This window comes from Alkalihalobacillus bogoriensis ATCC BAA-922 (assembly GCF_000621445.1).
Classification (GTDB): Bacteria; Bacillota; Bacilli; order Bacillales; family Bacillaceae_F; genus Bacillus_AO; species Bacillus_AO bogoriense.
Map to the genome: position 1 here is coordinate 119587 of NZ_KK211279.1, position 57671 is coordinate 177257.

Annotated in this window: 40 protein-coding genes (1 of these 40 running past the window's edge); 4 read left to right on the forward strand and 36 right to left on the reverse strand. The window is 37.3% G+C overall.

From position 1 onward, the window contains the following. The 10 genes from T323_RS27380 to T323_RS28175 all read right to left on the reverse strand — a co-directional run. The coding region (locus tag T323_RS27380) for a S8 family serine peptidase (protein ID WP_035179602.1) at window positions 1-3557 on the reverse strand (3557 nt) is incomplete at its 3' end. Window positions 3558-4157: 600 nt separating this feature from the next. Beyond that, a complete protein-coding gene (locus T323_RS0121590; RefSeq protein WP_026675139.1) occupies window positions 4158-4670 on the reverse strand; it encodes a hypothetical protein in 513 nt (170 codons plus the stop codon). 233 nt (window positions 4671-4903) lie between these two features. Beyond that, on the reverse strand, window positions 4904-5818 hold the full coding sequence (locus T323_RS0121595) for a proline dehydrogenase family protein (protein WP_026675140.1): 915 nt from the start codon (window positions 5816-5818) through the stop codon (window positions 4904-4906). Window positions 5819-5861: 43 nt separating this feature from the next. Beyond that, window positions 5862-7409 carry an L-glutamate gamma-semialdehyde dehydrogenase gene (gene pruA, locus T323_RS0121600; protein ID WP_026675141.1) on the reverse strand — a complete coding sequence of 516 codons (1548 nt, stop codon included), beginning with the start codon at window positions 7407-7409 and terminating at the stop codon, window positions 5862-5864. 431 nt (window positions 7410-7840) lie between these two features. Further along, on the reverse strand, window positions 7841-9364 hold the full coding sequence (locus T323_RS0121605; RefSeq protein ID WP_026675142.1) for a sodium/proline symporter: 1524 nt from the start codon (window positions 9362-9364) through the stop codon (window positions 7841-7843). Beyond that, window positions 9361-9534, reverse strand: coding sequence for a hypothetical protein (locus T323_RS29020; RefSeq protein WP_156942509.1), 174 nt, complete (start codon window positions 9532-9534; stop codon window positions 9361-9363). The genes T323_RS0121605 and T323_RS29020 overlap by 4 nt, the downstream gene beginning before the upstream one ends. Window positions 9535-9692: 158 nt before the next feature. Continuing rightward, window positions 9693-10970: a PucR family transcriptional regulator gene (locus T323_RS0121615; protein ID WP_026675143.1), complete on the reverse strand. Its 1278-nt coding sequence runs from the start codon at window positions 10968-10970 to the stop codon at window positions 9693-9695. Window positions 10971-11100: 130 nt separating this feature from the next. Further along, on the reverse strand, window positions 11101-12447 hold the full coding sequence (locus T323_RS0121620) for a cytochrome P450 (RefSeq protein WP_026675144.1): 1347 nt from the start codon (window positions 12445-12447) through the stop codon (window positions 11101-11103). A 21-nt stretch (window positions 12448-12468) separates the two neighbouring features. Continuing rightward, window positions 12469-13476: an alpha/beta fold hydrolase gene (locus T323_RS0121625; RefSeq protein WP_051556662.1), complete on the reverse strand. Its 1008-nt coding sequence runs from the start codon at window positions 13474-13476 to the stop codon at window positions 12469-12471. After that, window positions 13469-13957 carry a hypothetical protein gene (locus tag T323_RS28175; RefSeq protein ID WP_026675146.1) on the reverse strand — a complete coding sequence of 163 codons (489 nt, stop codon included), beginning with the start codon at window positions 13955-13957 and terminating at the stop codon, window positions 13469-13471. The genes T323_RS0121625 and T323_RS28175 overlap by 8 nt, the downstream gene beginning before the upstream one ends. 196 nt (window positions 13958-14153) lie before the next feature. Here T323_RS28175 and T323_RS0121635 point away from each other — a divergent pair, with 196 nt between their 5' ends. Both T323_RS0121635 and T323_RS27390 read left to right on the forward strand, forming a co-directional pair. Beyond that, on the forward strand, window positions 14154-14801 hold the full coding sequence (locus T323_RS0121635) for a GntR family transcriptional regulator (RefSeq protein WP_169737919.1): 648 nt from the start codon (window positions 14154-14156) through the stop codon (window positions 14799-14801). Window positions 14802-14808: 7 nt separating this feature from the next. Next, complete coding sequence (locus tag T323_RS27390; RefSeq protein ID WP_373279354.1) at window positions 14809-15765, forward strand: DMT family transporter; 957 nt, start codon at window positions 14809-14811, stop codon at window positions 15763-15765. Window positions 15766-15825: 60 nt separating this feature from the next. On the opposite strand, the gene T323_RS0121645 is transcribed toward T323_RS27390, so the two are convergent. The 14 genes from T323_RS0121645 to T323_RS0121710 form a co-directional block, all read right to left on the reverse strand. After that, on the reverse strand, window positions 15826-16458 hold the full coding sequence (locus tag T323_RS0121645) for a YesL family protein (RefSeq protein ID WP_026675148.1): 633 nt from the start codon (window positions 16456-16458) through the stop codon (window positions 15826-15828). A gap of 17 nt (window positions 16459-16475) precedes the next feature. Then, window positions 16476-19274, reverse strand: a complete 2799-nt coding sequence (locus tag T323_RS0121650; RefSeq protein ID WP_026675149.1) for a glycoside hydrolase family 3 protein — start codon at window positions 19272-19274, stop codon at window positions 16476-16478. 24 nt (window positions 19275-19298) lie between these two features. After that, a complete protein-coding gene (locus T323_RS0121655) occupies window positions 19299-20651 on the reverse strand; it encodes a GH1 family beta-glucosidase (protein ID WP_026675150.1) in 1353 nt (450 codons plus the stop codon). Between the two features lie 21 nt (window positions 20652-20672). Continuing rightward, window positions 20673-22994 carry an alpha-xylosidase gene (gene yicI / locus T323_RS27395; RefSeq protein ID WP_051556664.1) on the reverse strand — a complete coding sequence of 774 codons (2322 nt, stop codon included), beginning with the start codon at window positions 22992-22994 and terminating at the stop codon, window positions 20673-20675. 193 nt (window positions 22995-23187) lie between these two features. Further along, window positions 23188-24894: an ABC transporter substrate-binding protein gene (locus tag T323_RS0121665; protein WP_026675151.1), complete on the reverse strand. Its 1707-nt coding sequence runs from the start codon at window positions 24892-24894 to the stop codon at window positions 23188-23190. Window positions 24895-24928: 34 nt separating this feature from the next. Beyond that, window positions 24929-25810, reverse strand: a complete 882-nt coding sequence (locus T323_RS0121670) for a carbohydrate ABC transporter permease (protein ID WP_026675152.1) — start codon at window positions 25808-25810, stop codon at window positions 24929-24931. Between the two features lie 39 nt (window positions 25811-25849). After that, on the reverse strand, window positions 25850-26812 hold the full coding sequence (locus T323_RS0121675; protein ID WP_026675153.1) for an ABC transporter permease: 963 nt from the start codon (window positions 26810-26812) through the stop codon (window positions 25850-25852). Window positions 26813-26959: 147 nt separating this feature from the next. After that, window positions 26960-28489, reverse strand: coding sequence for a response regulator (locus T323_RS0121680; protein WP_026675154.1), 1530 nt, complete (start codon window positions 28487-28489; stop codon window positions 26960-26962). 49 nt (window positions 28490-28538) lie between these two features. Further along, window positions 28539-30314, reverse strand: a complete 1776-nt coding sequence (locus T323_RS0121685) for a sensor histidine kinase (RefSeq protein ID WP_026675155.1) — start codon at window positions 30312-30314, stop codon at window positions 28539-28541. 777 nt (window positions 30315-31091) lie between these two features. After that, window positions 31092-33452 carry a glycosyl hydrolase family 95 catalytic domain-containing protein gene (locus T323_RS27400; RefSeq protein WP_051556665.1) on the reverse strand — a complete coding sequence of 787 codons (2361 nt, stop codon included), beginning with the start codon at window positions 33450-33452 and terminating at the stop codon, window positions 31092-31094. A gap of 14 nt (window positions 33453-33466) precedes the next feature. Then, window positions 33467-35494 carry a beta-galactosidase gene (locus T323_RS0121695; protein WP_026675156.1) on the reverse strand — a complete coding sequence of 676 codons (2028 nt, stop codon included), beginning with the start codon at window positions 35492-35494 and terminating at the stop codon, window positions 33467-33469. A gap of 252 nt (window positions 35495-35746) precedes the next feature. Further along, window positions 35747-37750, reverse strand: coding sequence for a cellulase family glycosylhydrolase (locus tag T323_RS0121700; RefSeq protein ID WP_026675157.1), 2004 nt, complete (start codon window positions 37748-37750; stop codon window positions 35747-35749). Window positions 37751-37964: 214 nt separating this feature from the next. Continuing rightward, window positions 37965-40952 (reverse strand): YhgE/Pip domain-containing protein, encoded by a 2988-nt coding sequence (locus tag T323_RS0121705; protein WP_026675158.1) that lies wholly within the window; start codon window positions 40950-40952, stop codon window positions 37965-37967. A 574-nt stretch (window positions 40953-41526) separates the two neighbouring features. After that, entirely contained in the window at window positions 41527-43074 is a 1548-nt protein-coding gene (locus T323_RS0121710) for a response regulator transcription factor (RefSeq protein ID WP_026675159.1), read from the reverse strand. A gap of 577 nt (window positions 43075-43651) precedes the next feature. On the opposite strand from T323_RS0121710, the gene T323_RS0121715 reads away from it, so the two are divergent. Beyond that, window positions 43652-43870, forward strand: coding sequence for a FeoA family protein (locus T323_RS0121715; RefSeq protein ID WP_026675160.1), 219 nt, complete (start codon window positions 43652-43654; stop codon window positions 43868-43870). 14 nt (window positions 43871-43884) lie between these two features. Beyond that, on the forward strand, window positions 43885-45876 hold the full coding sequence (gene feoB / locus T323_RS0121720; RefSeq protein ID WP_026675161.1) for a ferrous iron transport protein B: 1992 nt from the start codon (window positions 43885-43887) through the stop codon (window positions 45874-45876). A gap of 181 nt (window positions 45877-46057) precedes the next feature. Here feoB and deoC read toward each other — a convergent pair whose 3' ends face one another. The 12 genes from deoC to ytvI form a co-directional block, all read right to left on the reverse strand. Then, entirely contained in the window at window positions 46058-46729 is a 672-nt protein-coding gene (deoC, locus tag T323_RS0121730) for a deoxyribose-phosphate aldolase (protein WP_026675162.1), read from the reverse strand. A gap of 2 nt (window positions 46730-46731) precedes the next feature. Then, window positions 46732-47139: a cytidine deaminase gene (gene cdd / locus T323_RS0121735; protein WP_026675163.1), complete on the reverse strand. Its 408-nt coding sequence runs from the start codon at window positions 47137-47139 to the stop codon at window positions 46732-46734. Between the two features lie 14 nt (window positions 47140-47153). After that, window positions 47154-47987, reverse strand: a complete 834-nt coding sequence (locus tag T323_RS0121740; RefSeq protein WP_026675164.1) for a purine-nucleoside phosphorylase — start codon at window positions 47985-47987, stop codon at window positions 47154-47156. Beyond that, window positions 47980-49173: a phosphopentomutase gene (deoB, locus tag T323_RS0121745; RefSeq protein WP_026675165.1), complete on the reverse strand. Its 1194-nt coding sequence runs from the start codon at window positions 49171-49173 to the stop codon at window positions 47980-47982. Before deoB ends, T323_RS0121740 begins: the two co-directional genes overlap by 8 nt. Window positions 49174-49191: 18 nt before the next feature. Then, window positions 49192-49359: a XapX domain-containing protein gene (locus T323_RS27405; RefSeq protein ID WP_035179607.1), complete on the reverse strand. Its 168-nt coding sequence runs from the start codon at window positions 49357-49359 to the stop codon at window positions 49192-49194. A gap of 104 nt (window positions 49360-49463) precedes the next feature. Continuing rightward, window positions 49464-50765: a pyrimidine-nucleoside phosphorylase gene (locus T323_RS0121755; protein WP_026675166.1), complete on the reverse strand. Its 1302-nt coding sequence runs from the start codon at window positions 50763-50765 to the stop codon at window positions 49464-49466. Between the two features lie 83 nt (window positions 50766-50848). Next, complete coding sequence (locus tag T323_RS0121760) at window positions 50849-52063, reverse strand: NupC/NupG family nucleoside CNT transporter (RefSeq protein ID WP_026675167.1); 1215 nt, start codon at window positions 52061-52063, stop codon at window positions 50849-50851. Between the two features lie 667 nt (window positions 52064-52730). Beyond that, complete coding sequence (locus T323_RS0121765; protein ID WP_026675168.1) at window positions 52731-53456, reverse strand: GntR family transcriptional regulator; 726 nt, start codon at window positions 53454-53456, stop codon at window positions 52731-52733. A 190-nt stretch (window positions 53457-53646) separates the two neighbouring features. Continuing rightward, entirely contained in the window at window positions 53647-54705 is a 1059-nt protein-coding gene (locus T323_RS0121770) for a DUF5050 domain-containing protein (RefSeq protein WP_026675169.1), read from the reverse strand. 515 nt (window positions 54706-55220) lie between these two features. After that, window positions 55221-55877 (reverse strand): SOS response-associated peptidase, encoded by a 657-nt coding sequence (locus T323_RS0121780; protein WP_026675170.1) that lies wholly within the window; start codon window positions 55875-55877, stop codon window positions 55221-55223. 30 nt (window positions 55878-55907) lie between these two features. Further along, window positions 55908-57359: a cardiolipin synthase gene (cls, locus tag T323_RS0121785; RefSeq protein ID WP_026675171.1), complete on the reverse strand. Its 1452-nt coding sequence runs from the start codon at window positions 57357-57359 to the stop codon at window positions 55908-55910. Window positions 57360-57393: 34 nt separating this feature from the next. Beyond that, a protein-coding gene (ytvI, locus tag T323_RS0121790) for a sporulation integral membrane protein YtvI (protein ID WP_026675172.1) crosses the window boundary here: on the reverse strand, window positions 57394-57671 show its end. 847 nt of this gene lie beyond the right edge of the window; 278 of the gene's 1125 nt are visible here — the last part of the coding sequence; its start codon lies beyond the right edge, outside the window; the stop codon is at window positions 57394-57396.

A 57671-nucleotide genomic window follows, 5' to 3' on the forward strand; every position in this document is an offset into this window, starting at 1 on the left:
GGTTGCTCACCGTCTCCTGGTGGTTGCTCACCGTCTCCTGGCGGTTGCTCACCATCTCCTGGGTCTGGTTCAACTGCACCAATATTAGTAATTGAAATCTGTTGAACGACTTCGTTTTCTTCACTATCTTTTGCATATACAGTATAAATACCGTTTTCGCTAACTTCAAAAGATAGAGCTTCAGCTTCTAGGTCAATTACTTCCCCAGCTTCTGCAAAGTCAGTAACTGCTTTTTCACCAGCTAACCACTTTAATTCTGCAATTTCTTCTCGGTTGTCTAATTCAACTGTAATCGTTACAGGTCCTTCTGTTGGTTCAGTTGTAGAAGGCTTTAACGAAATTATAAATGGAGCTTCTTCATCAACAATGTTGACTACTGCAATTGTTGCTACCACTTCTAGTCCAGCACTGTTTTTCGCATAAACAGTATACGTACCATTTTCATTCACTTCAAATTTCTTTGAATCTAAATCAATTGAAGTTCCTGCATCTGCAAAATCAGATACTGCCTTGTCACCTTTTAACCATTTTAGCGCTTCAATTTCATCGCTAGTTGTAACATCAGCAGTAATTGTCACAGGACCTGTTGTTGGTTCTGTTGTTGAAGGTGTAAGTTCAAGTGTTAGTACAGGTTGTGGTATTACAATATTTTGAATTGTAATAGATTTAACTGCCTCCACACCATCTACATTTTTTGCATAAACTGTATATGTTCCATTTTCTTCTACATCGAATGCTTTAGAAGAAAGGTCAATGTTATTACCAGCATTTACAAAGTCTTCAACTGATTTTTCTCCTTCTAACCATTTAAGAGCTTCAAGGTCAGCATCGCTATCTGTTGACACAGAAATTGTTACTGGTCCTTCTGTTTCTTCAGTTGTTGAAGGAGATAATGTAACGTTAATTTCAGTTTGAGGTGGCTCTTCTTCCTCAACATTGACAGTTAATTCAACTTTCTCTGATGCTGTATTTCCAGCAATGTCATCAACCGTCAATGTTACTGTATTTTTACCGTTTGCTAAGTTAGATAAAGCAAGAGTAAATGAACCATCTTGTTTTAATGTAACTTTGTTATTATCAACGACGTTACCGGATTCATCTTCGACTGAATACTTCACTGATAGATACTCGTTAACATCGTAACTTTGGGAAAATGCTTCTTGAACCAAAGTTTTAAAATCAACAAACTTGTCGTTCACTTTACCAGTTAGACTATATTCTTTTTCTACAATTTCATCACTTACTGGATTTAGTACTACTTCAGATGGTGTTGTTTTGATAAAGAAAGGTGCTACATACGCACTTGATTGCTTACCATTATGGCTACCATTAAATGTGATTGCATAAACTCCCTCAGGAGCTTTTTCCACTTCACCGGTTCCCCATTCTGTATAAGTGCCATCAAATGTGATATTATATTTACCTGCCGACATGAAAAAGTCATCTGTCAAAAATCCTAAATAGCCATCTTCATATTCACCAGCAGTCGGATTTGCAGGGTCCCATAGTTCAACATAAGTATTAATGTGATTGTTAAATAACCCTAGATTAACATTTGTTGAATCTTTCTTTCCATCTCCATTTGGAGAAATCGCAATGTCATCAGCATTAAAATAATTTAACCCTGATGGACCTTCACCTTTAGCAAATTCAGCTGCGAACGGTAAAGATAGATTAGTCGTTCCATTTGAAATCTTAATATATCCTTGAATTTCATTGCCTGGTGAATCTTCACCTTTTGGAACAGTTAGAGTCACATCTAACACTTCTTCACCATTTAATGTAAATGATGATTTATTTACATTTACAGTAGCTCCAGACAAACTTCCTGTTGCTTGTTTAGTAACATCAACACTAACAGTGAAATTCTTAGATTGACTTCCTAAGTCTTTTACTTTGATTTGTTTTGTTACTGTTGTTTCTCCATTAGGATTCGGAGATACATGACCAAATGTTACTGTCCCTTTTTCATATTGATGAACTTTTCCGTTAAACTCAGTAGTATCTAACGCATAAGCTAATGCTCCTGCTTTAACAGCTTCTACCGGTTGGATACGTCCAGAACCTTGGTCAAAAACATCAAACTGCTTCGTATCTAATACTTTAGCTGTATTTGATAACGCAACTTTCACATCATATGGCGACCAATTTGGATTAGCAGAAAGAAGTAATGCTGCTACACCCGCTACATGTGGTGTTGCCATACTTGTTCCAGTATATCTCGCATATGCATCTGTATAGTCTGCATCAGAACTATATTTAGCAATTGTTGAAAGGATCGCTGTTCCTGGTGCAACTACATCTGGTTTAATATCAAAAAATGGATTTGCTGGTCCACGAGAACTTGACTCGTTAATAGTATCTGCTAATGTTGAGTTTCCAACCGAGATTGCTAATGCAGAAGTTGCAGGACTACCGATTGATTCGCGATTTGGACCACTGTTTCCAGTTGCAACAACTGCAACGATTCCTGCTAATGTAGCATTATTAACAGCAATTGATTCTGGTGCATTTTGATTAGCGTCTCCCCCACCTAATGAAAGGTTAATAATGTCCATTTCTTCTTCGACGGCTTTATCAATTCCGGCAATAATACTAGAGATATATCCCGTGCCATATGCACCTAAAACTCGATATGCATATAAGTCAACCTTTGGGGCAATTCCTTTTACATTTTTGTTGTTATTACCGACAGCTGCAATTGTCCCAGCGACATGTGTTCCGTGGTCAGTTTCAAACGGTCGGAATGATTGACTAGGTGGTGCTCCATCAACACGTTCCTCTGGACTCGTTTCAAACGGATCATTAAAGTCCCTTGGCGTTTTGTATAATGTTGGATCATGAGGGACAAAGTTGTAACCACCTTTATAAATGCCATCAAAGTCTGGGTGGTAATAATCAATCCCTGAATCGATTACAGCTACTTTAATCCCTTTTCCTTCATATCCCATGTTCCATAACTCTGGAATCTTTAATAAGTCCACACTTTGATCCATAGTAGGCTGAATAGTATTTGACTTATTAGAAGTTTCAAGCGAATAAACTTTTTTATCCGCTGTAACACTCACAACTCCTGGAAGTTCAAGGATTTTTTCTAAATCAGATCCTTTAACATTAATCGTAACAGCATTAATCGCATAGTTGTATGTAAATCCTTTTGAGTAATTAACATTGTTCGTTTTTAACTGTTGCTCAAAAGATTTTTGTTGAGAACTTACTTTGTTCGCTACAGAACGTTCTTCTGCTACGCTTAATGAACTTCCTCTTACAGCTCTCTTTCCTTTTTCAAGAGCTACTGGCTCTTCAGAAAGTTGAACAATAACAGAAACACTTTCATTATCTCCAACTTTCTCTAATGTGGAATCCATGGAAGGTTCAGCACTTAATATGGACATTTGCTGTTCCAAAAGGTCTTCCAACACTTTTACATGCGCGTCATCTTTTAATTGTTTACTAGAATTTGTCTCTGCCGATGCAAAGATTGGTTGAAATAATGAAAATACAACCGTAATGATTAAAAAACTAGTAAAAATTCTACTAAATTTTCCTTTAATCAAAAATTCCTCTCTCCTTTTCTCGAATTTTTAGTCGGTAGATATTAACGATTTATTTAGTTAATCTAAATATTGTTCGTTACTCCGAACCGAAATAAGATTACCATAATTTTTCATTGTAAGAAACTAGTAAATTTAAAAATAGGATTTAGGATATACCGTCAAAAAATACGGGATATTTTAGATAGAACAGGAATTAAATCGAGTTTTGTCGAAAAAATAGACCATTGGTAATTACTTCTATATTGTTCTTTAAAAAGAATTATCTAACCAATACTTTTCTATTAAATTAGAAAGTTGAAAAATGGGTAATTTATACTAATATACCTGTATCTCTAGATGACATTTCATTTTTACTAGTAATATTCAATAAAATGGAATATTTACGTTCGTTTAGTTCTATTCTTATACAATGAATGACTTGATAGTTTGATAATATTTCCACCAATGACATCGACTAGAAAACAATATATGTATTTTTCCTTACTTTAAAATGACTATTTCGGTTCAATTTACAAATGTAGACACGTTGTCAAAATTATAATGACCAAACAAAAAGCTCAGATTTTCTCTGAGCTTTTTTCATTCTCCCTTTAAAGTTTGTCAAATTACATCACTTGTTACCTTTTGTTTTTTTTGTCTAAAGAATAGGGCTACTACTATGCAAAATATAATGAGAAAGAATACTTTATTACTATATTTGTAAATCACAACATTTTGTAATTCAATTTCTTCTTTGTCAGTTAGAAATTTTCCCGCTGTATCCGATCTCTTTGTTGTAGGAGAGCATAGGGGATGAACCCACTCCTGTCCTTTTTTGTTTAAGAAATATATATATTCTGAGTTAAGTTGACTAGTTCCCCAAATTAAATCTTCCTCTACAATGACTAAATCATGATCAACACCTTTATAACTTTTTTCAACCTCTAATGTTAAAGTTTTATTAGCGCTCTTTTCATCTATTCTTATGACTTTACCAATGATAACAGCGTCATATTCATCAAAGGCCCTATCTAGTGGAGAATGTTCTGGACATTCTAATGCATAGCTTTGTTTAGGTATTAACATTAGAGATAGAAAAATAAAAATTAATAGAAAAGCTATATTCTTTAGCATAAGCTCCTCCCCTAACGGACATCTGTTCCGTTACTTTACCAATTGACTAGCAAAAACACTTCGTTTTTCTAGTTTAACGGAAGTAGTGTCCGTAAGCATCGGCAAAACGTACTTTTTCTTTAAATTGCGAAACCTATGTCCGATAGAACTATCTAACTAAAGCTACCAACATTCATAAACAGAAAAAAGAGACTTCATCCCATGAAGTCTCTCTTCCATTAGTATACATACTCTTATTTTGAAACTAACCCTTTTAACGCAAATGATACATTTTGTGGTCGCTCTGCTAATCGTCTCATAAAATACCCATACCAGTCTTTGCCGTATGGTACATATACCCGCATCGTATAGCCTTCTTTTGCTAGTTCTTCTTGTAGGTTTGTGCGGAAACCATATAACATTTGAAACTCAAACTGTTCTTTGGAAATATTATTTTCTTCTGTAAACCGTTTGACCTTCTCAATGATATGATGGTCGTGTGAGGCAATTGCTGTATAGCTTCCACTTAACAAGTGCGTCTTAATAATTTCAAAATAGTTTTCATCTACTTTTTCTTTTTCCTGATACGCCACTTTTTCTGATTCTTTATATGCACCTTTGACAAGTCGTAAAGGAATTCCTTTTAGTGCTTTTACATCATCATTGGAACAGTATAAATAAGCCTGAATTACTGTTCCAACATTGTCGTAACTGTTACGCAACTCTTCTAAAATGTCTAAAGTCAGTTGCTTTCTCGCGTAATCTTCCATATCAATTCGTACAAATATCCCTAGTCGATTTGCGACACTCATGATTTTTTGCATATTGTCTAAACAAAATTGCTTATCAATATCTAATCCAAGCTGTGTAAGTTTGACGGAAAGATTACATTGAACTCCAGACTCTGCTATCGCCTCTAGTGTTTCAATACAAATAGCTGTTGATTGTTCCGCTTCTTCTTTTATTAACACAAATTCCCCTAAATGGTCGACAGTACAAACCAAGCCTTTGTCATTTAGTTGTCGTACAACGTCGATAACACTTTCGATCGTTACACCTGCTACAACTTGGGATGCGCCCAGACGCAAGCCCCATCTTTTTGCACCTGAATTCAAAAGTTTATTTTTGGATAATGACAAAAAGAAATTTTTTGAAATCTTTTCAAGCACCATCGCCGACTCTCCTCATCATCAGTTAATATCACCTAGAGTGTTAATACATTTCAGAAACAGTTTTTGCTTGCATATGAAGAGCTAAATAATCAGGGCCGCCAGCTTTTGAATCTGTACCCGACATTTTAAACCCACCAAATGGATGGTACCCTACGATAGCTCCTGTACAATTTCGGTTAAAGTATAAGTTACCGACATGAAAATCTTCTTTTGCTTTTTCAATATGACTACGATTATTCGTAATAACTGCTCCTGTTAAGCCATATTCTGTGTTGTTTGCGATTTCAATCGCATGGTTAAAGTCTTTCGCCTTACAAAAGGCAACAACAGGACCGAATATTTCTTCTTGCATAAGTCTAGCGTTAGGTTCGACATCTGCAAAAATCGTTGGTTGAATGAAATATCCTTTAGATTTATCTCCTTCTCCACCTGCAACAAGACGTCCTTCATTATGACCAATTGCAACATAATCCATAATTTTATTAAATGCTGCTTCATCAACAACGGGGCCCATGTACATATCTGCCGTTGTTGGTTCCCCTACTGTTAGTTCTTTTGTCAATACGACTGCTTTTTCAAGGACAATATCATACACATCTTCATGAATTACAGCTCTTGAACCAGCTGAGCATTTTTGACCAGAGAAACCAAAGGCAGACGTGACAATCGATTGTGCCGCTAAGTCTAAATCCGCTTCTTTATCAACAACAACGGTATCTTTTCCACCCATTTCTACGATGACACGTTTTAAATGGGTTTGACCTGGATGAACAACCGCGGCTCTTTCATATAGTCGTACCCCAACATCACGCGAACCTGTAAATGTAATCAAACTTGTTTTTGGATGGTCGACGAGATAATCTCCTACTTCAGCACCACTACCTGGAATAAAGTTTACAACACCCTTTGGTAAACCCGCTTCCTCTAACACTTCTACAAACTTAGCAGCAACTACTGGTGTTGTGCTTGCTGGCTTTAATAATACTGTATTCCCCGTAACGATAGGTGCTACTGTTGTTCCGGCCATAATGGCAAAGGCAAAATTCCACGGAGAAATCGTCACACAAACACCTGTTGCTGTATAATAATAACGATTATGTTCACCTTCACGGCTATTAATTGATTTGCCATCTTTTAATACAATCATTTGACGCGCATAATATTCTAAAAAATCAATCGCCTCTGCTGTATCGGCATCCGCTTCTTTCCAAGGCTTTCCAGCTTCTTTTACGAGCCAAGCGGAAAACTCATGTTTTCTGCGACGAATCATTGCAGCTGCTCGGACTAAGATATTCGCTCGTTCTTCTGGATTTACCTTTCTCCACGTTTGAAATGCGTCATCAGCTGCTTGAATCGCCTTTTCTGCAATTTCTTTATTCGCTTTTGATACAATTCCAATCACTTGCTCTTTATTTGATGGATTTGTTGAAATGATTTTTTTCTCTGTTGTTACACGCTCCCCGCCAACGATAAGCGGATATTCTTTTCCAAGTTCACTTTCTACTTTTTGTAATGCTTCTTCAAATTCTACTCGATTTTTTTCTACTGAAAAGTCTGTAAATGGTTCATGTTTATACGTTGTTAACATAAAAGGTCGCCTCCATTTTTCATAGTTTCTTATTATGATAGATGCTATTGTGTCTTTAACACTAAACCCTACCATTGCCTGTTGCTCAAAGTATATAATGCGCTTACTCGCTTTACAATGTAGCGATAATTCAATTTTTTATCCTTCTTATTGTGTGAAACACACAATGAGCTTTTCTAACGGACATCTATTCCGCTATTTCTTCAAAAACACCAGTTTGCCAGAAGCTATCTGACATATGTTCCGTTATATCTTTAATTTTGGACTCATTTTGTCGCTCGATTCATGGAATAACGGAACAGGTGTCCGAACGGATTGAAAAGAGGGTGTTTTACGTAAAATAGCGGAATAAATGTCCGTTACGGAAAGAAAAACCGTCTGAAGTCAAAATTATTACACTTGACTTCAGACGGCCTGTTTATTTAAAACCTTTATGCAGTTTCATTCAAACTATCAACGGTTTCCTTAGCATTTACAGGTTTTTTAGTTGCTAGACTAATTATTACCGTAACGACACTAGCAACGATAAATCCTGGTACTGCTTCATATGTGATTCCGAAAAAATACGTGTTTAATAGTTCTTTCACATCTGGGAGAAACACGTATGTCCATTGCGGTTGTTGTTTTACAAGAATAACCGTAATTAGACCCGTAATCATGCCCCAAAGAACCCCTTGTTTTGAAACACCTTTCCAATAAAACGAAAGTAAAAGAGCCGGACCAAAACATGCTCCTAATCCACCAAAAGCAAAGAGCACCATCCAAAACACAAATTCTTGTGCAGTAAAAGCTAATATTAACGCCAATCCCATAAAAACGACAGTTGTTATCCGACTCAAAAATACCAATTTTTTTTGCGGAATTTCCTTATCTTTTCCTAGTATCTTTTGATAAATATCACGAACAAACGCACTAGCCCCAACTAGTAATTGACTATCTGCACTCGACATAATCGCTGCAAGTACAGCTACTAGTAAGAAACCGAAAAACAATGGATGCAACAATTCAGAACCAAGAGTAAGAAAAATTTGTTCCCGATCTTCATTTGGCAACATCGAAATGTCTGGAAAATAAGCTCGACCCGCCAGCCCAATCATAACCGCACCCCAACCCATTAACACATTCCAAAACGAACTGATTAAAGCCGCTTGTCGCATTTCCTTAACATTCTTTAATGACATATACCGAACAAGGATATGAGGATTACCCGGACTACCAAAACCTATTCCTAATAACCCGATTACGGCACCAAAAGCAAAAGCAAACGGACTTACAAATCCACCACCTTCATTGTGCATTGCCTCTAAAATCGGCCCAAATCCGCCTAGACCAATGACAGCAATAGTAGGAAGAAGAACTAAAGAGACGAACATAAATCCCGCTTGAATCACATCAGTTTTACTAACAGCATGAAACCCTCCAAGCATTGTATACGCTAACAAGATAGCTGCTGTCAACCACATTCCAGTTGAAGTAGACACTCCCATACTCGATGCAAAAGCGCCACCTCCAGCAACAAGCTGGCTTCCGACATAAGCAATCATAAAGAAAATTATGATACAAGCAGACACCGACCGAAGCAAATGTTTTTTGTCATTAAATCTTGTCTCTAAAATGTCTGGGATTGTAATGCTTCCAGTTTTTTCACTATACGTTCTAAATCTTCTTGCCACATAGAAAAACATAAATACTTCTACCATAATATAACCAGCTACTGACCATACGGCGTTTAATCCAGTAGCATAAGCAGTTCCTGTTACACCGAGAACAAGCCATGCACTTCGACCAGAGCTTACTGCAGATAATGCTACTGTCCATTTGCTTAAATTTCGTCCTGCTAAAAAGAAATCTGTTACCCCTTCTGAGCTTTTTCTTGAGCTGATAAAACCAATAAGTAAAAGTCCAACTAAATATAAAACAAGGATAATGATGGCTATCGGTTCAACAGTATTCAAGACGATATCCCACCTTTCCTTTGTGTTTCATGCTGTTCTGTCTGATCTCTAATTTCCTTTTTTAATGTAGAAATCTCTTCTTTCACTCCTGTGTGAACATAACAAACTATAGCTGTAATGAGAATAAAACCCGGAATACCGATTAATGCAAAAAAGATTTCAAAATTCATCGAACTCCTCCTTTTTCAAAATTCAGAAAATTAAATAAAATAAAAAAACTCCTTCCATTATTAACATTTATAATATCTTTTTTCCAATTTTTCTACAATGTATGTACGACTCAAAAAAACAGACTTTATTTTGTGAACAAGTCACAATTAAAGTCTGTTTATTTAAAATAATACTGCAACGCTTCCCGATAGCGATAATAGTATTCAGGAACATTATAAAGAAGAAGCAATTCTGTATACAGGTGGCTATTCATATTAAAGTCTTCTAAATCAATATCCGTTGCTTCTAAAATTTGTTTAATGCGGTAATTTAATGTATTCGGATGAATATACAGCTCTTGTGCCGTGTTTTTAAGCTTTAAATGGTTCGTTAAGTACACTTTCAATGTTTCTAATAATTTCGTTTTGTTTTCATCGTCTTTTTTCATCAGTTTTAATAAATCTTGGTTAATGAATCCTTCAGAGCTATTTTTTTCATACAAGGTTAATAAATACCGGTACATGCCTAGCTTCCCATATTCAACAGGTAGAGTTGTCGTATCATTAATTGCACTTACTGTTTCAATCACTTCAAGTGCTTGAAGAAAGCTTTTTCTCATTTCTGCTAAATGCAAATACTCATGTCCGATTCCAAGTAAAAGTTGCTTTCTCTCTTCTTCTGTCATTTTGTCATCTAATAATTGAACGAGTTGTTTCGCCTGTGAAATGGCATCGTCTTTTATATGGCTTGCTCCACTTACGATAAAAATAACTTTCGAATCTTTTTCAAGATATGATGACGATGGAATTGCTTTAACATTATCAATCACTTTTTTGACTTTCTCCAACACTTCAACATGGGCTTGATTTGTAATGGAGACAACAAAAATAGTAAATCTTTCCGGCAGTCGAATCGACGCTAAATTAGCTTCTTGACGTATTTGTTTTTCATTTACATATTCATGGTTAATTAATTGCCAAAATAAACGGTGCTCTCTTGATTCTTTCCGTAAGTTTCTAGTGGTAAAGTCGTAAATCAATGTTCCGACATGTGAAGTAATGGAAGTGAGGAACTCTAGCTCTTCTTCTTTTAATAATATATTTGATTCAAGAACCCATATGTAACCTACTGTCCGTTCATTGTATTTAACACGGATGACAACACGCTGGTAAAACCCTACTTCTTCCATTGGCTGAACACGAATTGGATCATTTTTACTTTCTAATTGTTGCACAACCCCTTCTTTTTCTAATCTTTCAATGATAAAGCTTGGGCACTTTTTCGAGAGAATTGTTTTTTGCTGTGTTGTATCATATTCATAATCCCCCGACGAACTATAGGCAATTAATTCAAAGTTTTTATTTTCAATAATTACGGATTTATTTAGGACATTGCTAATATAATCTGCCATTTCATGGATATCGTAAATTTCAAAAACTCGACCTAATAAACTCATCTTTACCACTCCATTCATATCCTATAGAGATATTGTACCAAGAGATTAACCAAAATCAATATAATTACAACTATACTCGCAACTCTTTCTTTTATGTAAAAGAAGAAACCAAAAGGGAAATTCCTTTTGGTTATCTTCGTTTCACAATCATTCGTAATCCGCGTTTCGGTCTTAATGTAATTAACGGTTGTGGCTTTACTGGATGATGGTCTTTCGGTAAAACGAACTGAAATTGTCGTGCAATCGCGGTTAACACAAATACTGCTTCCATCATGGCAAAGTGATTACCTATACACACCCTTGGCCCACCACCAAATGGGAAAAACGCAAAAGGAGGAAGTTCTTTAATAAGATTGTTTTCAAATCGTTCTGGCATGAATTCATTTGGATTTTCAAAAAACTCAGGATTTCGATGGTTTACATATTGACTCATCAAAATCATATCACCTTTTTTAAATTCATACGGTCCGATTGACACATTCTCATCTACTTTTCTTCCAATCACATACGCAGGTGGATAAAGACGAAGCGATTCCCATATAACATTTTGCGTATAGGAGAGTTTGTTATAATGTTCTACTGAAATACTTTCTTTCCCAATATTATCGTCAATCTCCTGATGGACTTTCTGTTCGATTTCTGGATGCTGAGAAAGTAAATAAAACGTCCATGAAAGAGCATTAGCGGTCGTTTCATGCCCCGCTAAAAATATCGTCATAACCTCGTCACGAAGCTGTTGATCAGTCATGCCCATACCTTGTTCATCTTTAGCATCCATTAATACTCCAAGCAAATCGTGATGTGTTTCTTTAAATTCTCTTCTCTGCTCAATAAAAGAGTAGATGATTTCATCTAACTCCGCTATTGCTTTTGTATAGTGACGATTAGTTTTTGTTGGAATGAATAGAGGAACTGGTAAGATAGAACGCATTCTCTTTATACTTAATTTCATTACATCATCGATAGGTTCTCCAATCATGTTGGCCCCTTCTTCAAATGAAAGGCTAAACATCGTTTTGCAAATAATACCAAGTGTTATATTCATCATATCTTCAGTAATGTCACGTACATCCTCATCTAACCACGAATATATATAGTTATTTGTAGTCTCTATCATCTCTCTAGCATAATGAGCCAAATATGATTGTCGAAAAGACGGTTGAATGGCTCGGCGTTGCTGTAAATGCAACTCTTTTTCACTTGTTAGGAGGCCATCTCCTATTAAAGGTTTAAGCACCGTTAAATCTTGTGATTTTACAAACGACCGTTGTTTCGTTACAAGAACCTCTTTTATATACTCCGGCTTCGAAAGTAAATACACTTGTTGAAAAGGACCAAACCGAAACTTCGCAATATCTCCATACTGTTGTTGTAAGTTTACTAGAAAGGCTAAAGGGTCCGCTTGAAATTGAGATAAGTGGCCACTGAACCACTTTCCTTTTGGACCATCTGGAACATTTTTCTTTCTTTTTTTCAAGGTATCCCTCCTTGTAAAGCTCTATGTTGAGCGTTGTACTAACCATTCCTCTAGAAACAATGGTAGTTCTCCTTTTATCGCTAAACTTGCATGTCCGCCTTTTACTCGTTTATAGGTAATATCTTCACTTGAAACTTTATCTAATAAGGAAATAACATATTCCTCTTTCACAATTTGATCACCAGATGTTGAAACGACTAACAGGTTTGCTTTTATATTGCTTAAAAGAACTTGTTGTTCGTTAATTTTGAGTTGGTTTTGAATGAGTTTGTTTTCTAAGACTACATCGTATAAAAGCTCGTATAATGTTTTTCCTACAAATGGGATATGATCTTTTGCCCATCTATTAAATTTCTTCCATTTCTCCACGTAATTTTTATCGTGACCGCGTTCGATTAAACCAATATGTGGCGTAATCGAAATAGGTGAGGTTATTGTTCTCATACCGAGATTAACAATTGAAGGAGGAACAACCCCGTATAAAGATAACAGGTCGTCTATTTTCATTTCATTTTCCCTTAAAAATTCCCGCCACTTCTCTAAAAGCGGAATCTGACTAAAATCAACAGGCGGTGCAAATAAAATAAGGTTTTTTATCGGTTCTGTCGCAATCGCAGCATAGATGATGGATAATGTTCCACCAAGACAATATCCGACGATAGAAACATCACTAGACTGGGAATGATGTAAAGTACGCTTCACTGCTTTTTGGATATGGCCATAAATATAAGTGTCCAAACTGATATCATAATCTTCATATCCAGGAACACCAAAGTCTAATAAATACACATCAAATCCTTTTTGATGAAACGCTTCTATCATACTGCTACCAGGAGCTAAATCTAGTAAATATGGCTTACTTACTAACGAATAAATCAAAAAGAGTGGTGTTTTACATTTCTTTTTTGGCGTTGGGTAATACCATAACGTCGTTTTATTTTTTTTCCACACCGCTACTCTAGGTGTTTGTCCTACTATTGATGCATTTTTTTCTTCGGAGTACACCTTATCTTGCCAATAATCAGTCATGTTTTCTTTCACGTTCCATTCCGTTTGTTCTAATAGGAGAGGCTGGTACATTTGCCCATAAATCCATAATCGCTTTTAGCTTTGCGCGACGTTTTTGAGCTTTTACATCTAGTAGTTCACCAAGAATCGTTTGTGACTCTTTTTTGCCATGCTGATTCATTGTTTCTCCTTCATCTTCTTGAACAGTGAGTTCCATGACTTGCTCTTCTAAATCGTCTATTTTCTCTTCAATTTGCTGTGCAAGTTTTGCAAGTTGAGCAACATCTCGTTTTGTCGGGACATTTAATTGAACCGCAATTGTTTCTGTATATCGATGCAAATCCTTTATTGACGTAACATGTTTATTTAGTAATTGATTCATAAGTTTCATGAAATCTTCATCTGCAAGTATAGATTGAACATATTGTTGTAAATGTTTTTCCGATTTTAATCCTAGTTTTTTTAACAACTTGAATACTGTCAAACTTTCATCTTTTGTCATAGTCAATCCTTCCTTTCCTTGAATCGTTACCGTAGTACAATACAATATATTCCGCTCACCTTATTCAGTGATGAAAATGTATAAGTGTCCCGTATACAACCTGTTTTATTTCTACTGAAAAATATGGATAGAATTGACAATCAACTAATATGTGATATATTACATATTAGTTGATTGTCATATGGAGGGGATCAAGATGCTCATAAAACGTACCTTTTTAAGAGAAGAAGCTTATAATATTTTGTTGGAATGGATTATCGTTGGTAAGCTATCTGCCGGAGATAAAGTAAGAGATGTGGAATTATCTGAGGAATTAGGGATTAGTAGAACTCCAATTCGTGAAGCTTTATTACGCTTAGAAGAAGAAGGGTTTGTTGTGACGAAACCAAATCGTTCAACTACGATTGCCCCCATTGACTTAGAACAACTGACCTCTACTTATTCGATTGTTTGGACATTAGAAGCTCTTGCTTTAGAAGAAGCTTCTCCTCATTTCACATCGCAAACAATAGTTGAATTAACAAACATCAACGAAAAAATAGTAGTGGAAAGTCCAACCTTACAACAGTTAGACGTGGTGCAACTTGATAATGCGTTTCACGATGTCATTATAACTTTATCGAAAAACGATGAACTTCAAAAAATACTTCATCATTTAAAAGCGAAGATTCGAAGAGCAGAATTCTACTATTTTCAAAAGGAAGAGTCTGTTCAATCATCATATAAAGAACATCGTTTAGTCATTAAACATCTTGAACAAAAAGATTGGGAAAAAGCAAAAGAGGCGCTTATGAACAATTGGAAATATAGCTTAATGAAAATGAAACAACAAAATAAACGATAAGAGTGGGATGAATATGAATAAACAAAATCGATGGATTGGATTTGTTCTTGTTTTATTAGGGGCTTCATTTTGGGGTATTGGAGGAACTGTAGCTCAGCGCCTTTTCCAAGAAAGTCATGTTCCAGTGGAGTGGCTTGTCTCTGTACGATTATTATTAGCAGGAATCGTTATGATTATTCTGGCACTCCTTTTTAAAACCCGCGAAAAAGTATTTCAAATTTGGAAAGACAAACAAGCAGTTTTCCAACTTTTTATTTTTGGAATATTTGGTATGTTAGCTGTTCAATATACTTACATGGCTTCGATTAATTTAGGAAATGCTGCTGTTGCAACATTATTACAGTATCAAGCTCCTCTTTTTATTATATTCTATCTAGTTCTTACAAAAGTAAGTAAGTTGCGAGGAAAAGATATTGTTGCTGTTTGTTTAGCCTTAAGTGGGTCATTATTATTATTAACAAACGGGGTGTTCCATACATTGTCCGTCCCTTTGGCTTCTGTCATTTGGGGGATATTATCTGGTGTCGCCTTAGCCTTTTATACTCTTTATGCTGGAAATCTTTTATCAAAGTGGGGGTCTTTAAACATTATTGGCTGGGCCATGATAATTGGTGGAGCTAGTTTAGCCATTCTTCATCCCCCTTGGAAAATTGAAGCGACACATTGGGGGGGTGACACCATCATTTATTTAGGGTTTGTCATCGTTTTTGGAACAATGCTCGCGTTTTGGTTTTATCTCGAAAGTCTGAAATATCTTAAACCACAAGAAACGAGTTTACTAGGAAGTGTCGAACCACTTGCCGCTATCATCACTTCTGTATTGTGGCTTAACATTTCATTTGGCTTCTACCAAGTAATCGGAACTGTGTTTATTTTAGCGATGGTGTTATATTTATCATTGACTAAAGAAAAAGAAACAGTTTCCACACCACAAGTCATCATAAAGCATAAAAAGTTAAGTTAACAAAAAAGCTGGAACATAAAGAAGTGTTGAGTCACATTCTTTAGTCCAGCTTTTTCTCCTTTATACTGCTTCAACTTCTTGTTTTTTCCGCTCAATCCGTTGGCAAGCTAGCAATGTCGACCACATCATAAAAGTGCTTAAAACACTTCCAAAGAAAAATAACGTTAATCCCGGAATAAAGCTAAAGATGAAATAACCAGCTACAAGTCCAGTTGCGATAAAAATAATGATATGGGGATTAATAACAGCAAGGAACAACGCATACTTAAAATATTGAATGAACGGTAGATCGTAGTGCACGTAAATCGGTAAGATTACAAGAAACATTGCCACATATAGAATCGTGAGGAGAATTAGAAGCAGTGTAAATATGACGGCAATTCCTCCACTTGCATACCCTATTAACAAAAAATCTAAATAAAGAATATACCCAATACAAAACAACACGATTCCAATTCCATTTGTCTTTAACCATTCTCGTTTATAGGTTGTAATAAACTGTTTAAAAATCGGTTCTTCTTCTTTTACTATAAATGAACGAACAACCGTAAACATTGCAACCGTTGCTGGCCAAAATCCAAATATAATGAGCCCTAGAAAGGTAAACCCAATCCATAATAAGTTTACATAAGCTAGTTTCATAATCCACTCTGTTATTTGGTATAATCTTGTATCTGCGAGATTTCTTTGCATATTCTCCCCCTATCTGCCTAAGAAAAGCGAATGGAACGAAGCTTTAATGGTCCATCAATAAATAAATATACATCGCCAAAATGGTCGTTTACTTGAACAGGCATTGATATCTGTTTCCATCCCTTCGATTGATAAGCAGTACACGTACCAAGCCATTCACCGTCTCGACTACCAACTCGCAATTCAAGTGAAGCGTCATCCAACTCATTTTCAATAATTGCTTCAAATAAACCTGAAACATTACGAAAATCAATATTAAAAAAGGCAAGCCAGCCATTTCGTTCTGTTGGTTTGATACAATACGTTTTGTTTTTGACTTCAACAATCATTATATTGTCATAGTCATCGTAATTTATTGCTGAAATAGTTTCTAATCCGTCTCGTGGTGGGATCACTTCTCCGTTTATATCTGAAACTAATGAACACCTGATTTCGTTTGATGAAGGACCAACGATAAAGGTATACTCCCCTTTTTCTACACAATACCGCTCTCTCGTTACATCCCATATCGCTAATGACGAAACAGGAACAGCAAACACTACTTCTTTCTCCTCATGAAGATTGAGTGTCAAACGTTGAAAGCCACATAATGTTTTTAACGGTCGTTTCACCCTGGATTTGTTTGCTTTTACATAAAGCTGAACGACTTCATCACCTGAAAACGCACCTATATTTTTGATTGTCACACTGGCAAAAATATAGTCCTCATTCTCCACTTTCCCTTTCCGTATTTTCATATTTTTGTAGGCAAATGTCGTATAACTTAAACCATAACCAAATGGATATAATACATCTCCGTCAAAATATTGGTATGTTCGTTTTCCTTTTATAATATCGTAGTCCATGATAGATGGTAATTGCTCACTTGAACGGTACCATGTCAAACTTAAGCGGCCTGCTGGATTATAATCCCCAAAAAGTACATCTGCAATGGCATTTCCTAATTCTGGTCCAGCATGCGAAGTAGCTAGTATTGCTGGAATATACTGTTGCTCCCAATTTAAAGCATATGGATAACTACTTACCGTTACAACAACTGTCTTTTTATTGACCTTTTTTACAGCTTGAATGAGCTTCGTTTGCTCAGGTGCTAAACAAATATCTTTTCGGTCGATACATTCCTTCCCGTTAATAAACGGGTTGTTTCCTACAAAAACGATGGCGACATCGGCTTGTTTGGCTAATTCTGTTGCTGTTTCCAACCCATTTTCAACTACTTCGATTTCAAATAAACTCAGTTTTTCTTCCTTAGTTAGTTGAAACGTAGAGTTCGCTTCTACCGATACAAACTGTCCCTCCCAAGTTTGCCAAGTACAATGACCATCCTCGTTTTCTGTAAAACACATACATTCCTTCACAAACCAGCCTCTCGCTTCTTCCGCTGAAGCTTCAAGTTTGTTCTTTTCTGATACGGTGACAAATCTTCCATTTGTCATTGATCGTAACGTTTGATTCTCAAATCCCCAATCAACGAACTCAAACATTTCTGCTTCTTCTTTTTCCTTTGTCGCTACGAGTTGATTTGTCTCTCCGTCTAGTCCGACATAATAACCGGTAGCAGTAGAACGGATGTGAACCGTGTTATAACCGTTCGCAAACTGAACATCAGAGTCGGATAGCTTCTCCTTTATTCCAAGAAATGGTGTAACTTGATATGCTGGGGTTCCACTATACCAATCAACATGAACTTCATTAGCTAACGGTCCGATCACTGCAATTTTTTGTATTATTTCTTTTTGAAGTGGAAGTACATTATCATTTTTTAACAACACGATTTGTTCAAGTGCCGCTTGTTTTGATAATTCAGCGTGTTCTTTTGCAAGCAATTTCGATGGAGGAATATTCGCATACGGATCCAATTCCGGATCAAATTCTCCCAATCGAAACCGAATTTGAAATGTATGAAATAGAGCTTCATCGATATGTTTTTCATCCAATAATCCTTTTGCTAAAGCCTCGCGAATCGCACTTGTCGCGATGGCTTCATCATCTGTAATGCTGTCAATGCCACTTTTTATCGCATCAGCTAACGCTTCTGGATAATTGTCATAATAATGATGGTCATCGACAATCCCGACTACATCTCCAGCATCACTAACGATAAAACCATCCATTTGCCATTCTTCTTTCACGATTTGTTTTACAAAAGGATGTAGTGGGGCTGGCGTACCATTAATCGAATTATAGGCGGTCATGATTGATTTAGCTTTTCCTTCTACAATCGCTGGTTTAAACGCCTGTAAATAATATTCATACATATTTCTTGGGTCAATGCTTGCTGAGCAACTTGTTCTTTGTTCCTCATTATTATTTCCAATGAAATGTTTTAATGTCGCAACCGTTTTTAAATAACAGGGATCCTCTCCTTGCATTCCTTTAACAAGTTCTTTTGATAACTCCCCTGTTAAATAAGGGTCTTCCCCATAAGCTTCTTCTGTCCTTCCCCATCTTGGATCACGTTCCATATCAACAGTAGGAGCCCAAAGCGTTAATCCATGTGATGCTGGATTTTTTTGATGGTACACACGGGCTTCATCACTAATGACATTGCCAATCTTTTTCAGTAATTCTCGGTTCCATGTTTGTGACAAACCGATTGTTTGTGGGAACACGGTCGCTTCGCCTAACCAAGCAACACCGTGTGCAGCTTCTGTTCCTTGTTTATAAGCAGAAATTCCTAACCTCGTAATTTCTGGTTGATATTGCATCATTAACGAAATTTTTTCTTCGGTGGTAAACCTCGACACTAAATCTTTGACTCTTTCATCAAGAGGTAACATATGATTTTGAAATGGATAGACGAGCTGTTTTGTCAAAACCTTCTCTCCTTTATTACATAATTATTGAGTCGATTCAAACCAATTATGTTTTACAAGTTTTCCATACCAATAATAGCTTTCTTTTTTCACTCGCTCTAGCGTTCGGAAATTAACATAAACGATACCAAAACGCTTGCCATAGCCTTCTGCCCATTCAAAATTATCTAGCAACGACCAAGCCATATATCCTTTAACGTTTATTCCGTCCTCAATACTGCGATGAAGCTGAATAATATGCTGCTTTAAATAATTCACTCTTCGTTTGTCATCGACTTCCCCCTCAAGATTTGGTTCATCATTGATGCAAGCCCCATTTTCGGTAATATAAATCGATGGATTTCCATATTTATCAGCCACATAGTGAAGGGCCTCATAAAGTCCTCTCGCATCAATTGGCCAACCGATATCTGTACGTTCCAATCCCATATCCATCGCTTCACTTTGTAACATTCCGGCATTTTCATTAAACCGACTGACTCCAGCCGAATAATAATTGACACCAATAAAGTCAATCGGTTCGGCAATAATGTTCATATCACCGTCAATGATTGGAGGGCTAACCCCTTCTTTTTCAAACCATTCTAGCAACTCTTTCGGATATGTCTTAAAATAAATCGGATCTAAAAACCAATCGCCTGTCCACATAACTTCCCGTAAGCACGCGTCTTTATCTTCTTGTTTGTTTGTATATGGAACAGCCCATGTAAGGTTAGGGGCGATTCCGATCTGACCTTCCACTTGCAGTTCACGAAACATTTGAACTGTCTTTCCGTGTGCAACAAGCATATGGTGAGCAATTGTTGTCGCCAATTGTAAATCTTGATGTCCAGGTGCATGAATGCCAAGATAATTGGATAAATACGAAGCGCACCACGGTTCATTAAAGGTAATCCACTGTTTGATTTTTCCTGAGAATTCGCGAAACATAAGCTCCGCATACTTCTCATATGCATCTATCGTTTCGCGATTCCACCATCCTCCTTTATCTTCTAATGCCTGTGGTAAGTCCCAATGATAGAGGGTACACATCGGTTCAATTCCTGCATGAAGAAGTTCATCAACAACCTGATGATAATAATCTAATCCAAGTTGGTTCACTTCTTCTTGACCTAGTGGGAAAACTCGTGGCCAAGAAACAGAAAAGCGATACGTTGTTACCCCTAACTCTTTCATAAGCTGAATATCTTCTTTATAACGATGGTAGCTATCGCAAGCAACATCACCGGTATCTCCGCCGTATACTTTTCCCGGTGTTTTTGAAAATGTATCCCATATTGATGGTCCTCTACCGTCTATATTTGCCGCTCCTTCAACTTGATAAGCTGCCGTCGCCGTTCCCCATTTGAAATCAGTTGGAAATTGATAAATCGTCATCCTTTAACACCCTTTCATTTGTTACTGTTTTACTGTAAAGACAAAGCCTTTTGACACGTCATTAGGTGTAAATAACACTCCATTTCCAACAGGTGTTGCCGTTGCACCATCGACCGTGTCGATCTGTTCTCCCCCTCTCATCACTAAAGTCCAGCGTTTTTTTGGTGTGCCGATCAGTTTTACTTCTATTGTTGTCTCGTTTTTTTCAATAGACACGTCATATTGTTTCTCACCGTTTTCATTTCGAATCGTTGCCATTGCTTTTGTTGATAACCCAAACACATGAAATTCAACATGTTCGGCGTAATCATAGTCTGGTTTATCCTCAAACGCACCAAGTGAGAGAATCGAATTCGGTCGGACATAAAGTGGTAGACTCATATAATCATAGGAACGCTTTAGCCAAGTTCCTCCATTGATTTGCTCATTTGATAAAAAGTCTGTCCAAACTCCTTTTGGCAAATAAAATGTTGAGCTTCCTTCTTTATTAAAAATCGGGGCGACAAGCAATGAATCACCTAGCATGTATTGACGGTCCAAGAAGTCACAAGTTGGATCATCTTCAAATTCAAGTATCATCGCTCGCATAAGCGGTATTCCCTTCTCACTCGCTTCAAAAGCGGCATCATACAAATAAGGCATAAGACGGCATTTTAATTTTGTAAAAAATGTCACGACGTCCACAGATTCTTCATCATATAGCCATGGCACCCGGTATGAACTACTTCCATGCAGACGGCTATGACTAGATAATAATCCGAATGCTGCCCAGCGCTTATATAAATCAGCTGGTGCTGTACTTTCAAACCCACCAATATCATGACTCCAAAATCCAAAGCCTGATAATCCTAATGAAAGCCCTCCTCGCAAGCTTTCCGCCATCGATTCATATGTTGCATAGCAATCGCCTCCCCAATGGACTGGAAATTGTTGACCACCTGCTGTTGAAGAACGAGCAAATAAAGCTGCCTTGCCTTTTCCGAGTTTTTCTTCTAGTAAGTCAAATACGATTTTGTTGTAAAGATATGAATAATAATTGTGCATTTTTTCTGGGTTTGATTTGTCATAATACACAACATCAGTTGGAATTCTTTCCCCAAAGTCGGTTTTAAAGCTATCTACTCCCATATCAATTAATCGTTGTAAATGGCCCGTATACCAAGAGCATGCTTCTGGGTTCGTGAAATCGACAATGCCCATGCCTGGTTGCCATTTATCCCATTGCCATACATCACCATTTGGTTTTTGTAGTAAATAACCTTTTTCAACGGCTTCATCAAACAAATGAGATTGCTGGGCGATATAAGGATTGATCCACACACAAATCGAAAGTCCTTTTGCTTTTAACCTTTGAATCATCCCTTTAGGATCTGGAAACACTTGTTTATCCCATTCAAAATTGCACCATTTCATCGCTTCCATCCAAAAGCAATCAAAATGAAACACCCGTAACGGAATATCGCGTTCCAACATGCCATCAACAAACTCATTCACTGTTGCTTCATCATAATTTGTTGTAAAGGATGTCGTTAACCATAATCCAAACGACCAAGCTGGTGGCAACGCCGGTTTCCCTGTTAATGTAGTAAAGTTTTCCAGTACTTTTTTAACTGTTCCTCCGCCAATGATGAAGTACTCTAGCTTTTCTCCTTTTACACTAAATTGTACTTTTGAGACTTTTTCTGACGCGACTTCAAATGAAACATTTTCAGGATGATTAACAAACACTCCGTAGCCTTTGTTTGACACATAAAATGGCACATTTTTATACGATTGCTCTGAACTTGTTCCTCCGTCTTTATTCCATGTATTTACGACTTGCCCGTTTTTTACAAAAGGAGTGAATCTTTCACCTAACCCGTATATTTGTTCTCCTACACTTACATTCAATTCCTCACGCATATATGTTTGTTTATGTGCATCTGTAATATGAGCCATCCCTTTAAAACCACTTGATGTGATTTCGGTTGACTCATAACAATATGTTGTTCCCCACTCGCCTTTATTCACATTCACCGCTAATTTACCGGATGTAAATGAAAAGCTAGTTTCTGATTCTTCAATTTCAATAGCTGGTCGTTGAACCGCTTTAATATCAAACTCAGGTTGTTGTTTTTTCGTACCTTTATGTCGGTATATTTCTACACGAATTACATCTTTTAACGGTGATGAATAGCGAACAGTCAATAATGGTAAATCAAGCTGGGCCGTTCGATGTGTGACGTCTTTTGGAGCAACATACATCGTTAATGAATCAGTATCGGACGTAGCTTGAAATAATTGTACTGGTGTAATTAAGTCATACCCTTCTCTTATTAACCAATTTCCATCTGTAAACTTCATTTTTATCCTCCTTGGTAAATAGCATTTTTAAGAAAAACGCGGAGCGTCTTTTCTTTCAAGCGAAGTGCTGATCCTTCGCTCTTTCTTGAAATAACTTTCAAAACCCCACTGCTACACTAAAATTTTTACCTTTTCTTATCTTGTAAGAAAAGGTTAACTCAAAGGATTGATGAGTTAACCTTTTTCATAGAGCTTAGTTATTCCATAATTCGATTCGCTTTTGCAAAAGTTTTGTGAATTCTTGTTCCATTTCTTCTACTCCATGTCGCTCTAGCTCATCCATAAAGCTGTCGTAGATCGAATCAAAATCTTTTGGGTCGGCTAAAATCGCTTGTGGAATTCTCGAAAACATCGTATCTTGAGCACGCTGGAATGGTACTGCAATCGGTGAATCCGAGCTATAATTGATTTCCCATGCTGCCCCATAAGGCCTTACAGGAAATTCATCTTCTTGTGGGAATAACTCTTTCCACGTCTCAACTCCGTATGCTGCCAGTACTTCTTTTTCCACTTCGGTATAATCTGAAATTAATGTTTCTGGTGTATTAATCGTGAACGGTTGCCCTGTTGAATCTAGCACACCGTCCCCATAATGTGGTCCATATGCTCGGAAAACATTAATTCCTGTTCTTTCATCGAAAGCACTATCAGAATTACGTTGCTGTCGTTGTTCCTCTGTTAAATAACGATTTCCATTTTCATCTACTTGATAATGCTCGCCTTCAATACCCCAGTTATTTAAAATTTGAGCTTCCTCTGATGCCAACCAATCTAAAAACTGAATTGCTCGAACAGGGTCTGGATTATCAACTGAAATTCCTATTCCCCATGTTGATAAATATCCTGTAGGTTGAAAATTGGCATGCAAGTACGTTTCATCTAATGTAACTGGGTACACGCCATGCATTCTTTCATATTTCCCATCTTCTCTAAGTGCTGTTTGTGTATCACCTACTGACCATTCTGCATCAATCATTCCTAATACACGGCCAGAAGAAATTTTCGCTTTATATTGGTCTTCTTGTTGGACAAAGCTTTCTGGATCTAGAAGTCCTTCTGCATTCATATGGTTTAACCAACGGAAATACTCCCGTTCCTCTGGTCTACGGTAATGAAGAATTGCTTCATAAGTGTCTTGGTCAACATACCATTCGCCGTCATCAGGTGCTCCTGTTGCAAAGAACGCTGGGTTTGTAACAGAGATTAATAGTCTCCAGTCATCTGCAAGCAATGTTAACGGAATCGTAGGCTGTCCATCTATTTCTGGATATTTTTCATAATACGTACGAATCGCATTTTCAAAGTCTTCAACTGTGCGAATTTCAGGATATCCTAGCTCTTTGACAACGGCATGTTGTAGCCAAAAGCCATTACCAGGTGTGCGATATTCTTGGTCAACTGGATTCGTTCCAATAAAGTAAATCGAATCATCATCTTCACTCCACACCATTCGTTCTAAATAATCGCCATACACCTTTTTTATATTAGGACCATGCTCTTCGATTAAAGGACGTAAATCAATCATTGCTCCCGCATCTACAAGAAGGTTCGCATCTCCTTTTGGTAAAATGAAATCAGGATAGTTCCCACTTGCAGCAAATAACGAAATTCGTTCTGCTGGGTCACCAAGAGCAAAATCTGCTTCGAGTGTTACTCCTGTTGCTTCTAGAATCTTTTGTCCCACTGGACTGTCCATCCCATTCCAGCTCGGATTATTATCCGCAGCAAACAACGAGAATGTAATCGGTTCCAAATCACCGTTTTGTTCAACAACCGTTTCGGGGTCTTTATCCGTTTCTTCTTCCTTCGTTGTTTCCTCACTATTACTGCAAGCAGCAAACATCCATACAACACTACACATGAGTAAGAATAATACGAGCTTCTTTCCTTTTCCTTTCATTGTTAACCCTCCTTTAGTTTTCATCGTCTAGCACTTATTTCACTGCCCCTAATGTCATCCCTTTCACAAAATATTTTTGTAAGAAAGGATACACGAGCAAAATCGGAACAATCGTCACAATAGAAATGGCCATTTTTACAGATTCAGGTGAAACCCGGTTCACTAAATCTGCTCCTTGTCCTCCTCGTACAGAGTCAATACCTGCACTTGTTGCAGTGTTTTGCAGTATTTTCATTAATTCATATTGCAATGTCGTTAACGATGCGTTTGCACTATTGTAAATATACGTATCAAACCACATATTCCATTGCATAACCGCAATAAACAAAGCAATTGTAGCTAAGACTGGCTTACATATCGGCAGGATAATTTTCCAATAGATCGTGAAGTCATTTGCTCCATCCATTTTTGCTGATTCTTGCAAAGCAAATGGCAACCCATCCATAAATGAACGAATGATAATAATGTTCCAAGCACTTGCGAGAAGTGGAAGAATGTAAACCGCAAATGTGTTAATTAACCCTAAATCACGCATGAGCATATAGGTTGGAATTAATCCTCCACTGAAAAACATCGTTAAGACAATGACGGTCGAGACAAATTTTCTAGCTTGAAAATCACGACGACTTAACGTATAAGCGACCATCGAACAAACAAAAAGTCCTAATACTGTTCCTATGACCGTACGCAATACAGAATTGATAAACCCTGTTACTAAACTGTCATAGCGGAGAATAACGGCATAATTATCTAGCGTAAATGCTCGTGGCCAAATATGAATTCCTCCACGGACCGTGTCTGTCGATTCATTTAATGAAATCGCCAACACATTTAAAAATGGGTAAAGCATGACAATAATGACAAGGCACATGAACAAATAATTAAAGACGGTAAATATTTTTTCACCAGCTGTCATTCGTTCTAGTTTATATTTTTTTATCACGTTCCTCCCTCCCTACATCACACTTGTATTCGAATATCGTTTAAAGAAGCCATTTGCAATTAATAGTAACGTAATGCTTACTAATGAATTAAAAATACCTAAAGCTGTTCCGTAAGAATAACGCCCCATACCAATCCCATAATTTAGAGCATATAATTCCAATACTTCTGAATACTCCCGGACAAGTGAGTTCCCTAGCAGAAGTTGTCGTTCAAACCCTATCGCCATCATATTTCCTATCGATAAAATTAAAATAACGAAAATTGTTGGACGAATTCCTGGCAACGTAATATGCCATATTCTTCGCCACCGGCTTGCCCCGTCGACTCGCGCAGCCTCATATAGCTGTGGGTCGATTGCTGCCATCGCGGCTAAAAAAATTATCGAGTTCCAGCCCATCTCTTTCCATAAATCAGCGGCAGTTAATATAAACCAAAACAATTCTCCTTGCGCCATAAATTGTATCGGCGATTCTATCAGTCTTGCTTTTACTAAAATTTCATTCACAACTCCACCATCTGTTGACAGCATTTTCGTAACAATGCCTGCCACAACAACCCAAGATACAAAATGCGGTAAATAAGAAATCGTTTGGACAGACCGTTTAAATAAAGAATCTCGTAACTCGTTTAGTAAAACAGCAAATATAATCGGAATTGTAAAACCAACAATTAATAGCAACACACTCATGACGACGGTGTTTCTTAATACTAGATAAAAGTGATCATCTTGGAATAATTCAATAAAATGGGTCAACCCTACCCATTCTTGCTCAGAAAACGCTCTTCCAGGTCGATAATTTTGAAAGGCCATTGTCCAGCCCCACAACGGAAGATAATTAAAAATAAATACATAAATAACAACTGGAATCGACATTAGATACAAAATCTTTTGGTTTTTCATTGTCTTCCAAAAACTTCTTTTTTGTACAGTGACGGTTTCTTTTGAATGCGCTTTCTTTAGCTGTGTACTCAATACTTCCCCTCCTTTCATATATCTATCATATCGAATCTGGGAGAGGGGAAATACCTAAAGGATTATGCTTAAATTCATATAATAATTAGCGAGTAAAAAGAAAATGGCTACTGAGAACCACATCTCAATAAGCCCATGAAAATAAACCTATACTTTTTCTTTCCTGCGATAAGCTGAAGGAGAGATGCCGACATACTTTTTAAACTTACTATGAAAATAATCAACGTTGCTATACCCTACAATTTCAGCAACTTTATACACCTTATAATTTTGTAATAATAACTTTTTTGCATTTTCAATTCTTACTTTATCTAAATACGTATTAAAATACTCCCCAGTATAACTTTTAAATAGTTTTCCTAAGTATGCACTATTATAATTAAATACCTCCGCAAGTCTTTCTAACTTTAAGTTTTCATTGTATTTTGTATCAATTAATACGAGAAGCTTTTTTAATTGGTCTTTTGATTCGACTTCATATTTTAATTGTTCATGGATTTCAGTTAAGAATGCTTCAACGAAATACAAAAGATCAAAATATGTGTCCACTTCATAGATTTCTAATAGTCTCTCCGACATCTTCGTTAAATAGCTATGCTTTTCAGGTTTTGTCCGGATTAATTTGTGAAGCACAGCTAATAACACACAAACAATGTTCTTCTTTAATCGTTGTTCAGAAAAATGAAGAGAGGCAAGTTGTTGAATAATCGTTTTCACACAGTCAAACTGCCCAATTTCAAGCGCTAAATACACTGTTTCAATCGCTTCATCTATAGGAACCTCTAAGTTCCCACAACCTTGAATGACTTCCTTCCCTTCCATTAGTACTGTATTCTTCGGATAAAAAAATTGATGTTCAAGTAACGCTAAAGCTGTTTGATAAGATTGTGAAAGGTGTTGTAAGTTTTTCACACGTGTTCCGATGGCAAGGGTACACTGTAGGTTAAACTGCTCTCCTATCTTTTGAAGCTGTTTACCATAATTTGTTATCGCTCTTCTTGTAAATATTGCTCCGTCCCATAAAATCCCGACTTGATTTTCTCTCAAAAAGAGAAACCTGTTTTCACGATGAGGAAGCACAGACTCCACCTCTTGTTTTATCTCGAGTAAAGTCTCATGCTTTACACCTTTTATTTCCATAAGAAGCAACTCATATTTTTCCCAATCTAATTCATATTGTTTTGCTAACTCCGGTAACAACTTGCTTTGTTTCTCTTCAAACTTCTCTTCAATTAATGATAAGATAAGTTGTTCTATTTTTCTTTCAATCGCTCCCATTGTTCCTTCTGTTTCGGTTAATTGCATGTCTAGTTCTTTTTTGACATTTGTTACATGAAGAATCAGTTCATCTTCATCGATTGGTTTGAGTAAATACCCCGCTACGTTACACTTTATCGCTTGCTTTGCATACTCAAAATCAGCATAACCACTTAACACAATACATTGAACACGTGTATCAAATTCTCGTACTTTTTTTAAAAACTGTAAACCATCCATCCCAGCCATCCGTATATCTGAGATGATTAAATCAAAAGAAACTTCCTGACAAAGCTGTAGTGCAGATTGTCCATCTTTTGCCACACCCGCAATTTCAAAACCGTATGATGTCCAAGCAATAATTTTTCGTAACCCCTCTCTCACTGTTGGCTCATCATCAACGAGTAACACTTTATACATGATTATCCCCCTTAATCATTTTTGTCAGTATTTTCTCTCTTTCTTTATGTTACATAGGAACGTAAAAATAAATTCGGGTTCCCTTTTCATATTCGCTTTGAATCACAATCCCTTTGCTTGTTTTAAACGAAAGAATGATGCGCTCATGAACATTTTTTAAACCAATTCGACCATCTGTCTCTCCATCTTTTTCGGTTAACGTATGATGAATTTCTTCTTTTTTCTCATCTGCAATCCCAATCCCATTATCAATGACTTGCACTAAAACAGACCCATTTACAATAGACGCTTGAACGATGACCTTGCCCCCCTCCATTTTGTTTTCTAACCCATGAATGACGGCATTTTCAACTAATGGCTGTATAAGTAATGGCGGAATTTTAATGTGTTCTATTTCTGGATCGATTAATAACTCGTAATCGAGTCTATCTTCAAATCGGTAACTTTGAATTTCTAAATACGTTTTCACCATTTCGATTTCTTGTTTTAACGGTATGAGTGCTCCACCAACATCAAGACTACTGCGTAATAGTTTGCCAAGTCGCTTGACGATATGAGCAATTTCCCGTTCCTCTTTCATTAACGCTTTCATTCGAATCGTTTCTAACGTATTAAAAAGGAAATGCGGATTAATTTGGCTTGCTAACATTTTAAGTTTTATATCACTTTGTCGTCTTTGTAATGTTCGCTTTTCCTGGTTTTTTTGTTCGACTTCCTTTAATAATTGTTGAATACTATTTGTCATCTTATTAAACTGCTCTGCTAATTCACCGATTTCATCTTTCCCTTCCACATTTGCATACGTCGCTAAGTCACCTTTAGCGACTTTTCTCATTTCTTTGTTTAACATTAGAATTCGTTTGGAAATCAAGTGGGAGAAACTGTATATTAAAACAATCGCGATTATAAAGCTACATGAAATAATTAAAAGGCCAAGCCGACTAAGGCGTCTTGCATCCTTCGTAATTTCAGCATCTGATATAATCGAAACAATGCGAAGATCATTGTGAAAATTCTCAATTTCAATGCGATCAACAAAGATGTGAGAAGGTTCATCAAAAGCAACATCTTGGAAAATACCTGTATTTCCATTCATCAGTTTCGATGAAATCGTACTTTCCTGTAAGTTTCCACCAACAAGCTCTCTTTTGTTTGAAGCGACAATTTGATTTCGATCATCAACAAGCATTGTAGGAAACATTTCTTGCGAGAGAATCCAATTCATATAATTCGTATTTACATCAATGACTAATACACCAAACGTGCCATACTCAACAAAATGAATGACCCTTGTTATATTTAAACTTTTTTGTAATCCTCTCGTTTCATCCTCGATAAAATTCCACGTCATAAATCCTTTGTTTTGTAATGTTTCTTCATACCAATGGGATTGTCTAATCTCCTCTGTAACAGGAATAAAACGCCAGTTATTTAGCATCGTCTCATTATTTACGTAAAAACGCATATTGGAAATTTCATTATAATAACGGATATGATTTTCAAAGGATGGATAATTGCGGTAGGCTTCAACGACTTCATAAACAGACTCATACTCTTTATTCACAACTTCTTTTAACCTGGAATCGACTAGCGCTGAGTTCGAAACGTATACAGCAGGAATGACAGTTTCAGTTATTCTTGTCATAATCCGGTTCATATCGGCTGACGTTTGCTCAATCGCTTGCGTTACAGCAATTTTTCGTAACTCTTCTGTTAAGAATACACCGACAAATAAAACAGGGATGAAAACAACAACGGTAAATGAAAGGATCAGCTTATTTCTTAAACGCATGTTTTTGAGCTTACTCATTAAAACTGTCTTCATCGTTTTGCTCCTATATAAATAGTAGTTTTTAGAAAGCGCTTTCAATTTAATAAAGAAAAACGCGGAGCGTCTTTTCTTTCAAGCGAAGTGCGGAGCCCTGCCTGCTTTTAGAGTGAACCCAAAGTGCTCTTCTTGGGATGAAACGCGCAGGTGCGAAGCCTGCTCTCTTCTAAAATAAGCTTTCTAAGCTTCACTGCTTACCAAAATTTTTATGTTCACTCATTTTGCGGTCAGAGCAGCCCTTATTTGTGAACATGATACGGGTTTCCGTTTTTTAGCGGCCACAGGAGCGCTTATTCACGCAAAAACAACTCTATTCCTAGCGATCTATTATGATTAACTGCTCCTGTGTCCTCCAACGTTCCAAAACGCTAGCAATGTTCACAGATAACGGTTTTCATGGCCGCTTACTAACCATAAACTACAAAATCGATAACGGATAAACCCGACCCACGTGTTGAATGATTCACTTGGGTCTTTTCTTGCTGTCTCATAGTACTCCAAATCCCTATTTCATTCTAAGAATGTATTAGAGCAATGTTATACCCAAGTCGACTATTTTATAGTTTCCTTGAATAAGCTTTCAAAGCTACACTGCTACACCAAAATTTTCATGCTTTCTTATCTTTTAAAAAAAGATATACTTTTTTTCCATTTTATCTGAATGGAGATAAAAAAGTACATCTATTATTTAAAAGAAAATCATATACAAATTAGAGATTATGAGAATTTTGATGTCATTTCCCACAGCTTTGTCTAATTGAAGCTCCACCGATATCATTTTATTTTTATCTTTAAATTCACTACTTCATTTTCTAACAAACTAATAGAGAGTCTATCATTTTTAATCCTATCAAACGGTTGTTGCTGTTCAACTTTTACAGTTTCTATCCCTCTTCTCACCATAATGACAACGTCTTGTGTTTTTCTTGAGCGGAGCGACAAGTCGATTTCTTTTTTCTCTAAATCCCATTGTAAACAATCAATCATAATTTGGCCGCGGCCTAATATTCCTTTGATAGATCCTTTAGCTATCATTTCAGGTAAAGCCGGCAACAGCTCTATCCAGCCTGGTCTTGTATACAATAGCATTTCCATCACAAGGGTGGGGAGACTGCAATTTGCATCTACATTATAAATTTGCTTACCGGGATTATGCGAAGTCACTAAACTCGAATGAATATAATCTCCTTCTTGTAAAAGAAATTGTAAATTTTCATAAACGAGATTTGCATTTTTTTGTCTAGCTGCAACAATTCCACAATGCATCACGCCATGAGCAGAATAATTTCCTCGCTTTCGTTTTTGTAGCGCGATTTCTGCAGCATGAAATAAATTGGAATTCGTCTCCGGTGTAATTTCATGGCCCGGCCAGACAGGATAAAGGTGAGAAATATGGCGATGGTCATAGTTATCATGTAAATGTGGATGCGCCCATTCTTTTAATGCTCCCTCTTCATTGATAGCATAATCAGGCAACTGACTTCGCATCTCTTTCCATTTCTCAATATGTTCTTGTTCAATTTGTAATTGCTCACATGTTTCAATTAATATCGTAAACAATTCCTTTGCAACAGCGATATCCATTGTTGCATTTATCGAAGCTTGGCTTGCTTGCCAGCCTTCTGCTTTTTTGTCCTCGTGAAGCATCGGTGTATTTTCAGGAGAATACGACGGAACAAACATATATTTTCCATTTTCATCATATTCCGTTAAAAAATCTTCATAAAACAATGCGACCTCTTTTAACAACGGCAATGTGCGAGTAAGGAAAAATTGTTCATCGCCACTAATTTGATACCACTCAAAAAAAGGTAAAATAAGCCAGTGCGCTCCCGCGGTCCAAAATCCTAGAGGCCACTCTTCATTAAAATGAGTGTGAATATTATGATTGCCATCTGTTCGTGAGCCCGCCAAAAATCCTCGGCACCCATATAATGTTTTTGCATTTACTTTCCAGTCTGGTGCTATTTTTTCGATTAAATGAAAATATCCTTCTAATGCTTCAGGCATATGACCAATACCGCCAGCCGACACGGCGAGATTAATATTCGCATCTGTCGTAAAATCACCACTCCATGCGGGCCGCCATTCTCCTGTCCATATCCCAACTAAATTTGGAGGGAATTGTCCCGATGACGAAATAAAAAGATAACGCCCCATATCAAACATCAGTTGAAGTAACGGCAAAAAAGATTCCTGCCCCCCTGATAATAGCTGTTCAGTTGGAACATCAAGTTGCTTCGGGTCACATAATGACAATGACACACGCCGAAACCATTCCCCGTGGATCTTTTCATGGGCATGAAGCAATGTATCATACGGTTGGTCATAACAAACGATTTCCTTTTTCATTTTTTCAAGTGAGGTCAATGCTTCATTAGCCATCTGTTGAACAGGTATGATCCTCGTTACAATCATCACTTCTTTCGTATCAAGGAATAAGATTTGGTTGCCACCAGAAATAACTTTCCCACCATCCTTTACATCAACAACTGAAGAACCAACATAGCCTTTTTTTATTTTTTTATAGTTACAAATAAAAGACATTGTTTTTCCCTCAACGACAACCTCATATCCGTCCACACTTTCCTCACGCACTAGCGGATCGATAAACAACACTCCATCAAACGGCTGATCCGCTTTTATTTGGATGACAATGACATTGTCATCCCTTGAAACAAAGTGGTTTTTCTCAACCTTGCCTCTGTTATCCTCCCATTGAACCTTTACTTCTCCTGTTTCATAATGAACAGAGCGCTCATAGTTGTTGATAGGACCATCTTCTTCTATGTCCAGTTTCAGCGCATATGCAGGGTGATACGCATCCGTAAATAAAAGCGGATGGCCTGAGCGTTGTGAAAACAGCCTTGCCGCATCTTGAAACCTACCATTTTTCATTAGTGTCCGAACGTCTGGTAATGATTGTGCTAGGTTGTTATTTTGAACAATTTCATCCTGCAACGGTTCATATAATCGTTCATGATTAAAAATCACTGTTTCTTGTAATGGTTGCCCGAACACAAGCGCTCCCATCGTTCCATTCCCCGTAATAAGGGCTTCTTCCCAAGCAGTTGCGGGCATCATACTTTTCATCCCTCGAAATAGTCGCGTTTCTACTGTCTCATTGTTTGCCAACAAACTCCCTCCTATCAATTATGTTGCTCTATAATCATGACACCATAGGGCTCCATCGTAATCACTCCACTTTTTATTTCTTTTGTTAATAAGTCAGTGCCCGTATGACTCAGCTTAAACGCCACTTCAGTTTCATTATGATTTAACAAAAATAGAAACGTTTTGCCTTCTTTCACACGCGATGTTACTTCAACACCTTTTGGCGTCGTCATGACAGGTTGGATTTGTTGTTCCTCGCAAATCGTTTTTAGTAAGTCATATAAAAATGAAGATTCGGCACTCGAACCGATGTAAATCGCTTTTCCTCTCCCGTAATCATTAGAAGTGACAACCGGTGTTCCTTTATAAAACTCTGAACCATATTCAGCGAGTACCTTTGCACCTTCTACATGAACAATGTCAAATAACAAGCTACATGAATACTCTCCTGTTACATAACCCCAATCGGAATTCATAACCATTGCATTTGTTCTTGATGGTTCAAGTGCATCAATTTCTTCTACCCAAATTCCTAATACGTCCCGTAGCTCACCTGGATAACCGCCAACAGTAACAAGGTCATGTTCATTCACAATCCCACTAAAAAATGTCGTTATAAATGCCCCTCCTCCTTTTACAAACGTTTCCACTTTTTGTTTGAAACCTGATTTCACCATATAAAGGACTGGGGCAATGACAACATCATAGTTAGAGAGTGATTGTTCTACACTTATCATATCTAAAGGGATCCCTAACTCAAATAAAGCTTCATAATATCGATGAACTTCGTTAACATAATTTAAAGAAACGGAAGGGCCACTCGATAGGTCGATTGCCCAACGATTTTCCCAATCAAACACAATCGCCACTTTTGCATTTGTTCGTGCCCCGATTAATGCATCTTCAAGTAGGTTAAGTTCTTTTCCAAGGGCTGCCGTTTCGCGGAATACTCTCGTATGTTCATGACCGACATGCTCAATCACTGCTCCATGGAATTTTTCACAAGCCCCAATCGAACGCCGCAATTGAAAAAACATCACTGTATCCGCACCGTGAGCGACGGCTTGGTAACTCCATAACCGCATTACCCCTGGTCGTTTTAATGCGTTATAAGGTTGCCAGTTTTGTTGACTTGGCGTTTGCTCCATTAACATAAAGGGCTTTCCGCTTTTGAGTCCCCGCATTAAATCATGGGTCATCGCCGTTAAACTCACAGGGGTATCGATGCCAGGGTAGTTATCCCACGACACAATATCCATTGCTTTTCCCCATTTAAAATAATCAAGCTCGGGATACGTCCCCATTAAATTTGTCGTAACCGGAATATGAGGTGTATGTTTTTTTAACGCGTGATGCTCTAACTTATAGCACTCTAATAAACTATCAGATTGGAACCGACGATAATCGAGAGAGATCCCTTGAAAGGCACTAACATTGCCTTCCCCTTCTTCACTTAACCCATTTGGGACGACAATCTCTTCCCAATCATAAAATGTATGTCCCCAAAACCGTGTATTCCATACTTGATTTACTGTCTCTAAAGTCTCATATTTTTGTTTCAACCACGTTCGAAATTGCCTAGCACAATTTTCACAATAACAATAGCCCCCATATTCATTCGACACATGCCAGATGAGCACTGCCGGGTGGTTTTTATACCGTTCTCCTAATTTATCCGCCATTTTTTCTGCAAACTTCCGGTACGTCGGGCTATTTGGACACGAGTTATGTCTTCCACCGAAAATACGTTTTCTCCCGTAAAAATCAACACGAAGGACATCCGGATATTTTTTGGCCATCCAAGCCGGATGTGCAGCCGTACTTGTTGCTAAACAAGTGTAAATGCCGTGTTGATATAATCGGTCAATATGGTTATCAAGGTCAGAAAAATTATACGTTGTCTCATCTGGCTGACGTAGTGCCCATGAAAACACATTTAATGTAGCGATGTTTATTCCTGCTAGTGTAAACATGCGAATATCTTCTTTCCATGTTTCTTCATCCCATTGCTCAGGATTATAGTCGCCACCAAACCAAATTTTCGGTAATTTGTTTGAAATCATATGAACCTCCTAAAACGAATCTTCTTGAATAAGCCTTCAAAGCTTCACTGCTATACCAAAATTTTTTTACTTATATGTTAAAAAATGAGCTCCCTAAGCCTTTTGCTTCGGAAGCTTTATCTATTACTTACACTAGCTTTTTTCGTTTCAAGCGAAGTGCGTAGCCCTGCCCGCCTTTGACAGTGAGCCCCAAGTGCTCTTCTTGAAATAACTTTCATAGCTTCACTGCTTTATCAAAATTTTTATGCTTTCTTATCTTTTAAAAAGAAACGTCCCGCCTGCTAATAAAGTAAGTAGTCCAGCTACTAACAACTGATAATAAACCGTAGCTGTTTTCGGTAGTGCCTTTCCCCCTTGATTTGAACTTGTTGGAAGTTCCCCTTCTATTTTTGCACCTGAAGATAGCTGCTTTTCTTTTTTCGTTGTTTTCGGCTCTTTCTCGTTATTTTTTTCTTTTTTCGGTTTCTTTTCCTTCTGTTTCGGTGGTGGAGTAGTCTCATCCTGTTCTTTCTCATCGTCGGTTGGTTGTTCTTCTTCTTTATCATCATGTGGTGGAGTTTGGTCTAGAATGGCTTCCCCGACAACTTGATTTCCTGCTTTTGTTAGCTGATAAGATAGCTGTGTCCCACTCCAGAAATGAAACGTAAGGAACACTTCTCCATCCAAAACTTCATGGAAAAAACGTTGTGGGAGTTTAATTTCATTTGCTTCATAATCCGGTGAAAACGCTTGACCAAATTCTTTAAAAGCCGTCCAATTATGTGGACCAGCATAACTTCCATCCGCATAAACAGCTTCCATTGTCGCTAAGCTATCTCCATTGAACTGTGTTGGAATCGCAAAATGCTCAGTCGTCCCACTCGTGTTTTCAAGCAGTGGTGTATCAACTAAGATAACATCAATATACCAATTTGCTCCATGATTAAATTGAGCGGTTAATGTTGCCTGAACACCTAGCTCTCCTGAAGAGACGATGTCAGCTAATACTGCTTGTTTAATTGTCATTACATTTTCATGTAGGACATAATCTTGCCCTTCTATTAAAGTGTCGTTCCCAAGCTTTAAAGCAACACATTCATTTCCATTTAACTCAAATAGTAAGTCCGTATCAGCAATCGCTTCCCCTTGTGTTATATAAATAAAATTCGACTCAGCCGTTGCCGACCTTGTTTCCCAACTTGCTTTCATCATTTCATATAATTGTTGATCCGACCATGTATACGATGTTCGTCCAAAATGCTGACCATTATCCCATAACATATGAGTAAACTCTTTTTGCTGGGCATAGTGAATCATATATTCAAAAAATTTAAGCTTCTCTCCTTGTTGAATGACACCCGTATGTGTGTCAAAACCGAGTAACCCAAATTCTCCGATAACTACCGGTATGCCATTAGCCGTAAACCTAGCATGAACACGATCAAATGTTTCAATAATATCTTGTTTTGTTGCATCATCAAACCGTGTAAACCCAGCAACATTAACACTAAATGGCCAAAACCCATAAAAATGAATTGTTGAAATGATATACGGATCATCTAACTGTACGATCGTATCGTAAAGCTCATCTAATTTTCTTTGGTCAGAACCCGTATCCATCGTCGGTAGAACTAGGGGACGAATACCGTTATTTCCACCAGAGTTACGGACAATATCGTAAAACGATGTATTTAAATCATATAAAAACTGAAACTTCTCTTCCTCAGAACCCCAGAATCTTGGTTCATTAATACTTTCAAACATGACTTCAACCGGATAATCTTTAAACCGCTCTGCAAGCTGTTCCCAAATAGCATCAAACCTATCAAGGGAAGCATCATAATCGTTATACATTCCTTCCTCTAACCAAATCCAAGAATCATGATGAATGTTAATCATGACATATAAATCCTCATCTAATGACCATTGCACAGCTTGTTCCACTCTTTGAATAAAGGCCGGATCAATCGTATAATCTGGTGCACCTGACATTCTTTGGTCAAACGTGATTGGAATTCTGATGCTGTTAAATCCTTGAGCAGCGATTTGTTCGATTAGCTCCTTTGTCACTCTTGGGTTGCCCCACGCGGTTTCATCTGTACCAACCGCATCAAACGTATTTCCTAAATTCCAGCCCGGCTGCATTTGTTTTACATATTCATTAATTTCCAATGACGCTTGCCTTTCATTTGCCATGCTAGTTATTGAAAAAAATAAGGTAACAATGAGAATCATAATTAAGATCACACATATTTTTCGATAAAGTAACCTTGACATCCATTCCCCTCCTTGATCATAGTTTTCCGAAACTTAAGCGTTTACATATAAAATCTAACATAATAGGTAAAAGAGAAGTACACTAGGAATTAGAGAGAAAATACGGTAAAAACTAGAGGTTTATAAAACAAAAAAAAGCCTGTCGACTGTTTCGCTTTCACGAAATTTTTGTCAACAAGCAAAGCTACGCATTTGTATAGTTTTTTCTTATACGTTATCCTTCTAAAACTTCTCGATTCATTGCAGTATCGGTCATCCCTGTTCTTTTGTTCTTTATTACAATCGTAACAAAAGTGAGAGCGCTGAATAAAACGAAGAATCCAATTAACACCATTGCATTTTCAAATAAATAACCAAAATTATTAAGTGAAATCGCTGACTTTAAGCCTGCAATAGAGTATGTCAATGGTGCAATAACACTAATGTTTTGTAATCCATCAGGCAAGAGATAAATCGGTAATTGTCCGCCTGTTGTTCCAAGCTGTAAAGCGATAAAAGCAAAGACAATGATTCTACCAACATTGCCAGCTAATGTGACAAAGAAAAGCACAATAGCTGCAAAACTTAAACTTGCTATTATGGTGAACATGACAAATTGGAAGCCATTCGCAACATCTAACCCTAAAACAACTAATGTTACAAAAGAAACTAATAACGCTTGAACTATCGCTAAAATAGCTGTAAGCATGAATTTACTTGTAAACCATGAAAGTCCAGAGCTAGGTGTTCCTTCAGGTTTTGCTAGATTAACAAACAACGACATAATTAAAATGCCCATAAATAAAGCAAGAGACACATGATATGGTGCTGTTGAATTACGATACTGTGGAAATGGATTCACTTTCTCTTCTACAGTATTGACAGGGGCCGCAAACATTTCGTAATTTGAATCAGAAACTTGGATACCACCTGTTTGTGCCGCTCCATCCGCCAGTTTTGTATACAGTTCTTCACTACCATCTTTTAATCTGTCAGCTCCATCATGTAAAAGCTTAACTCCATCTGTTAATGTACCCCAGCCTGTTTCCACAGTTGCCGTACCATCTTTAATTTGACCTGTCCCATCATGTAATTGACTGACACCTGTCGTTAACGTGCCCCAGCCCGTTTTTACACTTGACGTTCCGCTCTCAATTTGTTGTGTACCTGCATGCAGATCAGTCACACCTCTAGTTAGTGTTCCCCAGCCATCTTTAACACTGGATGTTCCAACTTTTAACTGTGCTGTCCCCGCTTGAAGTTCACCAACCCCACTTGTTAAAGCACCCCAGCCTGTATGGACGCTTTGTGTTCCAGCCTTTAATTGCCATGTTCCCGCTTGGAGGTCACTAACACCATTCGTTAAACTACCCCAACCGTTATTTACACTTGAAGTCCCTACTTGAAGTTGGTTCGTTCCTGCTTGAAGGGTAGTGACTCCAGTAGTTAAATCCGTCCAACCGGTTTGAAGTGATGCCGTTCCTCCTTTTAACTGAGTTGTTCCGCCTTTTAGCTCGGTTACACCTACAATTAATTCACCCCAGCCTGTATTTACTGTAGCGGTTCCTCCTGCAACGAGCTGAGCACCACCCACCAATTGAGTTGTTCCTGTTTGGACTTGTGTTTGGCCAGCAACTAATTGCGTTAAACCATTCGTCAATTGAGCTGCTCCTGCATCAGCGGTTTGAAGTCCACTTGCTAATGAATCAACACCTGCTTTAATCGTTGTCGTTGATGAGGATAAATCATTTGTACCTGAGGCAACAGCCTGACTAATCCCTAAAAGCTGTTGGAATTCAGGATCATTTTGAAGATTATGATTGTTCATATATTGCTCAATGGCTGTAGCTAATTGACTTGCTCCACCGGCAACTTGGGCCGAAGCATTTTGCCAATCTTGAACACCTTGAGATAAATTTTGACTTCCTGTTACTAAGCTCGAAGTCCCTTGTTTCAGTTGGGTAGCTCCTGCTTTAGATTCTTCTAAACCAGCTAATACTTGAGTAACACCATCATGGACTCCTTGACTTCCAACTACTAAAGACTGAGCCCCCTGTGCTAACGTGGCTACATCATCTTCTTTAGCTTGTAACGTCGTTAACAATTGGGCTGTTCCCCCGTCTAGTTGTGAAGCACCGTTAGCTAGTGTGGAGATATTAGGTGCACCACTTTTTAACGATTGTAACACTTGATTTGCACCGCTATTCACTTGTGTGGCTCCATCGGCTAATAGCGAAATATTGGGCGCCCCAGCCTTTAATGACGACAACACTTGACTAGTTCCATTGTCGACAGCAGTAGCACCATCGGCTAACTTTGCGATATTTGGTGTACCATCCTTTAGTGAAGAAAGCACTTGGCTTGTTCCACTATCTACTGCTGATGCTCCATCTGCTAGCTTTGCGATATTTGGTGCACCATCTTGTAAGGAACTTAAAAGTTTACTAGTTCCTCCGTGCACAGCCGAAGCACCGTCAGCCAATCTTGAAATGTCTGGAGACTTTTCATTTAATGAAGATAACACTTGATTTGTCCCATCATTAAGAGTAACCGCTCCGTCTGCTAATTTAGAAATATCAGGTGCCTTTTCTTCTAATGAAGATAACATCTCTTCTGTCCCGTCATACACTTGAATCGTGCCATCATGAATTTGTTTTGAGCCATCAGAAGCAGCTTCAAATCCTTGTGCAACGTCGCCAAGTGTATTAAAGACATTAGTTGCATATTTTTGAGTAATGGAATTAGAAAGACCATCTTTTATTCTTTCTGTAGCTGACCTTGTTACTTGTGATGCAAAGAAACTAAGTCCTTCATTTTGTGTGTATTTTAACTCCATCTTTTTCGGTTCATCATCTAATAACGTCGATAAATTGGCTGAAAAATCTTCAGGGATTTCAATTACTAAAAAATAATCAAGATTTTTCAAGCCTTTTTCTGCTTCTTCTGAAGAAACAACGCTCCAATCTAGTGCCGGGTTTTCTTGCAAGTCTGCAATCAAATCAGCACCTACATTCAGTGGTTCATCATCAACCATTGTCCCTTTATCATTGTTCACAATAGCCACCGGTAAATTTGATATATTGTCATATGGGCTCCATGTTGCAGAAAGTTGCAAGATAGTATATATGACAGGAATGAATAGTACACCTAGTACCGAAAACAGTACCGCTTTTCGTTTCGTAATCGTAGCAAAATCAGCAACTAATAATGATAACGCTTTCATTTTCTTGCCCCCTTCTCTTTAAGGTTTTGAAAAAAGATTCATGTACAGACAAACTCAAATGGTTTACATACGGAATACGATGCGGTAAATTCCCCCCTTTCAATAACTATTCCTCCGTTTGAAAACAACTAATGTTTGCAGAATTTTGTTTCTAACCTTTTTCTAGGCAAGTACAAAACTATTTGAAAATTTTGAATTTATTCTCTCATAATATGTAAGTTCCACATAATGAACAATCCCACAAAATATCGTACAATTTTTCATAATTCTTAATACCCGACATTTGTAGGGATGTACAATAAGAAAAACGCGGGATCGTCTTTACGTTCCAAGCGAAGTGCGGAGCCCTGCCCGCTTTTGACAGTGAACCCCAAGTGCTCTTCTTGGGGTGAAACGCGCAGGTGCGTAGCCTTCGCTCTTCTTGAATAAGTATTCAAAGCTTCACTGCTACACCAAAATTTTTATGCTTACTTATCTTTTAAACAAAACTTTTCTGTCCAATTCAAAACTATCAATTTTTTATCAAAAAAAAATCTTGAAAGGAGTAGCTTCTCCTCTCAAGATAAAAAGACGTTTATGAAATAAGTCCTTGCTGAATTGCCATAGCTACAGCATGAATCCGGTTTTTGGCATTCATTCTTTTAATTGAACTTGAAATATAATCCCTCACTGTATATTTACTAAGGTTTAAATATTCTGCTATTTCTTCTATCGAATCACCATTTTTAATCATTTGCAATACCTCTATTTCTCGTCGAGATAATCTAGAGGAAAGAGCGTGTTGTAAATACAATTCTTTATAATCTTGGTACTTCATTAACACTTCACCAACGAGATGACCTACCTTTTGTAAAGCGATCATTGTTTCATTGCTCACTTCAAAATGCTGATGTTCCCCTTGGTCTAAAATAACAGATCCTAGCAATTTATTTTCTGTTAAGGTATAAATCGGTGCTATGACAATCGACTTTAATTTAAACTGCTTTATATAATGTTCGGGTAAACAGGTTATAGCAGAAGCATAATAAAGCGGCCGGTAAAAACTTAAATCTTTTACATTTTTATTTATTAGTTGGACTGTTGTTATATTTTCTTTAATCGTTTTAATAACATCTGTATTAAGTTGATAACCAGTTAAACCTATGCTCATTTTTTCTGTATCCTTATAAGAAAAAAAAGCGCATCGTTCAAATGGAAAATAGCGAACATATCCAGATGCAATTCGTTCAATTAACTCATGCACCCCTTTTGATTGAATCATCCATTGCTGAAAAAAAAGCAAACTATCTTTCCATTGGTTTTGCTTCGTTAATCGTGTATATGATTCAAAATTTCTTTCATACATTTTAATTGATAACTGAAGCGTGTCCTTTACAGGTTGCCACTCATGTTCAGGTGTAAAAAACAATAAAACTTCATGTTTCACTTGAATTGAAAAAACATAAAGTGTTTCTTCTCTTTCTTTCGTCTGTACTAAACTAGTAACTGCCGATGTTAATAAATTTAACGACTCCGATTTAAGCGTTTTCAACATATTCAACCAAGAACCATCATTTTCTTGTTCTTTATTTTGTATTATATCTTTAATCGCATATATTTGTTCTTCTTGTTTAACCCTCACAACCCAGTGTATAGGGAGCGGCTCTAGCGAAAATAAATGTCTCACGTAGGAGCTAAGGTCCACGACTTTATTGGAAGAATAATTTAATAGCCTCTGAAAAACATGATCGAAGAAATACTGAATCGATTGATATTTATAATAGTTTACGTTCGATTTTTGTTGACTCACCTTATGAGCACCTTTTTCCAATAAAGAAAAAATCAACACTAAATGATGACTATCGATATGAGAGTGATAATTTGTCCAATCGTCTTGAAGTTCATCCATCCACTGATGATAGTTAGTATATTGCCAATGAAACACATATTTTTGTAACAGTTCAATGACAAGCCATAACTGCTCTTTGAACTCATCTTCTTTTGAGGTCATATATTCATCATTCATGAACAATTGTTGTTCTGAAAACTTCTTCCACTCTTGAAGAATCATCATTTCATTTTTTTGCAAAATATGAATGCCTTCTTCAATTAAATATTCCATATGTCGATTTAATGATGTCAACTTGGTGAACCTCCTTTTTGCCTTCTCTACACTAGGTCGCTTTTTTAATAGTAAAGTGGATAGTATATAATTCGACATTGTTTTTGGATTTCCCTATTTGGTCGTTCGCTTGTTTTTAAGCAGGGTTTGTAATCTTTTTACAGATGTGTTATAATATTAAAATACGTTATTTGATACACTTTATAAGTTCCTTTCACTATGTTTTTTTTCGTAAAGATTTTGGTATTCAATAAATGGATTTTATATATACTTATTCACACTGGATTGGCTTCGGAGCCATTAGGATGTAAGAGAGGTAGGGCTTACATTGTTTAGGTTAGAAGACGTTATGAATAATCGCGGCTATCTCTACAAAGCTATAGTTAACTAGGTTATAAATTATCATTTTAATACGTAATGACATGTGAACGAGATTATTTCGTTCACATTTTTTATTTTTTCAAACATATTGTGTCTAATTTTAACAGTCCATATTGTTAACACATTATGTCGTCACAAATTTTTCCAATTTCACTTCCTTATTTTTAATTATAATTGATAATGATAATCAATATAATAAGTAAGGAGGATGTTTCAAATGGTGTTATCATTTTTAAAACGTGGTCAAAAAGCAAAGATAGTAAAAATCAATCACCCCATTTTACGGATGGAGGCCGTTCGCTTCGGCATTCATGTCGGACAGTGGATTGAATGTTATGAGGTCATCCCAGCAGGACCAATAATTATAAAAAAACAAAACATTGAAATTGCGGTTGGCAGAAAACTAGCTAATGCGATTGAAGTGTCTAGTTTATAAAAGGGGGCTTTTATATGAGTTGCCATTATACTCCGCTCCCTATAAAAAAAGACTCCTCCTCTGAATGGATTGCATTAGTTGGAAATCCGAATGTAGGAAAGTCTGTTATTTTCCATGCATTAACCAATATTTACGTTGATGTTTCAAACTTCCCAGGAACAACATTAGATGTATACCATGGTAAATTCAACGATGATATTATCTTTGATACTCCAGGAGTTTACGGTTTCTCTTCTTTCAATGAAGAAGAAAAAATCACACGTGATTTAATCCTACAGGCTGACCGTATCATCAATGTAATTAACGCTACTCATTTAGAACGTGACTTGTTTTTAACTCAACAATTAATTGATACTAATAAACCTATCCTTGTTGTAATTAATATGATGGATGAAGCGAAGAAAAGTGGAATATCAATTGACATTACAAGGCTATCTAATGTATTAGGAGTTCCTGTTATACCAATGATAGCTACTAGCAGAATAGGGGTTAATGAAGTCAAAAAGGAAATCAAACAATCCAAACCAGGAAATGTTACGCCTATTATAAGTGAACTATTACCCGAGCTAAAAGAGATAAACGTAACTCAAGCTGAAAAACTCCTTTTATTGGAAGGAGATCCTGACATTACTGAAAAACTAAATCCAAGTATGAATTCTTATTTAGAAGAGATATACTCAGCACGGAGAGAATATATAAACAGCATTATTCAGCAATCTGTAATAACAGATGGTACAACTACTAATATTGGAATAATACTTGGGCGATCCCTTATTCGCCCTCTTTACGGAATTCCTTTTCTTGTTTTCATATTGTTTATCATGTATCAAGCTATAGGGGTATTCGTAGCAGAAAGTGTTGTTGGTTTTACCGAAGATACGATTATGGGTGAATACTATGAACCTTTTATCGTATCATTTATAACCGACACAATCGGTGTAAAAGAGCAAAGTCTTCTTGGAGAATATATTGTTGGAGAATTTGGTTTACTAACGATGACGGTCATTTATGTTCTAGGATTGATTTTTCCACTTGTATTTAGCTTTTATTTCTTTTTATCTCTTTTTGAAGACAGTGGGTACTTGCCTAGATTAGCTGCATTAGTTGACCGCTTACTGCAAAGTATCGGACTAAACGGCCGTGCGATCATTCCAATGATTTTAGGGTTAGGTTGCATTACGATGGCCACCTTAACAACAAGAATGTTAGGAAGTGAAAGAGAAAAACGCATCGTTACTTTTTTATTAGCTCTTTCTATACCTTGTTCTGCCCAGCTAGCTGTTATACTCACCTTACTCTCTGGTGTTGGCTTTAGTTATATCATTTTATACTTCGGTGTCCTTATCTTGATTTTGACTATCGTTGGACAATTTTTAGCTGAAATCTTAAATGGCCATTCTACTTCATTATTACTTGATATCCCACCTATGAGAATTCCACATCTAGTAAATGTTTTGAAGAAAACATCGATAAAAACCATTCATTTTCTAAAAGAGGCTACACCACTGTTTGCGTTCGGAGCTATTATCGTCACAACGTTACAAGTAACAGGTTTTTCTGAAAAAATCTCATCCATGCTCCGGCCTTTAACGGTTTATTGGCTTGGTTTACCAGAAGAAACTTCTAACGCTTTTATTATGGGAATCATTCGTCGAGATTTTGGAGCTGCAGGTTTGCATGAGCTTACTCTATCCCCTAGTCAGACCATTGTCTCCCTATTGACGATAACCTTATTTGTGCCATGCATCGCCTCAGTCCTCATTATTTTTAAAGAGCGTCCTAAGAAAGAAGCCTTGCTCATGTGGGGCAGTACCTTTTTCGTTAGTTTTCTTGTAGGTGGGATCGTACAGCACCTCCTTCAAGCAGTCCAACATTTTTCAAAGCCTTTCCAAGTGGGATTTATTCTTTTCTTTTTTATGTTTGTGGTAGGTATTAGTAAAATCATAGTACGCTTAGTAATAAACAAAAGAAAGAGGCACGAAAATGACTGGGAAAAAGCAGCTTAATTTGATTTCATGTTCTACTTGTAAATTAACAGTCCCTTTTTCTTCAGCAAGATGTCCACGTTGCCATAGTCCTCTTTTAAAGCAAATGGTTTGTTCAGGGCGCTGCTTCACTTGTATATTTGAACAAAAAAACAGATGTCAAAGGCCTTGAATCTTTTTGATTCAAGGCCTTATCTATCATTTAATATCCTTCTTTTCCAACTTGCCCTTTTACAATCGCTATACTTGAACTAGCACCAATACGAGTTGCACCAGCATCTATCACCGCTTTTGCCGTTTGTTGGTCACGTACACCACCAGAAGCTTTCACGCCAATATCAGGTCCGACTGTGTTACGCATTAATCGAATGTCTTCGGCCGTCGCTCCACCTGTTGAAAATCCTGTAGATGTTTTGACAAAGTCAGCACCTGCTTTTACTGCAAGTTCGCAAGCCTTCCTTTTTTCTTCAGCTGTAAGTAAGCTCGTTTCAATAATGACTTTCACAAGTGCTTGACCATTTGCAGCTGTAACGACTGCTTGAATGTCAGCTTGAACAGCTTCATATTCTTTATCTTTTAATTTTCCAATATTGATAACCATATCGACTTCATCTGCGCCTTTTTGTATCGCATCTTTTGTTTCAAACATTTTCGTTTCTGTTGTTGTCGCTCCTAACGGAAAACCAATAACTGTACATACTTTCACATCAGAATTTTGCAGTTGTTTTTTTGCTTCCTCTATCCATGTTGGGTTCACACAAACAGAAAAAAAGTGATATTCTTTTGCTTCTTCGCATAATTTAGTAATTTCTATCTTTGTCGCTTCTGCTTTTAACAGCGTATGGTCAATCATGTTTGCTATTGTATTATTCATATTCATCTCTCCTCTTTTTGTAAATCTTTTGGCGTAAACGCTCCTGGCAATAACAACACAGGGGTTGTTTCTTCGATATCACCATGAATATTCGTTAAAATGACTTTCATTGAAGGTGGACAAAGTTCTGAGATGACTTGACGGCATGCACCACATGGAGAAACTGGTCCTTCGGTATCGGCAACAACAACAAGCGTTTCAAACTCTGTTTCACCATGGGCATAGGCACTGAATAATGCTGTTCGTTCAGCACAATTGCACATTGGATAAGCTGCATTTTCAATATTACATCCATGGAAAATTTGTCCTGACTTTGTTTTTACTGCTGCTCCGACTTTAAAATTAGAATAAGGTACATACGCTTTTTCTCGTGCTTTTATTGCTTCTTCAATCAAATGTACATCTACCATTATCTCTCACTCCCTCATTTATTCGCTTGTCTTACTTCACGGACTACTGCTTTAACTAAACGAGTAAAAGTTTCTCTCACTTTATCAGCTGTTTCCATCACTTCATCATGGCTTAATGGTTGGTCTAATATACCAGCTGCCATATTTGTTATACAAGACATTCCAATTACGTTAATATCACAATGTCTTGCCACGATTACCTCTGGTACTGTTGACATCCCAACCGCATCTCCACCTAATGCCCGTAGCATTCTGACTTCAGCTGGTGTCTCATAACTCGGACCACTATTCCACACGTAAACACCCGTTTTCAAGTTAACATTGCATGCTTTCGCAACTTCTTTGACAATGGTTTGGAGCTCAGGTGTATACGCCGTTGACATATCTGGGAATCGAACACCCCACTCCGCTTCATTTTGCCCGATTAAAGGATTTGTCCCAGCTTGGTTGATATGGTCAGTAATGAGCATTAAATCTCCTGGTTGAAACTCCTGATTTAAGCTTCCAGCCGCATTTGTCACTATCATTGTTTCAATCCCAATTTCTTTCATCACACGAATGGGAAATGTGACCTCATTCAAATCATAGCCTTCATAATAATGAAACCGACCTTGCATCGCCATTACTGGCATTCCTTCTAATTCTCCAATGACTAATTGACCTGCATGCCCTTCTACTGTTGAAACAGGAAATCCTGGAATGTCAGCATAAGGAAGTGTTATCGCATGTTTTATTTCATCTGCTAATACACCTAATCCAGATCCTAGAACTAACCCTACTTTCGGTTGAATCGTAACTTTCGATTGAATCCATTCCATTGCCAGCTTTGCTTTTTGCACTTTATCCATTTGTATTTCCTCCTTTTATCTCATGTAAAAAACTAGTCCCATGCAAAGGGAGTTTCACCTGAAAATTATGAGCAATTGTTGCACCAATATCTGCAAATGTTTCTCGAATTGGTAATGCTCCGCCTTCACGTATACCATTGTGATACACAAGCAACGGGACAAATTCCCTCGTATGATCTGTTCCGTGATGAACAGGATCATTTCCATGGTCAGCCGTAATGATAATAAGGTCCTCTTCTTGTAGGTTTGCTACGACTTCCGCAAGCCTTAAATCAAATTGTTCTAATGCTTTACCATATCCTTTTGGATCACGTCGATGCCCATATAACGCATCAAAATCTACTAAATTTAAAAAGCATAAGCCACGAAACGGCGTATCCATTATTTCAATCAGTCGGTCCATCCCATCCATATTTGATACCGTTCGAATCGAGGTTGTTACCCCTTCTCCATCATAAATATCTGCAATTTTCCCGATGGAAATGACATCATATTGAGCATCTTTTAATTCATTCATCACTGTCCTGCCAAAAGGCTTTAATGCATAATCATGACGGTTTGATGTTCGTTTAAATTCACCCACTTTACCAGTAAACGGCCGAGCAATTACACGGCCTACCATATATTGAGGTGCTTTCGTAAGCTCACGAGCAATTTCGCAAATACGATATAACTCCTCTAATGGAATGACATCTTCATGAGCACATATTTGAAGGACAGAGTCAGCTGATGTATAAACGATTAATTCACCTGTTTCTACATGTCTTTGTCCAAATTCATCAATAATATCTGTGCCTGACGCTGGTTTATTGCCGATAATTTTGCGCCCTGTCTTTTCCTCTAAGTTATGAATCAGTTCATCAGGAAAACCTTCGGGAAACGTTCGAAAAGCAGTATCAATATGTAACCCCATGATTTCCCAATGACCTGTCATCGTATCTTTGCCGACAGACGCTTCTTGCATTTTTGTATAATATCCCTTTGGATTTTCTGTCAATGGAATTCCCTTGATTTTTTTAATGTTACTTAAACCTAAGGCCCCCATATTTGGCATTGTTAAACCACCTAGATGTTCGGCAATATGCCCTAATGTATCTGCGCCAATATCATCATAAGCAGCGGAATCTGGTGCTTCACCAATTCCTACAGAATCAAGTACAATAAGAAAAACTCGTTTAAAACCCATTGTTATTCCCCCTTACCATTAACTAAATGTCTTAAACAACCAATCGGCGATTAATCCTCCAGAATAAACACCAACAATCCCAATGACACCAGCTAACACGGGAGGGGCTGGTAATGGTAGTTTTAAAAACTTAAACACAATTCCAATAATAATTCCTGCTAGTAAACTTAAAAAAATTTCCTTCATGTTCTTCCCACTCCTTTTATTTCGCTATTTTTCTTGTCTTGTTGTTAGACGTCCAACCTCTTGTTTTGAAAAAGGAGGGCCCTGTTTGGACCCCAATTTATGTTTTAATGAATAATGTCATATACTAACGGCTTTGGTTCAACTTTATTTGTCGTAATTTGATAGGCGTGATGAATTTTTTCAATCACATCTTGAATGTCTTTTCGGTTACTATGAACGGTTACAAGTGATTCACCTTTTTTGACAGCATCTCCAACTTTTTTCTTTAACACAAGTCCTACCGCTAAATCAATATTTGATTCTTTAGTCGCTCTCCCTGCTCCTAATATACTAGCAGCAACACCGATTTCATCGGCAATAATATCTGCTATATACCCATCATCTGTCGCTTCTACTTCCACTGTATATGTTGCCGTTGGTAATCGAGACGGTTCATCGATAACAGTACTATCGCCACCTTGTGCTGCAATAAAAGTTTTAAAGATCTCTAATGCTTTTCCTGAATGAATCACTTCTTCAAGCTTTTCTCTTGCCTCTTCAACTGAGTTCGCTTTTTTCGCTAAATAAACCATTTGACTTCCGAGCGTTAAACAAAGCTCATATAAATCAGAAGGCCCTTCTCCTTTTAACGTATCAATCGCTTCTTTTACCTCAAGCGCATTCCCAATCGCAAAGCCAAGCGGTTGACTCATATCTGATATGACAGCAATCGTATTTCTTCCAGCTCCATTTCCGATTTGCACCATTGCTTGTGCTAATTGTTTGGCACCTTCTAAATCTTTCATAAACGCACCAGCACCTGTTTTCACATCAAGTACAATCGCATCTGCGCCAGAAGCAATTTTTTTACTCATAATCGAGCTTGCAATCAACGGAATCGAATTGACCGTTGCTGTGACGTCACGTAAGCCATACAGCTTTTTATCTGCTGGCGTTAAATTACCGCTTTGTCCAACAACTGCAATTTTATTTTCATTTACTAAGCGATTGAAAGTTTCACTTGTGAGTTCTACTTGAAAGCCTTTAATCGATTCTAACTTATCGACTGTACCACCTGTGTGACCTAAGCCACGTCCTGACATTTTCGCGACAGGTACACCAACAGCTGCAACGAGTGGAGCTACAATTAAAGTCGTTGTATCACCAACGCCACCAGTACTATGTTTATCGACTTTTATCCCGTTAATGTCAGATAAATCAATTTGATCTCCTGACTCGACCATTGCCATCGTTAAATAGACTCGTTCTTCGGTCGTCATGTCTTGAAAGTATATCGCCATCGCTAAAGCAGACATTTGGTAATCAGGAATATCACCTTTTGTATATCCATCCACTACAAATTCAATTTCCGCTTTTGTTAATTCCAACCCGTCCCGTTTCTTTTCAATAATATCGACCATTCTCATTATTCATCATCCTCTTTTTTCTCTTTTTAGAATCGATGTTTTCGAAAACCTTATCATTTATATTAGTTGAGGAAAAATCTTTTTTAGAAGAACATTCCTGCAATCGAAGCACTAAGTAATGATGCTAACATCCCAGCAGCTACAGCACGTAAGCCTAATCTAGCAATATCCTTACGACGCTCTGGTGCGAGACCACCTAATCCACCTAGTAAAATCGCCATCGAGCTGAAGTTTGCAAATCCACAAAGCGCAAAACTAACAACAACAATCGTTTTTTCTGAAAGCTCAGCCATTTGTAGAGTAAACGCGGCATAGGCTACAAATTCATTTAATACAAGCTTTTGCCCGATAAAGCTTCCTGCTGTCACAGCCTCTGACCACGGAACCCCAATCGCAAACGCAAGCGGTGCAAATATATATCCTAGTATTCCTTGAATCGTAATGTCTCCAAAGCCAAACAAACCACCGACAGCACCTAACATCCCGTTAAGTAACGCTATTAATGCAATAAACGCTAACAACATTGCCCCTACATTCAACGCAAGTTTTAAACCATCAGATGCACCACGTGCCGCTGCATCAATAACATTTGTTGTTTCTGTATCTTTTACAATTTTAATTTCATCTGATGTTTCGGATTGTTCTGTTTCCGGCATCATAATTTTCGCCATAATTAACCCAGCAGGAGCAGCCATGAAGCTTGCCGCTAGTAAATATTCAAGCGGAACGCCTAATAATGAATACCCGATTAACACCGAACCCGCTACTGATGCTAATCCCCCTGTCATAACAGCAAATAATTCAGAGTTCGTCATTTTTGACAAATATGGTCGAACAACAAGTGGTGCCTCTGTTTGCCCTACAAATATATTCGCTGCGGCTGACATGGATTCTGATTTACTCGTTCCTAATAATTTTGAGAGTCCCCCACCGATAATTTTAATAAACCACTGCATAATGCCAAGATAGTAAAGGACCGAAATCAATGCCGAGAAAAAGATAATGACTGGCAAAATATGAAAAGCAAAAATCGTTCCAAACTGATCTCCATCGGCAAGTGAACCGAATAAGAAACCGATTCCCTCACCAGCAAAATCAATGACATTTTGCACTCGCAATGTAAACCATTTCAATCCTTCCCGTCCTGTCTCCCATTGTAATACAATAAAAGCAAAAAACAGTTGAATGCCTAATCCACCTAGTATCGTTCGTAGTTTAATAGATTTCTTTTTATTTGATAAAAGAAATGCAATGGACAAAACGATAAACACCCCAAAAATACCCCATAATACATTCATTTGTTTCACTCACCCTTCATCTTGTCTGTTTTTGAAACCGTTTTCTTTTATATCAAATAAAAGAAAACATGCTTCCTTATTACCAAGTTTTTATCATTGGTAAACCTTATGTAAACGTTTAAATCGTAGGATGTCCTACAACTTCACTTTGTCGATTTGCCTCGGATAAAAACTTCACCTTAACTATAAAGGTTAGACGTCCAACAAGTCAATCATTTTTTGGAAAATAAATCATCATTTTTGTGACGTGTTTTTTAACAGACATTCGGAACACATGTCCGATACAGCATGGCTTCAGGTTCTAACGGACATACGATCCGCTATTTAAAGAGAAAGTAACGTTTTTTGAAATCTAATGGACATCTGTTCCGCTATATCAGCAAAAACGAGGGGGACGGTGCCATTTCAAGGCAAGTAACGGAACAGGTGTCCGATAAGAAATGCAAATGGGCCGTTTTTTCTGCATTAGCGGAACACATGTCCGATACAGCATGGCTTCACATTCTAACGGACATACGATCCGCTATTTTTAGAAAAAGTAACGTTTTTTGAAAGCCAATGGACATCTAGAGGTTGTCTATTAATTTTTAATTTCAAAATGCATTTAGGCACCTCTGAAACATATACCCGTAAAAAAAACTGTTGAGCATCATCACTCAACAGTTTCTTATAAACTTCTTTTTCGATACACATTAAACGTAATTTGGTCTGATTTAAAGAAATTCAATGAGTATAAAATCGGTCTATCCGCTAAGTCATAATGAACTTGTCGCAAAATTAATAACGGTGTGTCTGGACCACATTCAAGAATCTTTGAAATTTCATCATGATACCCGAGCGTTTTTATATCTGCTCTTGCATAACTAATCGTGATGCCCGCTTCTTCTTGTAAAGAATGAAGCATCGATTCTTCGCTAAATTCGTAATCTTCCTTTAATAAATTGGCGGATATTTTATCAACACAATATACTAAAGGCACACCATCTGCAGTACGAAGCCTTTTCACGAGTAACACTTTCTCTTTTTCTTGCAACTGTAACTCTTCAACATCATCACTATGCGGGTCAACAAACCCACTAAAAAGAAGCTTCGTCCCTGGTTTTTTCCCTTCCCGTTCTATCATTTCAGTAATACTAAAAAGCTCTTCAATCCCACCGGAAAACACTGACTTTTGATTAACAAATGTTCCGACTCCATGTCTACGAATGATGATATTTTCCTCTTCTAATATGCGGAGGGCCTCTCTCACAGTGTTACGAGATACCCGTAATTCTTTCGCTAAATCGGTCTCTGACGGTAAGCGCTCTCCCGTTTCCCACTCGCCATTACTTATTTTCCCTTTAATTTGTTCGATTACTAGTACATACCGTGGTGTTTGGTGATTATAATTCATCGTCCGCCCCTCCTATATGAAACAATTGTACAAGGTAAATAAAGCCCTTTCAAGCTTTTTTACGGTAAAGGACTAGGGAAAAGGTTGTAGTTGAATGGAATGAGCAGTAAATACGATAATTCTATTCCTACTTTATGTAAAAAACAGCACCAATCGAACTGGCACTGTTTCTATATCTTTTGTCTTCGCTTTAGTTCATTGGACTATACACTTCTGATATTTCCCCAGTTTCAAAATCGACCTTATAATATCCGCCGCCACCTTGGCGTGAAAAGCTCCCAATTAAAAAGTCATCAAACATATGAAGATCATATAAAATCACTTCTAAGTCATTTTGTTCAGTTCCATCTGCTTTCACGTAATATAGAGAGCGTGCAGCTTCAGCTTCCACGGCTAAAGAGTAAAAGACATGCCCATTTTTCGCATTATAATAATCAACTACCTCGTCAACTAGCTGTGTTGATTCTTCCTTTTCTAGGTCATATACATATAACCCATCATTGGTTGGATAGTAAAGATGATATCCATCAAGGATAAGAGGATGACGGACACCTTCTACTAGTTTTTCTCTTGTTCCATTTTCTATGTCTTCTATAAAAGCCGCTATTTCCTGTTGAATGACGACTTGGCCTTGATTAAGAGTAAACGCCACTTCGACAAAATCAGTTTCTACTGTCATTCCCGTTTCAATGTCCAGTTGATATACGACAGTAGGTCCTTCCATAATAATACCAACAAACCAAAGCATCCCATCTTCATAATGTAACATTTCGACATATCCACTATAAATTTCTTCCGTTTCTTTTGTCTGTAAAGAATAGTGTTCAATCCCGACTGGATGACCATTCTCTCTTTTTATGTAATACAGACTATCTTCAATGGCATGAATATCCGAAACTTCAACATCTCCTAGTTTGGTCACTTCCCCAGATGAGAGCTGTAATTCATATAATCGATAATCGTCAAATAAATTCGCAAAGTATACCGTCTCCTCAGCAAGAGATATCGTACCACCATTCATGATATTTCCGCTGTAATTCCCCACGGTTCTTTCCTCTTGGTCTTCTTCCACTACCTCAACTATTTCCTCTTCTTCTGCCACAATATCTTCTTCTACTTCGTCAGTATCCATTTCTTCTTGTTGAGGTTGTTCCATGCGCTCATTCGCATTTTGCTCTTCTTCATTTGAACATGCAAATAATAGGAAGAATATTGCCAACACCATGCTGCTTAAACTAATTTTTTTCATCCTTACCCTCCGTTATAAACGCTATTCTTTGTTTTTCCATAGAAAACAACACTTTTTCTATTTTATTAGAGATAGTTGTATTATCCAAGGGGCCTTCCTACTTTATTAACCTGTTAATATTTGCCTATTTTTTTATTATAAAGAAAAACATGGGATCGACTTTTCTTTTGAAGCGAAGTGCGGAGCCTTAGCTCTTCTAGAATAAGCATTCAAAGCTTCACTGCTACACAAAAATTTTCATACTATCTTATATATCAAAAAAAGCACCTAAACAGGTGCCTCACACAGTATATATAAATTCATACGGACATTCGTTCCGCTATTTATTAAAAAATCAATGGTTGCCAGCTGCAACCGGACAGCAGTTCCGTTAACTACGGAAAAAAGCGTGTTACCTTTTCTGTTTTCGTGGAATAACGGAACGGATGTCCGTAAGAATTTAAAAAAGGCTCACTTTTTATAAAATAGCGGAATCCATGTCCGAACCCCGCCTATCACACTTCCAGACAAACATCTTACGCTAAAGAGCGTATACACTCAACATCATTATGCCGTGGGTTATTCACAAGTGATGATACTTCATACGCATGCATAGATTTTGCCGAGTATGGTTTAACGATCGATAAAATAGACTGCGGGTCATTAATCGTCGGATTTAACCACGTCTCTCTATCCTCTTCTGCCACAATCACAGGCATCCGGTCGTGAATGTCACTCATTAGTTCATTTGGTTTTGTCGTAATAATTGTACATGAAACGATTTCCTCATCTCCATGTCTCCACCGGTCCCATAATCCCGCTAATGTAAAAACCGAATCATTTACCGTTATCCGATATGGTCGCTTTTCTTCTCCGTTCCGTTTCCACTCATAAAAACCATCGGCAACGATTAAACAACGGCGTCTTGCCAACAATCGTTTAAATGCTGGCTTTTCGTGGACAGTTTCTCCCCTGGCATTTATCATCTTATAGCCAATTTTAGGATCTTTTGCCCAAGACGGAACAAGCCCCCACCGTAAATAGCCTGCCCTTCTCTTTCTCCCATCGGAAATGATACTTAACACAGGCTGAGACGGAGCAATATTATAGCGTGGCTCATATTCGGCAATTTCGATTTGAAGCATTTGCTCAACTAATTCCAATGGTGTTGCTAATGTAAATCGACCGCACATTGTATACATACACCGTCCTCTTCAACAAACTTATAATATCGGAGACAACAATCGAGAAATGGATTCTTTACATTTTATTACTGTTGACCTTTTTATATATCGCTCAACAGTCAGTTCACTACATTCTTCGATATCTTGCCAAAAAATATGCTTTAGACGTGTTGCCACTTTTTCATCATACACTGTGGCATTCACTTCAAAATTAAGTTGAAAACTTCGCATATCGATATTTGTTGTTCCTACTGTTGCAACTTCGTTATCGACAACCATTGTTTTTGCATGCAAAAATCCTTTTTCATATAAATAGATTTCCGCGCCATAACTTAAAAGCTCACCAACATAAGACCATGTTGCCCAATATACGAAAGGATGATCTGGTTTATTTGGAATCATAATGCGGACTTTTACACCTGAAAGCAATGCCATTTTACAAGCATCCATAAAGCTAGAATCAGGAATAAAATAAGGAGATTGAATAAAGATTTCTTTCTTTGCTGAGATGATTAGCTTTACATACATATTTTTTAAATGTTGAGTTCGTGAACTCGGTCCTCCCGCAATGATTTGGACGACACTTTTGCCTGTATGTTGTTCGGTAGGATACGAAAATATCATAGTATTTTTTGTTTGCTGCTTTGTTGCTTGTTTCCAATCAAGTAAAAAACGACCTTGAATATGGGCAACCGCATCTCCCTTTACTCGAAAATGGGTATCACGCCAATATCCAAACTTTTTATGTAATCCTAAATATTCGTCTCCGACATTAAACCCACCGATATAAGCTAATTGTCCATCAATAATACAAAGTTTCCGGTGATTTCGATTATTAATCCGAAAATTAACAAGCTTTAGAAACGAAGGGAAGAACACACCCACTTCGCCTCCATTAGCCCGAAGTTCCTTGAAAAAACGTGCAGACAATGTTCTTGATCCAAATCCATCATAAAGCAAACGTACTTTTACGCCTTCTTTTGCTTTCTTTGTTAATTCATCTCTTAATTGTCTTCCTAGGTTATCTCGCCGAATAATATAATACTCTATATTGATTTCCTTTTTAGCATTTCTAATATCCTCGAATAATTGAGTGAATTTTTCATTTCCATCTGTAAAAATATCAATGTCATTATTTAGCGTCATTAACGCATTGGCAGACATTAAATTCATTTTTATTGAATTTTTATATTTTTGAATAATTGCATGAGAAAATTCCCCATTTGCTAATAGTTCCCGCTGGTTTGCGACGGTTGACTTTAAATAGTCTTGTTCTTCTTGTGACATATTATAAAAGTTTTTTCGTTTTAATCGTCGACCTAAGAAAATATAAATGAAAAACCCAAAAACTGGTAGGAAATAAATGACCATTAACCATGCCCAAGTTGAGCCAATATCTCGTCGTTCAATAAAAACGAGAACGATCGCGAATAATATATTTAAAAAAATGATAATTGAAACACTTACCGCTATTAAACTGCTCATTTCCATAAAAAATAAACTCCTCTTTTCGCTAGCTCCCTTTTCATTTTACCTGACTGTTTCCTTTAATAAACATCCAGATTCCATCAAACACTTTTGCTTTATAAAAAGAAAGGAATAGGATTAAGAGCACTGGTCCTATAAACAACCCGATAAATCCGAATAATTGCAATCCGACAAATAATGAAATGAGTGTCGTTAAAGGATTTAAACCTAAGCTAGAAGAAAGGACTTTCGGTTCTGCTACTTGCCTTAGCGTCACCGTTAATCCATATAAAATCAACAAGCCAAAACCAAGAAATAGATTTCCCGTCACGATAC

Coding starts and splice junctions, on each gene's coding strand:
- T323_RS0121590 (WP_026675139.1), bottom strand. CDS start 4,670: ATGCTAAAGAATATAGCTTTTCTATTAATTTTTATTTTTCTATCTCTA.
- pruA (WP_026675141.1), bottom strand. CDS start 7,409: ATGTTAACAACGTATAAACATGAACCATTTACAGACTTTTCAGTAGAA.
- T323_RS29020 (WP_156942509.1), bottom strand. CDS start 9,534: ATGAATTTTGAAATCTTTTTTGCATTAATCGGTATTCCGGGTTTTATT.
- T323_RS0121615 (WP_026675143.1), bottom strand. CDS start 10,970: ATGAGTTTATTAGGTCGAGTTTTTGAAATTTACGATATCCATGAAATG.
- T323_RS0121625 (WP_051556662.1), bottom strand. CDS start 13,476: ATGACTGATTATTGGCAAGATAAGGTGTACTCCGAAGAAAAAAATGCA.
- T323_RS28175 (WP_026675146.1), bottom strand. CDS start 13,957: ATGACAAAAGATGAAAGTTTGACAGTATTCAAGTTGTTAAAAAAACTA.
- T323_RS0121635 (WP_169737919.1), top strand. CDS start 14,154: ATGCTCATAAAACGTACCTTTTTAAGAGAAGAAGCTTATAATATTTTG.
- T323_RS27390 (WP_373279354.1), top strand. CDS start 14,809: ATGAATATGAATAAACAAAATCGATGGATTGGATTTGTTCTTGTTTTA.
- T323_RS0121645 (WP_026675148.1), bottom strand. CDS start 16,458: ATGCAAAGAAATCTCGCAGATACAAGATTATACCAAATAACAGAGTGG.
- T323_RS0121655 (WP_026675150.1), bottom strand. CDS start 20,651: ATGACGATTTATCAATTTCCAACTGATTTCAAATGGGGAACGGCGACG.
- yicI (WP_051556664.1), bottom strand. CDS start 22,994: ATGAAGTTTACAGATGGAAATTGGTTAATAAGAGAAGGGTATGACTTA.
- T323_RS0121665 (WP_026675151.1), bottom strand. CDS start 24,894: ATGAAAGGAAAAGGAAAGAAGCTCGTATTATTCTTACTCATGTGTAGT.
- T323_RS0121670 (WP_026675152.1), bottom strand. CDS start 25,810: ATGACAGCTGGTGAAAAAATATTTACCGTCTTTAATTATTTGTTCATG.
- T323_RS0121680 (WP_026675154.1), bottom strand. CDS start 28,489: ATGTATAAAGTGTTACTCGTTGATGATGAGCCAACAGTGAGAGAGGGG.
- T323_RS0121685 (WP_026675155.1), bottom strand. CDS start 30,314: ATGAAGACAGTTTTAATGAGTAAGCTCAAAAACATGCGTTTAAGAAAT.
- T323_RS0121695 (WP_026675156.1), bottom strand. CDS start 35,494: ATGATTTCAAACAAATTACCGAAAATTTGGTTTGGTGGCGACTATAAT.
- T323_RS0121700 (WP_026675157.1), bottom strand. CDS start 37,750: ATGTCAAGGTTACTTTATCGAAAAATATGTGTGATCTTAATTATGATT.
- T323_RS0121705 (WP_026675158.1), bottom strand. CDS start 40,952: ATGAAAGCGTTATCATTATTAGTTGCTGATTTTGCTACGATTACGAAA.
- T323_RS0121715 (WP_026675160.1), top strand. CDS start 43,652: ATGGTGTTATCATTTTTAAAACGTGGTCAAAAAGCAAAGATAGTAAAA.
- feoB (WP_026675161.1), top strand. CDS start 43,885: ATGAGTTGCCATTATACTCCGCTCCCTATAAAAAAAGACTCCTCCTCT.
- deoC (WP_026675162.1), bottom strand. CDS start 46,729: ATGAATAATACAATAGCAAACATGATTGACCATACGCTGTTAAAAGCA.
- cdd (WP_026675163.1), bottom strand. CDS start 47,139: ATGGTAGATGTACATTTGATTGAAGAAGCAATAAAAGCACGAGAAAAA.
- T323_RS0121740 (WP_026675164.1), bottom strand. CDS start 47,987: ATGGATAAAGTGCAAAAAGCAAAGCTGGCAATGGAATGGATTCAATCG.
- deoB (WP_026675165.1), bottom strand. CDS start 49,173: ATGGGTTTTAAACGAGTTTTTCTTATTGTACTTGATTCTGTAGGAATT.
- T323_RS27405 (WP_035179607.1), bottom strand. CDS start 49,359: ATGAAGGAAATTTTTTTAAGTTTACTAGCAGGAATTATTATTGGAATT.
- T323_RS0121755 (WP_026675166.1), bottom strand. CDS start 50,765: ATGAGAATGGTCGATATTATTGAAAAGAAACGGGACGGGTTGGAATTA.
- T323_RS0121760 (WP_026675167.1), bottom strand. CDS start 52,063: ATGAATGTATTATGGGGTATTTTTGGGGTGTTTATCGTTTTGTCCATT.
- T323_RS0121765 (WP_026675168.1), bottom strand. CDS start 53,456: ATGAATTATAATCACCAAACACCACGGTATGTACTAGTAATCGAACAA.
- T323_RS0121770 (WP_026675169.1), bottom strand. CDS start 54,705: ATGAAAAAAATTAGTTTAAGCAGCATGGTGTTGGCAATATTCTTCCTA.
- T323_RS0121780 (WP_026675170.1), bottom strand. CDS start 55,877: ATGTGCGGTCGATTTACATTAGCAACACCATTGGAATTAGTTGAGCAA.
- cls (WP_026675171.1), bottom strand. CDS start 57,359: ATGGAAATGAGCAGTTTAATAGCGGTAAGTGTTTCAATTATCATTTTT.